Annotated in this window: 45 protein-coding genes, 1 tRNA gene and 1 pseudogene; 16 read left to right on the forward strand and 31 right to left on the reverse strand. The window is 37.5% G+C overall.

Annotation, left to right across the window (positions count from 1 at the left end):
• The first annotated feature begins 101 nt into the window (after nt 1-101).
• Entirely contained in the window at nt 102-587 is a 486-nt protein-coding gene (locus MT391_RS11825) for a YHS domain-containing (seleno)protein (protein ID WP_499498201.1), read from the forward strand.
• A 90-nt stretch (nt 588-677) separates the two neighbouring features.
• Here the strand turns inward: MT391_RS11825 and MT391_RS11830 are convergent, their stop codons facing one another.
• The 8 genes from MT391_RS11830 to MT391_RS11865 form a co-directional block, all read right to left on the reverse strand.
• Nucleotides 678-842, reverse strand: coding sequence for a hypothetical protein (locus MT391_RS11830; RefSeq protein ID WP_499498203.1), 165 nt, complete (start codon nt 840-842; stop codon nt 678-680).
• Between the two features lie 45 nt (nt 843-887).
• A complete protein-coding gene (locus MT391_RS11835; protein WP_499498255.1) occupies nt 888-1352 on the reverse strand; it encodes a GNAT family N-acetyltransferase in 465 nt (154 codons plus the stop codon).
• A gap of 63 nt (nt 1353-1415) precedes the next feature.
• On the reverse strand, nt 1416-2642 hold the full coding sequence (locus MT391_RS11840) for a hypothetical protein (RefSeq protein ID WP_499498205.1): 1227 nt from the start codon (nt 2640-2642) through the stop codon (nt 1416-1418).
• A gap of 291 nt (nt 2643-2933) precedes the next feature.
• On the reverse strand, nt 2934-3752 hold the full coding sequence (locus tag MT391_RS11845) for a MetQ/NlpA family lipoprotein (protein WP_166372725.1): 819 nt from the start codon (nt 3750-3752) through the stop codon (nt 2934-2936).
• Nucleotides 3753-3828: 76 nt separating this feature from the next.
• Nucleotides 3829-4515: a methionine ABC transporter permease gene (locus tag MT391_RS11850; RefSeq protein WP_166372724.1), complete on the reverse strand. Its 687-nt coding sequence runs from the start codon at nt 4513-4515 to the stop codon at nt 3829-3831.
• Nucleotides 4505-5539 (reverse strand): methionine ABC transporter ATP-binding protein MetN, encoded by a 1035-nt coding sequence (gene metN, locus MT391_RS11855; protein WP_166372723.1) that lies wholly within the window; start codon nt 5537-5539, stop codon nt 4505-4507. Before metN ends, MT391_RS11850 begins: the two co-directional genes overlap by 11 nt.
• Nucleotides 5540-6043: 504 nt before the next feature.
• Entirely contained in the window at nt 6044-6727 is a 684-nt protein-coding gene (locus MT391_RS11860; protein ID WP_299661863.1) for a PEP-CTERM sorting domain-containing protein, read from the reverse strand.
• Nucleotides 6728-6991: 264 nt separating this feature from the next.
• Nucleotides 6992-7873: a LysR substrate-binding domain-containing protein gene (locus MT391_RS11865; RefSeq protein WP_499498208.1), complete on the reverse strand. Its 882-nt coding sequence runs from the start codon at nt 7871-7873 to the stop codon at nt 6992-6994.
• A gap of 107 nt (nt 7874-7980) precedes the next feature.
• Between MT391_RS11865 and MT391_RS11870 the strand changes: the two genes are divergently transcribed.
• Together MT391_RS11870 and MT391_RS11875 are read left to right on the forward strand one after the other, a co-directional pair.
• Nucleotides 7981-8283, forward strand: coding sequence for a putative quinol monooxygenase (locus MT391_RS11870; protein ID WP_299661869.1), 303 nt, complete (start codon nt 7981-7983; stop codon nt 8281-8283).
• Nucleotides 8284-8285: 2 nt separating this feature from the next.
• Entirely contained in the window at nt 8286-9290 is a 1005-nt protein-coding gene (locus tag MT391_RS11875; RefSeq protein WP_499498210.1) for a Gfo/Idh/MocA family protein, read from the forward strand.
• A 290-nt stretch (nt 9291-9580) separates the two neighbouring features.
• On the opposite strand, the gene MT391_RS11880 is transcribed toward MT391_RS11875, so the two are convergent.
• Nucleotides 9581-9847 carry a cell division protein CrgA gene (locus tag MT391_RS11880; protein WP_499498212.1) on the reverse strand — a complete coding sequence of 89 codons (267 nt, stop codon included), beginning with the start codon at nt 9845-9847 and terminating at the stop codon, nt 9581-9583.
• Nucleotides 9848-11053: 1206 nt separating this feature from the next.
• Nucleotides 11054-11138: transfer RNA gene (locus MT391_RS11885), tRNA-Leu, on the reverse strand.
• Between the two features lie 359 nt (nt 11139-11497).
• On the opposite strand from MT391_RS11885, the gene MT391_RS11890 reads away from it, so the two are divergent.
• Nucleotides 11498-12058, forward strand: a complete 561-nt coding sequence (locus MT391_RS11890) for an RDD family protein (protein ID WP_166372716.1) — start codon at nt 11498-11500, stop codon at nt 12056-12058.
• 392 nt (nt 12059-12450) lie between these two features.
• On the opposite strand, the gene lptG is transcribed toward MT391_RS11890, so the two are convergent.
• Together lptG and lptF are read right to left on the reverse strand one after the other, a co-directional pair.
• Complete coding sequence (gene lptG / locus MT391_RS11895) at nt 12451-13515, reverse strand: LPS export ABC transporter permease LptG (protein WP_499498213.1); 1065 nt, start codon at nt 13513-13515, stop codon at nt 12451-12453.
• A complete protein-coding gene (gene lptF / locus MT391_RS11900) occupies nt 13516-14628 on the reverse strand; it encodes an LPS export ABC transporter permease LptF (protein WP_166372714.1) in 1113 nt (370 codons plus the stop codon).
• Nucleotides 14629-14814: 186 nt separating this feature from the next.
• On the opposite strand from lptF, the gene pepA reads away from it, so the two are divergent.
• The 6 genes from pepA to MT391_RS11930 all read left to right on the forward strand — a co-directional run bounded on the left by pepA (nt 14815) and on the right by MT391_RS11930 (nt 25651).
• Nucleotides 14815-16329 (forward strand): leucyl aminopeptidase, encoded by a 1515-nt coding sequence (gene pepA, locus MT391_RS11905; RefSeq protein ID WP_499498215.1) that lies wholly within the window; start codon nt 14815-14817, stop codon nt 16327-16329.
• Nucleotides 16330-16361: 32 nt separating this feature from the next.
• On the forward strand, nt 16362-16850 hold the full coding sequence (locus MT391_RS11910) for a DNA polymerase III subunit chi (RefSeq protein WP_499498216.1): 489 nt from the start codon (nt 16362-16364) through the stop codon (nt 16848-16850).
• Nucleotides 16850-19708, forward strand: a complete 2859-nt coding sequence (locus tag MT391_RS11915; protein ID WP_499498257.1) for a valine--tRNA ligase — start codon at nt 16850-16852, stop codon at nt 19706-19708. Before MT391_RS11910 ends, MT391_RS11915 begins: the two co-directional genes overlap by 1 nt.
• Before the next feature lie 356 nt (nt 19709-20064).
• The gene (locus MT391_RS11920) at nt 20065-20958 is read left to right on the forward strand and encodes a transporter substrate-binding domain-containing protein (protein WP_499498218.1); all 894 of its coding nucleotides are present in this window, start codon (nt 20065-20067) and stop codon (nt 20956-20958) included.
• A 681-nt stretch (nt 20959-21639) separates the two neighbouring features.
• Nucleotides 21640-22605 carry a TAXI family TRAP transporter solute-binding subunit gene (locus tag MT391_RS11925; RefSeq protein ID WP_299661982.1) on the forward strand — a complete coding sequence of 322 codons (966 nt, stop codon included), beginning with the start codon at nt 21640-21642 and terminating at the stop codon, nt 22603-22605.
• A gap of 205 nt (nt 22606-22810) precedes the next feature.
• Nucleotides 22811-25651 carry a TRAP transporter permease gene (locus MT391_RS11930; RefSeq protein WP_499498220.1) on the forward strand — a complete coding sequence of 947 codons (2841 nt, stop codon included), beginning with the start codon at nt 22811-22813 and terminating at the stop codon, nt 25649-25651.
• 241 nt (nt 25652-25892) lie between these two features.
• Here the strand turns inward: MT391_RS11930 and MT391_RS11935 are convergent.
• From MT391_RS11935 to MT391_RS11975, 9 genes and pseudogenes are all read right to left on the reverse strand, one after another.
• Nucleotides 25893-26295: pseudogene (locus tag MT391_RS11935) on the reverse strand (transposase); the annotation flags it as partial.
• Between the two features lie 26 nt (nt 26296-26321).
• Nucleotides 26322-27827, reverse strand: a complete 1506-nt coding sequence (locus MT391_RS11940; RefSeq protein ID WP_499498221.1) for a hypothetical protein — start codon at nt 27825-27827, stop codon at nt 26322-26324.
• A gap of 5 nt (nt 27828-27832) precedes the next feature.
• Entirely contained in the window at nt 27833-29371 is a 1539-nt protein-coding gene (locus MT391_RS11945) for an ankyrin repeat domain-containing protein (protein WP_499498223.1), read from the reverse strand.
• Nucleotides 29372-29449: 78 nt separating this feature from the next.
• Nucleotides 29450-30193 (reverse strand): ETEC_3214 domain-containing protein, encoded by a 744-nt coding sequence (locus tag MT391_RS11950; protein ID WP_499498225.1) that lies wholly within the window; start codon nt 30191-30193, stop codon nt 29450-29452.
• A gap of 7 nt (nt 30194-30200) precedes the next feature.
• Nucleotides 30201-30641 carry a hypothetical protein gene (locus tag MT391_RS11955; protein ID WP_499498226.1) on the reverse strand — a complete coding sequence of 147 codons (441 nt, stop codon included), beginning with the start codon at nt 30639-30641 and terminating at the stop codon, nt 30201-30203.
• Between the two features lie 11 nt (nt 30642-30652).
• Nucleotides 30653-31867, reverse strand: a complete 1215-nt coding sequence (locus MT391_RS11960) for a murein transglycosylase domain-containing protein (RefSeq protein ID WP_499498228.1) — start codon at nt 31865-31867, stop codon at nt 30653-30655.
• A gap of 24 nt (nt 31868-31891) precedes the next feature.
• The gene (locus tag MT391_RS11965; RefSeq protein ID WP_499498229.1) at nt 31892-32866 is read right to left on the reverse strand and encodes an LPP20 family lipoprotein; all 975 of its coding nucleotides are present in this window, start codon (nt 32864-32866) and stop codon (nt 31892-31894) included.
• Nucleotides 32863-33501: a hypothetical protein gene (locus MT391_RS11970; protein ID WP_499498231.1), complete on the reverse strand. Its 639-nt coding sequence runs from the start codon at nt 33499-33501 to the stop codon at nt 32863-32865. Before MT391_RS11970 ends, MT391_RS11965 begins: the two co-directional genes overlap by 4 nt.
• A 55-nt stretch (nt 33502-33556) precedes the next feature.
• Nucleotides 33557-35368 carry a caspase family protein gene (locus tag MT391_RS11975; RefSeq protein WP_499498233.1) on the reverse strand — a complete coding sequence of 604 codons (1812 nt, stop codon included), beginning with the start codon at nt 35366-35368 and terminating at the stop codon, nt 33557-33559.
• Between the two features lie 694 nt (nt 35369-36062).
• Between MT391_RS11975 and MT391_RS11980 the strand changes: the two genes are divergently transcribed.
• Complete coding sequence (locus tag MT391_RS11980) at nt 36063-37394, forward strand: aspartate aminotransferase family protein (protein ID WP_499498235.1); 1332 nt, start codon at nt 36063-36065, stop codon at nt 37392-37394.
• On the forward strand, nt 37385-38242 hold the full coding sequence (locus MT391_RS11985) for a beta-keto acid cleavage family enzyme (RefSeq protein ID WP_499498237.1): 858 nt from the start codon (nt 37385-37387) through the stop codon (nt 38240-38242). Before MT391_RS11980 ends, MT391_RS11985 begins: the two co-directional genes overlap by 10 nt.
• Before the next feature lie 195 nt (nt 38243-38437).
• Here the strand turns inward: MT391_RS11985 and MT391_RS11990 are convergent, their stop codons facing one another.
• The 3 genes from MT391_RS11990 to MT391_RS12000 form a co-directional block, all read right to left on the reverse strand.
• The gene (locus MT391_RS11990) at nt 38438-39340 is read right to left on the reverse strand and encodes a LysR substrate-binding domain-containing protein (protein ID WP_499498239.1); all 903 of its coding nucleotides are present in this window, start codon (nt 39338-39340) and stop codon (nt 38438-38440) included.
• A 121-nt stretch (nt 39341-39461) separates the two neighbouring features.
• On the reverse strand, nt 39462-39899 hold the full coding sequence (locus tag MT391_RS11995) for a universal stress protein (RefSeq protein WP_028869018.1): 438 nt from the start codon (nt 39897-39899) through the stop codon (nt 39462-39464).
• Between the two features lie 153 nt (nt 39900-40052).
• Nucleotides 40053-41573, reverse strand: coding sequence for a YifB family Mg chelatase-like AAA ATPase (locus MT391_RS12000; protein ID WP_499498241.1), 1521 nt, complete (start codon nt 41571-41573; stop codon nt 40053-40055).
• A gap of 359 nt (nt 41574-41932) precedes the next feature.
• Here MT391_RS12000 and ilvG point away from each other — a divergent pair, with 359 nt between their 5' ends.
• From ilvG to ilvD, 3 genes are all read left to right on the forward strand, one after another.
• The gene (ilvG, locus tag MT391_RS12005) at nt 41933-43579 is read left to right on the forward strand and encodes an acetolactate synthase 2 catalytic subunit (protein ID WP_166372704.1); all 1647 of its coding nucleotides are present in this window, start codon (nt 41933-41935) and stop codon (nt 43577-43579) included.
• On the forward strand, nt 43576-43833 hold the full coding sequence (gene ilvM / locus MT391_RS12010; RefSeq protein ID WP_166372703.1) for an acetolactate synthase 2 small subunit: 258 nt from the start codon (nt 43576-43578) through the stop codon (nt 43831-43833). The genes ilvG and ilvM overlap by 4 nt, the downstream gene beginning before the upstream one ends.
• Nucleotides 43834-43935: 102 nt before the next feature.
• Nucleotides 43936-45774, forward strand: a complete 1839-nt coding sequence (gene ilvD / locus MT391_RS12015) for a dihydroxy-acid dehydratase (RefSeq protein WP_499498242.1) — start codon at nt 43936-43938, stop codon at nt 45772-45774.
• Between the two features lie 156 nt (nt 45775-45930).
• Here the strand turns inward: ilvD and MT391_RS12020 are convergent, their stop codons facing one another.
• The 6 genes from MT391_RS12020 to rbsD all read right to left on the reverse strand — a co-directional run bounded on the left by MT391_RS12020 (nt 45931) and on the right by rbsD (nt 51963).
• Complete coding sequence (locus MT391_RS12020; RefSeq protein ID WP_499498244.1) at nt 45931-46944, reverse strand: substrate-binding domain-containing protein; 1014 nt, start codon at nt 46942-46944, stop codon at nt 45931-45933.
• 36 nt (nt 46945-46980) lie between these two features.
• A complete protein-coding gene (gene rbsK / locus MT391_RS12025; protein ID WP_499498245.1) occupies nt 46981-47901 on the reverse strand; it encodes a ribokinase in 921 nt (306 codons plus the stop codon).
• Nucleotides 47902-48041: 140 nt separating this feature from the next.
• Nucleotides 48042-48920: a ribose ABC transporter substrate-binding protein RbsB gene (gene rbsB / locus MT391_RS12030; protein WP_166370783.1), complete on the reverse strand. Its 879-nt coding sequence runs from the start codon at nt 48918-48920 to the stop codon at nt 48042-48044.
• 126 nt (nt 48921-49046) lie between these two features.
• The gene (gene rbsC / locus MT391_RS12035) at nt 49047-50030 is read right to left on the reverse strand and encodes a ribose ABC transporter permease (protein WP_499498247.1); all 984 of its coding nucleotides are present in this window, start codon (nt 50028-50030) and stop codon (nt 49047-49049) included.
• Nucleotides 50027-51532 (reverse strand): ribose ABC transporter ATP-binding protein RbsA, encoded by a 1506-nt coding sequence (rbsA, locus tag MT391_RS12040; RefSeq protein ID WP_499498249.1) that lies wholly within the window; start codon nt 51530-51532, stop codon nt 50027-50029. Before rbsA ends, rbsC begins: the two co-directional genes overlap by 4 nt.
• A gap of 14 nt (nt 51533-51546) precedes the next feature.
• Nucleotides 51547-51963 carry a D-ribose pyranase gene (gene rbsD / locus MT391_RS12045; RefSeq protein WP_499498251.1) on the reverse strand — a complete coding sequence of 139 codons (417 nt, stop codon included), beginning with the start codon at nt 51961-51963 and terminating at the stop codon, nt 51547-51549.
• 267 nt (nt 51964-52230) lie between these two features.
• Here rbsD and tal point away from each other — a divergent pair, with 267 nt between their 5' ends.
• Entirely contained in the window at nt 52231-53190 is a 960-nt protein-coding gene (gene tal / locus MT391_RS12050) for a transaldolase (RefSeq protein ID WP_499440931.1), read from the forward strand.
• A gap of 380 nt (nt 53191-53570) precedes the next feature.
• Here tal and MT391_RS12055 read toward each other — a convergent pair.
• The coding region (locus MT391_RS12055; RefSeq protein ID WP_499498253.1) for a transketolase-like TK C-terminal-containing protein at nt 53571-53982 on the reverse strand (412 nt) is incomplete at its 5' end.

Genomic DNA, 53982 nt, shown 5'->3' on the forward strand with positions numbered 1-53982 from the left:
TATGTCATCCCTTTGATTAGATTAAAAGCCTTATATTATTTGCCAAGCCAGATTGAATCCTGACTTAACACCAGCTTGTTATTATAAAATGGAGAAATAAAATGACACTTTCATCACTAATCAAATCGACACTAGTAAGCTCTGCGTTATTAGTAAGCAGCTTAAGTTTTGCAGCAAACATTGAAGTGAATGCAAACAATAATGACCTTGCTATAAAGGGGTATGACACTGTCTCGTACTTTACTGATGGCTCTCCCACTAAAGGCTCAGATAAATATACAGCGGCTTACAATGGCGCTATCTATCATTTCTCGAGTGCCGATAATCGATACCTATTTAAAGCCACACCTGCTAAGTATGCACCACAATATGGTGGCTTTTGTGCGATGGGTGTTGCCATGAATCAGAAGTTTGATACTGACCCAACGGCATGGCATATCAAAGGCGATAAATTATATTTAAACCTTAACAAAGACGTTCAAAAACAATGGTTAAAAGATGTACCAGGATTCCTTGAAACAGCTCAAGTGAATTGGACTGGTATTAAAGGCTTAACAGAAGAGCAAATAGAAAAAATAAACGAATAATATTCTCTCCTAGATTCGCATAATAAGAGCAATTACTAACATCTTAAGCGAGACTTTAACCATGAAGATTAACCATGAAATAACTAACAGCTAGCGATGATCTTGAGCAGCGATTATCAGAACATGAGTATTCATTGCTGTTTTTAGTGTTCCATGGTGTGGGCCTTGTAAATCAATGACACCAGTTGTTGAGAATGGATCAAATGCATGCACCAACGAGTCAACTTGATCAAAGTTGATGTTGATGCCTACCATGTCGCTATCAAAGCTGAAATTTGATAGCGATTAAATAATAATGCACTACTTCTTGGTATTCACGTTTCTAGCAATCATTAATACTTCATCATCGGAATATAAGTTTGTAATCGTAGTTTCAATTTCTGCTCCTAAGGTACTTTTATACAGCTGCTGTGCAAAATTATCGGCACGCGTTGTCACTAAAATATGCTTTAAGGTTGAGCCATTTAATGAAAGATGGTTATTTACTAAAGCAAGTGACTCAGTAATTAATTGACGACCAACCCCTTGATTTTGAAAGTTAGGTGAAACAGCTAATTGCTCAAGTTCAATAACGGCTTGCGGGCGAAAACCACTTTTTTGAATCCAAATAATATACCCGAGGATTTTACCCTCTTTTTCTGCCACAAAATTTAAGAATCGAGGAAACGCATTGAAATTACACTGTATCCATTGCAATGAATTTTGTTGCCTTACAAAGGTTAGCCTATGGATCTCCGCGACATTCTCTAAATCTGTTTTTTCCATTAATCTAACTTTCATAGAGCCTCCTAATAGGAAATAAAAACCAACGACTCAACACCATTACGGTTATTTAATTTTATCTGTTAAAGCAGAAAACTCTTTTTGCATTTGAATATTATTAAATGGCACTAACTCTGGTGCTTGCATCGTCATTATTTTATCGAATAACTGACTGCTGTCGTTAATGAGATTGCTAACTTGAGATGACATAGTGACAGTATTTAAAGTATTAACCGCTAGCGTATAATCCTCCATCAACAAGCTATGTGCTCGGGACATATTATTTACATCACCTTGCATACTGCGCTTATATAATTTGATAGCCTGTAATGTTGTGTTCTGGCTTTTTAAATTTAAAGCATACATTTTCTTGTGTGTAGAAGAGGCATTGTTTAGCTCTTTTTTAGTGGTTTTTATCAGGCTATTTTGCTTGTTTTGTAGCTCATCGATACGTGGAATATACTTGTATTTTAAATCGGCAATATAACGTTCCTGAATATAAAGTTGTAACTCTAATAACACCACATACATGCTGTAATATTTTTTAGCATGATTCAGATCTTCACCTGAGTTTGCAGTTATCTTAGCAAAAGAGCTCGCCATTTCAGCCACTACTGGGAAAATGGTGGTCATTGCTAAAATATCATCTGCATTGACACGTACCAATAGTGCCTCAACCTGCTGCAATGAAAGCTCAGTCCCAAATTTTTCAAGACGAGATTGTACCGTTTCAATCATTTTCTCTCTATTTTGTTGGTACTCTTGTATCTCATCTTCATATTGTTGCTGCTTTTGTAATGCGTCTTTTTTCTCTGTTCCAATTAAGATAATAGATTTTGATTTTTGCTCAGAAGCTTTTTCTTGAAGCGCTAAAATAGAGGCATCAATATCAGCAATATTGTTATTCGCATCCAACACTATATCGTCATTTAATATGCCATAAACATCATGTAATAACTGATCAATATCTTCTTGGTAAGCTGCTTTGTTCTTTTTAAAGAAAGCACTTTCCGGCGCCGAAGACTTCTCTTCTTTAACTTCAATAATATCAACAAACCTATCTTCAACTTTATCCCATGATGTGATGGCTTTTTGCTTAGCGGCAGAAAGGCTCAATAAGTCATTGTTACCATTATTGTCATCATCACCTCCCATTACATCTGCATAAAGCGTTGTGCTAGTATTTTTTACAGAGTCCCAGCCATTGGCGACAGATTCTTTCCAGTCAGCCTGCACCGTGAATGAAACTGCTGAAGCGGCGATAAAGCACAGAAAAACAACGCTTTTTTTCATCTTATTAATTCCTTCGGTCTTTCTTCGTGTAACATATCGAACAACATATATTAAATGTGTTAAAACGAATGTCTTCAATTGAATTTTGTTCTTATTACTTGAATTCAAGCTCAATAAAAGTAATCAAATATAATACTCAAATGTATCCTATATTCATACTTTCGGTTTTTATTTTAAATGAAGAAGATACAAGCAGGATATAGGAAAGATGTGAATAGCGAATATAAAAAAAGGTATTAAGCTGGGCTTAATACCTTTTTAATCAATTTACGAATAGGCTTTAAAAAGTGATTACCAACCTTTAACAGCGCCACCTTTAAAGATTTCAGTTGCCGCATCAAATACAACATCTGTTTGATATGCTTTAACAAAATTTTGTACATTTTCTGATTGAACATTATCAGCACGTGCAACAATCAAGTTTACGTATGGAGAGTCTTTATCTTCAACAAAAAGACCATCATGCTCAGGAGAAAGGTCGATCGAGCTAGCATAAGTTGTGTTGATGATAGCAAGGCTAACATCATCCAATGAGCGTGGTAATTGGGCAGCTTCTAGCTCAATTATTTGTAGATTTTTTTCACTACTAACAATATCCAATACTGTTGCTTTCAGGCCAACACCTTCTTTAAGTGTTAACAAACCTTGCTTCTCTAATAAGATTAAAGAGCGACCTAGGTTAGTTGGATCACTTGGCACTGCAATTTGATCACCATCTTTTAATTCGTCTAAAGATTTGATTTTGTTTGAGTAACCAGCGATTGGGTAAACTAATGTGTTTCCTGCAACAGCAAACTTGTAACCACGGTCAGTAATTTGTTGATCCAAGTAAGGCTTGTGTTGGAATGCATTCACATCAATTGAACCTTCTTCTAGTGCTGCATTTGGCGTAATGTAATCAGAGAAAGTGACTAACTTAACTTCTAGACCAAACTTTTCTTTAGCTACTTTAGCGGCAACCTCGGCTACCTGTGCTTCTGCACCCGCAATAACACCGATAGTAATTTTATCATTATCAACTGCGACGACTTCTTTTTCTCCACAACCCGCTAATGCAAAGATTGATGCAAAACCTAAAACGGCTAATACTTTTTTGATATTAAAATTCATATATTTTCCTTTGAATGTAACTTACTTTTTAGAGTTAATAATTAATAACTAAGAGTTAATAGTTAAGAATAAAAATTTAACGATGATCAACACGCTTAACAAGATGATCGCCCAGTGATTGAATCATTTGTACCAAGATAACTAAGATAACAATGGTGATCATCATTACCGTCGCATCAAAACGTTGATAGCCATAACGAATACCTACATCACCAAGACCACCACCACCAACAGTACCAGCCATTGCCGAGTAACCCACTAAGGTTACTAGCGTGATAGTGACGGCATTTATGATGCCGGGTAATGCTTCTGGCAATAATACCTTTTTAATGATTTGCATCGGTTTTGCGCCCATCGCTTGAGCAGCCTCAACTAAACCAGATGGCACTTCTAAAAGCGCACCTTCAACCAGACGAGCAATAAAAGGAATGGCACCGATAGTCAGAGGCACAATCGCTGCAGCAGTACCAATCGATGAACCAACTATAAAACGAGTTACCGGAATAAGCGCAACCAATAGAATAATAAATGGGATAGAACGACCAATATTAACCACTATGCCTAAAATTTTATTCATGGTGGTATTTTCTAACAAACCGTTCTTTTTACTTAAGTGTAATAGTACACCTAGCGGAATACCCACAGCAAAACCAATGAAACCAGAGGTAAATACCATCACTATGGTTTCCCATAAAGAGTCCACTAATAGCTCAATTAAACGGGTGTTTTCTGTCCACCATGTTATCACTGCATTAAATGACATAACCTAACACCTCTAGTTCAATTTTTTGTTCTTTTAAATATTCGATTGCTTTATTCGCACAAGCTTCAGGGCCAATGAATTCCGCTAACATAAGACCAAACTTAACCCCACCAACGTAATCCATATTTGAGCTTAAGATACTAATATCAATATCAAACTCTCGTGCAACATGGCTTATTACTGGAGCATCGACGGAAGCACCTGTAAATTCTAAACGAATCAATGGGTAGCTATTTTCAGTGCGTGTAGCCTGTAAGCGCGCTTCGTAATCAGCAGGTATTGATAAGTCTAATGTTGAACGAATAAAGTCACGTGCAAGGTCTGTTTTTGGGTGTGCAAAGATGTCACCTACAGTACCGTTTTCAACTAATTTACCATCACCAATAATTGCCACTTCTTGGCAAATACCTTTTACTACGGCCATTTCGTGGGTGATCAGCAAAATAGTTAGGTTTAATTCTTCATTAATTTTGCGTAATAACTCTAAAATAGAAATCGTTGTAGCAGGATCTAAGGCACTAGTTGCTTCATCACATAGCAATACTTTCGGATCAGAAGCCAACGCTCTGGCAATTGCAACACGCTGTTTTTGGCCACCACTTAAGTTCGCTGGGTAAACATCACGTTTATCTGCCAAGCCAACAAGCTCTAATAAATCTTCAACTTTACTTTTAATTGTACTTTTTGCTACACCAGCCAACTCAAGTGGCAACGCAACATTATTAAAAACAGTACGAGATGAAAGCAAGTTAAAGTGCTGGAAAATCATACCTATTTTACGACGAGTTTGTGTCAACTCTTGCTCAGATAAAGTCGTTAAATCGACGCCATCAACAATAACTTGCCCTGAAGTTGGACGCTCTAACAAGTTCACACAGCGTATTAGAGTACTTTTACCTGCGCCAGATGAGCCTATTACACCAAAAATAGTACCTTGTTCGATGGTGAGATTAATATCAGACAGTGCGTTAATCGCCTTGTTGCCTTGATAAAATACCTTGTTTACATTTTTTATTTCTATCATCAGATTTCCTGAAATTAATCGGGTGTTACGTTTTGTTGGATCAATAGAGACTGTGATCTACATCGTAATTACCAGTGCATACTAAGCCATCTAGACGTCTAAAGCAATTAATGATTAATAGCAAATTCATATATTTCATACACAAACTGCTGACACTCGATTCACTTACTCAATAATGCTTAAATTATGATCAAATATAAGTTGCTTTTACTTAACCTAAACGAAGTAATTTATACCTTAGACTTAATCGAATAGTCTCGTTTTGACAGGGTCGTTAATACAATAAGGGGAAAGGTTAATGTAATAAGGGAAAGGTTAACCTAATAAGAAGGAGATATTAAGTCGATTAGATTCAAATGACTCAGCTCACTTTTTACACTATGACTGTAGCAATGGATAGGCAGACTAAAAGTAGAGGATTATGTAGGATAAAAAGTAGAGCAAAAAAAAACACCATAGACAAGCTATAGTGTTTCTCTAAATATATAAACTTAACGGTTTAAATTATTTTTTAAAGCGACGTACGCCAAAACCTAATAATCCAAGCGCTAGAATTGCTGAAGTTGCGGGTGCAGGAACATCTACAACAGAGAAGTTAACTAAAGCTACTTCTTGCCCATTTGCAGAACTAGTACCACCACCAATCCAACGAACTTGTAGTTCATCACCAGCCGCTGCAGCCGTTGTATTGAACGCAAAGCTGTTAAAAGTCCATTCTTCGGTTGTTAATACAGACTCAAGTACACCTGATAAAGTTGTGTTTTGTGTTACGTTAAACACTTCCACACTTGCACCATCTGCACTTTTACGAGCGCCGCCAAAAAACGTCAACAAACCTTCTTGATCTGCTGTTATCGCTGAATCTAAAGTAAATGTTGCAGTTAAAGTCACATTACCTTGGTCATCATTAACTTCAATCGCACCAGGGATATTGATTTCTGCTGTTGTTACATCATTATCATGATCATAGGTGCCACTCATCCCACGAGGAGAAGCACTTTGTGATTGATACACTTCAAAACCATTACCACTTGTGTCTGACCAAGTAACATTAGTAGAATTAATCAGTGACGAACTACCACCGCTGAAATCTTCAGAAAAAATAACGCCTGCGTTAGCAACATTAATAAGGCAACTTGCAGAAAGTAAAGCACCAGCAGCTGTTAACTTAGTAAAAATATGTTTCATTTATTCTCCTTTTTAAAACCAATCCTTTAATTACTTTTACGTATTGATAAGAAATGACCTTATACTCATTTTTGATTATATTTCAGTCGCATTATAGATCATTACAATACCTTAGCAAGACCATATGCTCTTTATACATTGTTTTTTCAAAGCCTGTATTGCCAAGGTAAGTCTATAACTAGCAATGGCATTGTATTAATACGACGAATATTGCTTTAAATAAGCCGGAGATACCCAGCATTGAGGGTGGCAAGATTATTACGCCTATGTTTTTTTCATCGATGCTAAAATAAATTCAATCATTGTGCGTATCTTTAATGAGGGGGATTTACTCTTATATAAAACATTAACAGCCATTGTCGGCGGTGTATGGTCTTTTAAAATCTCAATTAACTCACCGCTGGCTAACTCGTCCTGTAATAGCAACATTGGCTGTAACACAATCCCAGTTCCTTTTAAGGCAGCTACTTTTAGTGCTATTCCGCTGTTCGAAGTCAAACGAGTATGTTGTCGATCAAAAGCCTGTGTATCTATTCTTAAGGCAACATTTGCTTGAATATGATCATAACTAAAACCTAAACATTGGTGATTAATGAGATCACCTAAACATTGAGGTATTTGATGTTTAGCAAGATACTTAGGAGAAGCACAGTAGAGCATTTGATAATCTGCGATTTTTCGTGCAATAAGTGAGGAATTAACAAGTTCACCGATACGAATAACTACATCTACTTGCTCGTGTAATGGATCGATTAAACGATTGTCTAACATCAGTTCAATATTAATATCAGGATATACCTGCAAAAAATCCGCAAGGATAGGTGCTAAGATGATATTGCCAAAAGTAACTGGTGAATTAATTCGCACCGTGCCTTTGGGTTTATTCTCTAATCGTTGCAAACTATTTTCAGCTTCCGCAATATCATCCAAAATACGAGTACATTCTAAATAATAAATTTGTCCTGCCTCGGTAAGAGATTGCCTACGAGTTGTTCGATTAAGCAGTTTAGTACCTAAATATTGCTCCAAATACTTAATATGTTTACTGATCATCGTCGCTGTTACAGAAAAATTAACCGCTGCAGCCGCAAAACTGCCATGTTGGGCAACGTAAACAAATACTTGCATACTCTTTAATCTATCCACATTAACAACCTACAGTTGGCAAAAAACAAACCAAATGGTCGTTTATCAACCTGAAATAGTCAATTATTATTAATTGTATTATTTCCCTCATTGATTAGGAGTACCTTATGTTTAAGCAAGGTTTGTTCATTACAGCAGAGTTGCGCATTAAAGACGAAAGCGATCTCAATACTGCCATCACGGCGATTCATACTTTTTGTGAAGGTATGAATAGCGAGCCAGGGTGCTCAATGGCAGTTGCATTACAAGATAAAGAAGATCCTCGTCGCTATATTTTTTGGGAACGCTATGACAACCAACAAGCTTTTGAGCAACATTTTAATGCCAAGCATACTCAAGAATTTATTCAATCAGGATTAACTGAGTTAGTGCAAGCTTTTGAAAGTAAATTATTAACAACGGAGAAATAACTATGAAAAAAACACTCAACTGGGGAATGTTAGGCACTAGCTTTATTTCTGCAGAAATGGCTGATGCCATCATTAAAGAAGGTCATACTCGCCTTTATTCCGTTGCAGGTCGCTCCGTTGCGACATTAAATGAATTTGCAAATAAATATGACATAAAAAATACATTCACCGATTTTGATGCGCTGATTAATGATCCACAAGTTGATATTATTTATATCGCCCTACCCAATCACCTACATCATGAATACGTTATAAAAGCGGCAAATGCAGGCAAAGCGGTATTGTGTGAAAAGTCATTATCAATTGATATGGAAAAAACACACGCTGCGCTGACTGCAGTGAGTGAAAATAATACGTTTTTTGTTGAAGGCCTGATGTACCTGACACACCCTTTTACTCGTGCGATTGCACAAACTATTAAAGAGGGAGCAATCGGAGAAATAAAATCGATTAGTGCTCAATACTGCGCTGCTATTGAACAATTTGTTAATCCCAATAGTAAAGGCGCTCTTTATAATTTAGGCTGTTACCCTGCATCTTTAATGCATTTATTAATCAAACAACAATTTACTAGTGAAGTTAGCGGTAACTATCAGATAAACGCTTTCGGTAAGCGAGACAATGATGGCAACGTTTGTGAATCAGCTGCAACCATTCAATATTCAAATGGCATTACTTGCCAATTACACACCGCTGAAAATTATGGGTTACATGCTGCATTTACCGTACTTGGTAGTGAAGGCTGCTTAGTATTAAACTCTAACCCATGGTTGCCTGATGCTAAAGGTAATAGTTTTGCAATAACAAAATATGAACAAGAAAGTGAAGTTATCAGCGTCGAAGCAGACGGGAACGGTTTTTTATATCAAGTCAGATTAATTCGTGAAGCTTTAGAGCAAGGCCATAAAAATCTGCAATGGCCAGCTGCAACACCACAAGACTCTGGACAGATAATGAAATTATTAACCGACTGGGAAGCTGCAACTTTAACCACTTTAGAGCAATAGTTTCCAATGCTTAATAGGCAGTACTTAATAACCAAGACTTACTAGCCAATGTTTAATAACCTATACCCACTGTCGTTTCAATTTAAAACTACTATTGATTGGCAGTGTGTATAGAGTAACGGATGTCAGGCAACGGACTTAATGATTAAGAAAGCATATTAGACTGGCGAAAGTGAATTCAACACCTTAATGTCCAACACTCCTGTACATGGATATACTTTCACAGAGTATGAACCAAGCCCTCAGACAGTTATCAGATTGATTGAAGATCCAAGTCGCTTCATTAAAAATCATACTTTTAATTTTTTGGGTAAAGAAAAATTAGCAAAGATAATTAAACCAGCACCGAAGAATAAAGACAGCATAGATAATCCAACTCTAGCATGGCTAATATAACCAACCGTTAATAATAAAATGCCAATAACAACTAACCCCACTCCAACAGTTAAAAATAACCTTGGATATCGGCTTAAAAGAGAAACGTTATGTTTTTTAGTCTCTGAACCAAGGTGTTGCTGATGTTTTACTGTTTTACGTTTGTGCTTTTTAGCCGACATAACTAACGCTCCTGTACTCAACTCATCCAAACTAATTTTTTTGTGTCGGTATTAAGTGACTAATCGGAGTATGAATCATAGTGTGACTCTGGTATAGCCTCTTGTTTTGTATTGTTTTTATGTCAAAGTGAATCATGAATGAACAACACAGTTTGCCAACAACGGCATAATACGAAATAGATGATTATTGAATACGGGGTTAAGTCACATATTTAAACTAACCTTAAATTTAAAAAGTTTTTATTCTATTAATAACATTTAGCATTAACGCTACTTTCAATCTCAATACAGTTATAAATAAAATTTTGGACCTATTGCTCTTGGTAACCCATTTATAAATTATTCTTTATAAATAATTATTTTTTATTAAAAACTTACCCATTTGACTTAGGTTCAGGCAGATTCAATATTGAAGTACCATTTTATCTATTTAAGAAACAAATCAGCCTGCCACAAAAACGTGACTTAAATCACGTTTATTATTGTTTTTTTATTCTCAACCAATATAATGATGATGTAAATCACATTTATTGGAGAATTAACATGAAACAAAAAATTATTAATACTGCTCGAGAAATTGCTGGAATATTTCTAATGTTTACAGCTGCCGCAGCCGTTGTTTTATTACAAATAACAACTTGGATTTAATCGAGCAATTGCTCGATTATTATCTGACTTACTCTTTTGACGCTGAATTTTTTATTGTAATACCAGCTTTCAATGATACGCATCCCTGCTGAGCAGGCTTTTAAAATAGCCTTCAAACATCACACCTAACTCTTGACTTCGAAAAATATCTTGAACCTCTTATAAAACCCAAGCCTCCGATTTAAAAATAAATAATTTCAGTTATTAGTAACATCTTCATTAATTATTATTAATGCCTTGAATGGGTGAAAGCCCAATACTCGACATCACAAAACGATTATTTATCTGATAGATTGTGAATGCTAAATTGAAAACACGAACAAAAGTCAATTCTCTAGAGAAAGATTTAATGAAGAATAGAAGGCGTTATTAAACTGATTTTATTACTGAGTGCTAGCCTCATAAAAAATACCGGCCAGTAATGTAGGTTAGGCAGTAATGTAGATTAGAAAAGTAGTAATAGGGATTATAAAAACTGAAAGAAATGTTGAGGGAAATATTAATAAAGTCATAGAAATAACAAAGCCCCAACTAAAAGTTGAGGCTTTGTATTAAATATGGTGCCCGAGGACGGACTTGAACCGTCACTCCTCTCGGAAACGGATTTTGAATCCGTCGCGTCTACCAATTTCACCACTCGGGCTGAGTTGAGAAAGGATTATACCTATGCATTATCCACAAACAAGTATTTTCATTCGTAAAAGATGCAAGCGCTCAAAAACCAATCAATTTAATACTAAATACCTTAGGATAGGTTCAAATAAGCTATTCTGATCTTCATCAATGTCTAAAAATAATTTCTATATCCAATCAGATTCGCGTTCCATTCTCATTTACCGCTTTAATTGAGGTGTTTCCAAAGCAGTAAAAAGGACTTAAGACTTTAACTTACTGATATTAAGATACATTACGTTATTTCAACACTAAGCAGGTTAAATAAATAAAATGCCAAGCGATGAGTCATTTGATACACTCTTTTTTCACATCGTTAAGGAGAACATCATGGCCAAGGGTAATCATAAAAAGTCACCGCAGTTGAGTTTAGCCGAGCAATATCAAGCTTGTGAACGCGCATCGTTTTTTAAACGTTTTGGTGCTTACCTTTATGATCTTTTTGCACTTGCTGCAGTATTAATGTTAGCTACTGTGATAGCACTGCTAGCTGTAGTAGTCGCTAACAAATTAGCATTGATTGATTTAAGCTTATATCAAGATACGGCTGATTATTTAGGTCATAGCATGATTTTTCTGGCTTATTTGAGTGCGGTTATTATCGGATTTTATTGTTATTTTTGGAGTCAGGCTGGTCAAACTATTGGCATGAAAGCTTGGCGTTTACGAGTTCAAAATAGTGACGGTAGCAATATCAGTTTCACGCAATCTGTGATCAGATTATCTACTTCTGCTTTTGGTTTAGGCAATATCATGGCATTGCTAAAAGATCGTAATGCTTTCCAAGACTTATGGGCAGAATGTGAAGTAGTCACACTTAGTAAAGAATTAAATAATTGGAAAGGTTTTAAAGGCATGGCCTTTATGGATGAGAAAGAAGAATCAAAATAGCTTTTCTAAACCACCTCGATTACAACGAACTTTAGTTAAACAACATGTTTATTTAAAGTTCGTATCTGAGATACTATTCAAAAAACCAAGTAATTAACGACCAAGGGTAAAGAGATCACCAAAGTAAAAACGGAGCTCAAACTGAATCGTATAACCTTTTAACCGACTATTACATTAACAAGTAACACTTAAAAACAATCACTTGTAAAATAGCTACTTAAGAGCTAATTTAATTACCTCTATTGACCCCGAAGCCTATAACTATGCCTATTTTAGATCGATAAATTAAACCTTAGGTTCAAATAAAAATCATAACTCTAAAAATATTTTCACTTATAGCTCATAGATACAGATCATAGGCTTAGGCGATAAAAGAGCGCTTACATTAATGGTTAACTTTGTTTTCGTAATAAATACATCGCAATGGTTAATACTAATATACTAGGTAACAGCGCGCCTAGAATAGGTGGCAGGCCAAATACTAAGCTAGCGGGTCCAAATAACTCGCCGGAAACATGGAATGCAAAGCCGCTGGCAATGCCAAATATTAAACGAGTCCCCATGGCAACGGTTCTTAACCCACCAAAAATAAACGAGACTGACAATAACATCATTACCACCACGGTAAATGGTAATACAGCTTTACGCCAAAAAGTAAGCCAGTAGCGGCTTGCATCTTGCTCATTGGTTTCTAGATAATTGATATAACTATAGATATCTTGCATCGACATTTTATCGGGCTCACTGATAATCACCTCTAATTTTTTAGGTGTTAAATCCGTTTCCCAAATATAAGTGACCAATTTTTCAACTGTTGTTTTGTCGTCAAAAAAGTTAGTTTTACTAACGCCTTGTAATAACCAAGATCCCTGCTGATAAAACGCTCTGTTAGCCAGGATGGCATAGTCGAGAGTTAAATCTTTAGTGAAAAAATACAGTTGCACGTTATATAACTCAGCTTTACTATTCATTCGCCCAATACTGACAAATGAGTCTGCATCTTTCGCCCAGATACCATATTTATTTTCTACTCGCTCGGAGCCATTTCTTAACTGGTCGCGCATAAAATAAGCTTCTTTATCGGTTTTAGGCGCGACAAACTCTCCCAAGAGCATGACCGCAATAACCATTGGGATTGCAGTTTTTAATACCGATGATGCGATTCTAAACTTAGACATACCCGCAGCTTGCATAACCACCAGCTCACTACTACTAGCTAAAGAGCCTAAACCAATTAAGGCGCCAATTAATGCTGCCATCGGGAAAAATAGGGCAATTTCTACTGGCATTTTTAGTAACACAAAATAAGCTGCAGAAAGGACATCGTAATCACCTTTGCCGACGCTTTTCATCTGCTCAACAAATTTGATGATGCTACTTAAACCGATTAATACAAATAAGCTTAAAAATGTCGCTGCAAAAATAGTGCGACCAATGTATCTATCTAAAATGCCCATTTATTTATCCGCCTGCTGTGTTAACTTAATCGCTTTCGTTTTTTTAGGCTTAATATTGAATTTACCTATTGTTTGTAAATGCAACACAACCCCAATAGCGAAGAACAGAATTTGTACGGCCCATATTCCAAAGTAAGGGATAGTACCTTCTTCGATCATACTTTTTGCTGCACTTAATAATAAGAAAAAGGTTAAATATAATGCTAATGCTGGCAATAGTTTTGCATAACGCCCTTGGCGAGGATTAACCTTTGCCATCGGCACAGCCATAAAAGTAATAAGCAATATAGACACTGGAATTGCGATACGCCATTGCAATTCTGCTTGTGAGCGCGCATCTTTCATACCAATTAGTTGACTAGTAGGTAACGCTTCTACACCACGTTTTTTACTTTCAACTTCTGCATTCACAATATGTACTTGGTAAGTTGAGAATTGTGTATTTTCAAATTCGTTATCGCCAACAATGCCGGCATAACGCTGACCATTTTTTAAGGTTAACCAAGTGCCGTCTTTTTTATCTTCCACTTGCCCTGTTTTGGCAGTGATCACAGATGGCGATATGTCGTTTTCTTTTGGCCAGTGGGCAGCAAACACATTAATTAAATTTTTACCTTCTGCATATTTTTCAACATACACAACACCACCGTTACCAGACGATTTATGAAAGCGCCCTTCGATTAAGGTTGCAGTGCCAGCATTAGACTCAGCTTCTTCGATCACTGTCATCATTTGATCTTCAGCTGTGGGTGCTAAATATAAGCTATTGAAACTTGCAAAAACAAAGGTTAACAATGATAAGGCTAATGTTGCTTTGAGTACTTTGTTAGGACTATATCCGCAAGAAGTTAGCGCTACCATTTCACTTTCGCTGTGTAAGCGGCCATGTGCAAATAGGATCGCGAGATAAAAGCTGATCGGCAACATCAAAGTGCCTAACGTGGGTAAATTCAAATATAAAACAGTTAAAACTAAGTCTGCCGGGATCACGCCATTAATGGCTTGAGCGAGAATAGTAATAAATTTTTGACTGACGAATATTAAGATTAAAACAAAGAGGACGCCAACTTGGCTTTTAAATGTTTCTAACATTAAATAACGAAGAATTATCAAGCTGATCTCCAGTGTAAAATAAGATGCTACAAAAGACGGTAAAATAGTGGATTAAGCAATCAATTTCGGTAAAATTGCTATTTTAGTAAGTTTATATTACGTTTCAAGATCCACAATGGCTTATGATAACTGCATTTTTACGAAAATAGCACAGTTAATCTCAATATAATCGTTTTAAGGATACATATGGAATTTCTAGTTAAAAGTGGTAGCCCAGAAAAACAACGCAGTGCATGCATTGTTGTTGGTGTCTTCGAACCTCGTCGTTTATCACACGCTGCTGAAGTATTAGATGAAATCAGCGAAGGTTATTTAAGTGCATTATTACGCCGTGGTGACATCGAAGGTAAAGTAGGACAAGTGTTATTTTTACACCATGTCCCTAATGTATTAAGTGAGCGCGTCTTATTAGTTGGCTGCGGTAAAGAGCGAGAGCTAACTGAAACGCAATACAAGCAAATTATAGAAAAAACCATCACTACTTTAAATGATACAGGTGCATTAGAAGCGGTTTGTTTCTTATCAGAGTTACATATTAAAGGCCGCGATAGCTATTGGGCGGTTCGTCAGGCAGTAGAAGCAACACAAGATAGTTTATACAGCTTTGACCAATTCAAAACGACTAAAGACAGTGCGCGTCGTCCATTACGTAAGCTGACCTTTAATATTCCAAGTCGCAAAGAATTAGCGCGTGCCGAACTTGCATTACAACATGGAATGGCCGTTGCTGCTGGTATGAAGCTATGTAAAGATTTAGCTAACATGCCTCCTAATATTTGTACTCCTTTGTATTTAAGCCAACAAGCACAAGAGTTGGATCAACGTTTTGATAAAATCACTACCGACGTTGTTGATACTGAGCAAATGCAAGCATTGGGCATGAATAGTTATTTAGCTGTAGCACAAGGTTCTGCGAACCCTGCTTATATGTCAGTGATGAATTACCAAGGCGGTCCTACAGACCAAAAGCCTATTGTCTTAGTCGGTAAAGGGTTAACCTTTGACTCAGGCGGTATTTCATTAAAACCAGGCGCAGGCATGGATGAAATGAAATATGATATGGGTGGTGCAGCATCAGTATTTGGTGCACTACAGGCTATCGCGCAGTTGGATCTGCCGATTAATGTCATTGGTGTGATTGCTGGGGCTGAAAATATGCCATCAAGTAAAGCGTACCGCCCTGGTGATATCTTAACTACCATGTCGGGACAAACCGTTGAAGTATTAAATACCGATGCCGAAGGCCGTTTAGTATTGTGTGATGCATTAACTTATGTTGAACGCTTTAAGCCTGAATGTGTTGTGGATATTGCGACCTTAACTGGTGCATGTATCATGGCCTTAGGTCATAACATCAGTGCATTAATGAGCCCTCATAAAGGCTTGGTGCATGAGATATTAAGTGCTTCCAACCAATCTGCCGATAAAGCGTGGCAACTACCAATGGATGATGAGTACCAAAAGCAGTTAGATAGTCCATTTGCAGATATGGCTAATATTGGTGGTCGTCCTGCTGGTTCAATTACTGCCGCTTGTTTCTTATCACGCTTTACCAAGGCTTACACTTGGGCACATTTAGATATCGCTGGTACAGCGTGGCGTTCAGGTGCGAACAAAGGGGCTACCGGTCGTCCTGTTTCATTACTTACGCAGTTTGTGATCAATCGTAGTGAACAAGAATCAGCGGAACTCGACGCGTAAATGCACATGATAAAAAAAAGCATGGGTCTATAATGAGCCAAGTCCTCTTTTATATACATGCAGAAGATGGCCCGACGGCGATAACTGATGCAAGTTTGCCAGCACATTTTGCGCAAGCTTGCCAGATCGCGGCTTATTATTATCAGCAAAATAAAAAAGTATTTATTTATACTGAAAACCAGCAGGATGCATTTACTGTTGATGAATATTTGTGGCAATTTGATGGCGATAGTTTTGTGCCACATAATTTGATAGGTGAAGGACCACGTTATGGTTCACCTGTTGAGATTAGTTGGCTGGCACCACAGCACCCGCGTGCTGTATTGATTAATCTCAGCCAAAACATTCCGGAGTTTAATCTAAACTTCCAACAAATTATTGATTTTGTGCCAGCACAAGAGCAGTTAAAAATTAATGCGCGAGTGCGCTATAGTGCTTATAAAAAATTAGGCCACACCCTATCTACTCAAGATGTGTTAAACACATCTCAAGAGTCCACTAACCAGACAGAAGATAAATGATGGAAAAGACATACAACCCGAGTGCGATTGAGCAAAAAAATTACCAAACATGGGAAGAGAAAGGTTATTTCAAACCACATGGTGATACTGATAAAGAGAGCTTCTGTATCATGATCCCGCCCCCAAATGTTACGGGTAGTTTACACATGGGACATGCTTTCCAGGATACGATCATGGACACATTGATCCGTTACCAACGTATGCAAGGTAAAAATACACTTTGGCAAATGGGAACGGACCACGCAGGTATTGCGACGCAAATGGTCGTTGAGCGTAAACTTTTTGCAGAAACAGGCCAAACACGTAAAGAGTTAGGTCGTGAAACATTTATCGATAAAATCTGGGACTGGAAAGCAGAGTCAGGTGGCAATATTTCGCGTCAAATGCGCCGTTTAGGGACTTCTGTGGATTGGGACCGTGAACGTTTTACTATGGATGATGGCCTTTCTGAAGCGGTTAAAAAGACCTTTGTTGATTTATACAATGACGATTTGATCTACCGTGGTAAACGCTTAGTTAACTGGGATCCTAAATTACATACTGCGATTTCTGATCTAGAAGTAGAAAATAAAGATGTTAAAGGTTTCATGTGGCATTTCCGTTATCCATTAGCAAATGGTGTAAAAACAGCAGACGGTAGAGATTACATTGTTGTGGCGACTACTCGCCCTGAAACAGTATTAGGTGATACCGGTGTTGCCGTTAATCCAGAAGATCCTCGTTACAAAGATCTCATTGGTAAAACGATTCTATTACCTTTTGTTAACCGTGAAATCCCAATTCTAGGCGATGAACATGCCGATATGGATAAAGGTACAGGCTGTGTAAAAATTACACCTGCACATGACTTTAATGACTATGAAGTGGGTAAACGTAACAAGCTACCTATGATCAACGTATTAACCTTTGATGCATGTATTCGTGAAAGCGCTGAAGTATTTAATACCAACGGTGAAAAGAGTGATGATTACCCAAGTGATTTACCAGCACAATTCCAAGGTTTAACCCGTGAAGCTGCGCGTAAATTAGTCGTTAGTGAATTAGATGCATTAGGTTTATTAGAAGAAGTTAAAGATCACGACTTAACTGTACCTTACGGCGACCGTGGCGGTGTAGTGATTGAACCAATGTTAACAGATCAATGGTATGTACGTGTTGCACCGCTGGCTAAAACAGCTACTGAAGCAGTAGCAAACGGTGATATTAAATTTGTACCACAACAATATGAGAACATGTACAACTCATGGATGAATGACCTTAATGACTGGTGTATCTCTCGTCAATTATGGTGGGGTCACCGCATCCCAGCTTGGTATGATGAAGCAGGTAAAGTTTATGTTGGACATGATGAAGCTGCAGTACGTGCAGAACATAATTTAGATGATAGCGTTGTATTAAACCAAGATGACGATGTGTTAGATACTTGGTTTTCTTCTGGTTTATGGACGTTCTCTACACTAGGTTGGCCAAACCAAACCATGGATCTTAAAACCTTCCACTCTACTGATGTATTGGTAACGGGTTTTGATATTATTTTCTTCTGGGTTGCGCGTATGATCATGATGACCATGCACTTTATGAAGAATGAAGATGGCACGCCACAGGTTCCATTCAAGACCGTTTATGTGACCGGGCTTATCCGTGATGAAAATGGCGATAAAATGTCTAAATCTAAAGGTAATGTATTAGATCCTTTAGATATGATTGATGGGTTAGATCTTGAAAGCTTAGTGACTAAACGTACTGGTAACATGATGCAACCACAACTTGCAAAGAAAATCGAAAAAGACACTCGTAAAACCTTCGCTAATGGTATTGAGGCACACGGTACCGATGCACTACGTTTCACACTAGCAGCAATGGCATCAACGGGTCGTGATATCAACTGGGATATGAATCGTCTTGAAGGTTACCGTAATTTCTGTAACAAGTTATGGAATGCAAGCCGCTATGTATTAATGGATGCAGAAGAGCAAGACTTTGGTTTTGGTGATAACAAAGCAATGCAATTTAGCCTTGCAGATCGTTGGATCCAAGGTCAATTACAAAATATGATCAAAGAATTCCGTCAAGCATTAGATACTTATCGTTTCGATATTGCAGCCAATATTTTATACGATTTTATCTGGAATGAATTCTGTGGTTGGTATTTAGAATTAACCAAACCTGTTTTATTCAAAGGGAGTGAAGAGGAGCAACGTGGTACACGTAATACATTAATCAATGTATTAGAAACGTTATTACGTGTTGCACACCCAATGCTACCGTTTATGACCGAAGAGATTTGGCAACGAGTTAAAGCAATCACCGGACAAGGTGGTGATACCATCATGCTTGAAGCTTACCCAGAATATGATGCCGCACAGGTTGATGAACAAGCTGTTGCTGATCTTGAGTGGGTTAAGAAAGTGATTGATGCGGTTCGTAACATTCGTGGTGAAATGGATATTAGCCCGAAAGTGCCACTTAACGTGTTAGTGAAAAATGCAAGTGCAGAAGATACGCGTCGCTTTGCTGATAACGAAGCTTTCTTGGGTGCATTAGCAAAATTAGAAACCGTTACCTTTGTTGCGGAAGGCAAAGAAACACCGGCTTCCGTTACTGCACTAGTGGGTGAATTAGAATTATTGATCCCGATGGCTGGTTTGATTGATGCTGAAGCTGAGCTAGCACGTCTAGCGAAGCAGCTCGAAAAAGCGAAAAAAGAGTTAGATAAAGTATCAGGCAAACTCAGTAACGAGCGTTTCGTTAGTAATGCACCTGAAGCGGTTATTATTAAAGAAAAAGCAAAGCAGTCTGAATACCAAACAACCAGTGACAAGTTGAATGCACAAATTGAGATAATTAAAGCATTGTAATACTAATCGCTATCATCCTATGATATTGGTTCAACATAAATAATAAAAAGGGAGCTTGGAATAAGCTCCCTTTTTTATGTCGCTATTTTTAATAGCAATCCTTATTTATGCAGCACTTTTTCAAACAGATTTGTCTATCTAGAGTTATAAATTATCTTGACGTTTTATGATTGAGATTGTCTTATACAACACCATAAAAAACATAATATTCATCATCAAAATAACAAATAAAAGAAACCTAATCAAAACCTTAGCATTTATTTAACAAACCATTAAATATATAAAGCTCAACTATAAAAATTCCCCTACACTGCTTCTTCCTTGAGCACCTCAACTAGAATTTTAATGATATTTTTATGCACAACCTAAAACATTTTATGCTGTCTATATTGATGTTGTTATTGGGGATTTTTCCTTCATTTGTTAGTGCCCAAGATCAACGACATCAACTCCCTCCTGAAAAAATTATTGTTTGGCGTCATACCATCGATAATCCTTCTGCGATCATCATGGACACATTAACAAGAGCACTTGATATTACCCGTGATGAATATGGCGACTATGAAATTATTCCCTCCATGCAAATGGAACAAGGGCGAGCCGTTAAAAGATTATCCAAGGAATATAAAGGCAAACTAGATATAGCCTATTTCCCTACGACTAAAGAGCGAGAGAAACACGCAATTCCTATTCGCATTCCTCTACTTGGCGGGTTAATGGGATATCGATTATGTTTGATTAAAGAAAATAACCAATATAAGTTTTCTAATATTAATGACATACAAGACTTTATTGACCAAGGTTTAACCATAGGACAACACCAAGACTGGCCAGACAGTACAATATTAAGAAACAATGGGTTAAAAGTAAGTACTACACACAAATATTCTTTATTGTTTGAGCAATTAAATAAACAACGTTTTGATTGTTTCTTACGTGGCGTCAATGAGATCAATGACGAATATATTCAGCATTCGAATGCACGCTTTGCAATTGAAAATAGCTTATTAATACACTATCCCTATTTGACCTTTTTCTTCGTCAATGAACAACGTCCTGAGTTGGCTGAAAGGCTGTCGATAGGGTTAACACGCTTACAAGAAAATGGCACATTAGCCAAACTGTTAGATTATTACTACAAGGATCGCCTCGACAAACTACATTTATACAGCCGTAAAATTATCTACCTCAATAATAGCTTGTTATCTGAGCAATCATTACAATCAATGACAGTCATACCTTGGTTATAACCACTCCTACATAAGTAATGGTGATTATCCCTACAATATCGGTAACAATTGTAACCAGTACAACATCTTCAATAGTAAAAACACTACAGAGAGTAATAGCAATAAAATTGGATTGTACTTAATGGTAGAACTTAAGATCCTATTTATTGGCTAATTTATCCGCTTGCAATGCACCATAAAAGTGCGCCATATCAAGTTAATGCACCTAATTTCTTCATTATCGATAAAAAAATAACTATCATATAGTGGAATTCTTTCTATCTAACTGTTTTAAAATATATTTACTTTAATGGCTCAAATTATGCTTAATTTTTATTTATGATCTTTAAGCAACCTAGGCTACTATAGCGACCTTTCCAACCTATTGATTAATTGAGTAAATTACAAACAATTATAAATAAGAAGCTAACAGCGAGATAAACTACTTAATAGCGTAAATATTAAGCGATTTATGCTTCAACTTATTTATTAGTTAATAGAAAGAGTATTTTGGGAATCAAGTGAACGATGTTAATTTTATTGTAGAAATTCAGTCTTTAATGGTATTGCTTCTAATTAAAAATAGATGTTTTCTAAGTAGATCGCACATTAAAGTATTAGTTTCGTTTTACTGATAAATTTACTGTATACATAACAAGCTTAAACAAAGTATTAAAATAAATTAAACAAAGGAACTTATATATGTTTATTAAAAAAATAGCGCTTACAGCAATCGCTGGCGCAACTCTAATGGCCACATCAGCAATCGCTGAAACTAAACATGTTGTAATTGGCACCGGCGGCCAAACAGGCGTTTATTATCAAGTAGGTGGTGCAATTTGTCGCTTAGTAAATAAAGGATCTGCTGAGCACGAAATCAACTGTACACATAAAACAGGTGGTTCTGTAACAAATATCAATGGTCTTCGTTCTGGTGACTTAGATATGGGTGTTGCGCAATCAGATTGGCAATACCATGGTTACAATGGTACAGCGCCAGAGCAATTCCCTAACGGTGCTTTTAAAGAATTACGTGCAGTATTCTCAGTACATCCGGAACCGTTCACGGTAGTTGCTCGAGCAGACTCTGGTATCAAAACATTTGCAGACCTAAAAGGTAAAAAAGTAAATGTTGGTAATCCAGGTTCTGGCCAACGAGGCACAATGGAAGTATTAATGGGTAAAATGGGCTGGACAATGGACGATTTCGCTGTTGCTTCAGAGCTAAAATCATCAGAACAAGCTGCAGCTTTATGTGATAGTAAAGTTGATGCAATTATCTTTACAGCGGGTCATCCGAACGGTTCAATCAAAGAAGCAACTACTTCTTGTGATGCAATCTTAATCCCTGTTGATAATGCAGAAGCACAAAAACTAGCTGCTGATAATCCATACTATGCAATGACATCTATTCCAGGTGGCATGTATAAAGGAACTGATACAGATACAACAACATTTGGTGTTGCTGCAACATTTGTAAGTTCAACAAAAACAGACTCTGAAACCATTTACCAAATGGTAAAAGCTGTATTTGAAAACTTTAAACGCTTTAAGAAAATGCACCCTGCTTTTGCTCACTTAAAAGAGAGTGACATGATCAGCAAAAACTTATCAGCACCTTTACATGATGGCGCTGTTCGTTACTACAAAGAACGTGGTTGGATGTAATCCGTTAAGTTAATAAAGTAACCTCAAAGCAGAAGTTTGTTACTTCTGCTTTGTTCGTTTTAAAAGCGAATATACCCAAGCCATTTTCATTTAATCGAAAAGCTTAATCAAACAATAAAATGAATGTTGTTTGGGTATAAATAAAGACAATAACAACAAACAATACCATCAAACATTACACTGTATTTTAGATAGGACATTCACTATGAATCAACACAGTCCCAGTGACACACAAATGAGTGATGAAGATTTACAAGATCTTGTTGCTTCTAACGATACAGGCGGACGAAATCCGACTAACAATAACGTATTAAAGCTAATGGCTGGCGTTGCACTCGTCTGGTCACTATTTCAAATTTGGATAGCATCACCACTACCTTTCACTATTGGATGGGGTGTTTTCTCAAGTAGTGAGGCACGTTCTATTCATTTAGGCTTTGCTTTATTTCTTGGCTTCTTAGCTTACCCAGCCTTTAAAAACTCCCCTCGCGACCATATTCCAATGGCTGACTGGCTGTTGGCTGGTTTAGGTTGTTTATGTGCACTTTATCCATTTTTAGCAGACTCTTCGTTGGCGGAAAGTCTATTCGGTATGCGTTTAAGTAACCGACCTAGTGCACCGAAACCTTTCGATATTGCCGTTGCGATAGTCGGGATGTTGATATTACTAGAAGCAACAAGGCGTGCCCTCGGTCCACCACTGATGGTGGTTGCGATGGTGTTCCTTTGTTATACCTTTTTAGGTCCTTACGCACCTGAGCTTATTGCTTGGAAAGGGTCTACTTTTGGCGGAATAATGGATCATCAATGGTTATTCTCTGAAGGTGTTTTTGGTATTGCTTTAGGTGTATCCACCGACCTTGTATTCCTATTTGTATTATTCGGCGCTTTATTAGATCGTGCTGGTGCAGGTAACTACTTCATTAAAGTTGCTTTTTCATTAATGGGACACCTTCGTGGTGGACCAGCAAAAGCTGCAGTTGTAGCATCTGGTATGACCGGACTGATATCAGGCTCATCAATTGCGAACGTGGTAACAACAGGTACCTTTACAATTCCAATGATGAAGCGAGTAGGTTTCTCTTCAGAAAAAGCCGGAGCGATTGAAGTCGCCTCCTCTGTAAACGGTCAAATAATGCCACCAGTAATGGGGGCGGCTGCCTTCTTAATGGTGGAATATGTCAATATTCCGTATTTTGATGTGGTTAAACATGCCTTTTTACCAGCAATTATTTCTTATATTGCTTTAGTTTATATCGTTCATTTAGAAGCGATGAAATTAAACATGCAAGGTTTGACTCGAGAAGATAGCGGTAAGTCAGTTAAAGATGTGTTGATATCTTGGGCAATGACACTACTACCAATTATTGCATTAGCCGGTGGAGCTTATTACTTATCTGAGCTTTATCACTTACTCGCAACTCCTCAAGCTCGTCTTGCGGCAGTGATTGCAGTGATCGCAATACAGTATGGTGTTTTAAAAACTGTCAAAGCAAAAGTCAGCGAAGAAAAAATTGCCAAAACGATTTCAACCGGGGCGATTGTATTAGGTAATATAGTGATTGGTGCTTTTGCACTGTTCTTTTTAATTAATACATTAAAAGAGAATGTTGACTCAGAAATGATGGTTTGGGTTGTCTCTGTTTTAGTACTTGTTGCCTACCTTATACTTGCAAAAATTAGTTCCGCTTATCCTGACCTAATAATGGATGACCCGAACTCACCGGTATTAACATTGCCTGAAACAGGCCCAACGGTGAAATCAGGATTACACTTTTTATTGCCAGTTGTTGTGTTGATCTGGTGTTTAATGATAGAGCGTAAATCGCCAGGGCTTTCTGCATATTATGCAACAGCCTTAATGATATTTATTCTTCTAACGCAACGTTTCCTGTTTGCCTTCTATCGTAAAGCGGACACAAGCAATAAATTTAAACTTGGTTTTAATGAGTTAACTGATGGTTTAATCATGGGCGCGCGAAACATGATTGGTATCGCGATTGCGACAGCAGCAGCGGGTATTATCGTTGGAGCAGTATCGCAAACTGGTGTTGGTTTGAAATTAGCAGCGCTAGTAGAGTACCTCTCTATGGGCCATATTATGCTAATGTTGCTTTGGACAGCCGTGCTGAGTTTAATCTTAGGCATGGGCTTACCAACCACAGCAAACTACATTGTTGTATCGTCATTACTTGCTCCTGTTATTGTTAGCCTTGGGCAACAAAATGGACTCATTGTTCCGTTAATTGCGGTACATATGTTTGTATTTTACTTTGGTATTATGGCCGACGTAACTCCCCCCGTAGGGCTCGCATCCTTTGCTGCTGCTGCGGTGTCAGGGGGGGATCCAATGAAGACTGGCTTTATTGCCTTCTTCTATTCACTGCGTACTGCGTTGTTACCTTTCCTGTTTATTTTTAATACTGATTTATTGTTAATCGATATTAACTTTACACAGGGCATATTTATATTTATTACCGCCACCATGGCGATGTTGATATTTACTGCGGGTACACAAGGTTACTTCATGGCGAAGTCTAAATTATGGGAATCTTTTGCGCTAATTATCATTGCGTTCACATTATTCCGCCCAGGCTTCTGGATGGATTATGTTGTGCCTCCATACGAAGAGCGTGCAGGTAGTGAGTTAGTATCTGCGATGGCAGAAGTCGCCCCCGGCACAGAGCTTCGTATTTTAGTTGACGGCCAAAATGACGTCGGAGATCCAGTGACATTAACGATGTTAATGATCGTAGGTGAAGGTGAAACAGGCGAAGATCGTATTGAGGATTATGGATTAGAGTTACTCGCTCAAGATGATGGTTCAATAATGGTTGATGGTGTTGGATTTGATAGTACTGCTGAAAAAGCTGGCTTCGATTTTGACCAAATTATTGTTGATGTAGGTATTCCGGCTGAACGTCCAAGTAAAGAGTGGTTCTATATTCCTGCACTGCTTTTATTATGGTTTATTGTTGTTATACAACGTAGACGTCGAGATCTAGAAGCAGATAAGGCACCTGAAACGAAGAGTATTAATGTATAAGTGATAGGTCATTTTTATGACCTATTTTCTGACTACTTGCACTTGAATCTAAGCCTTGATTAGCATGCTAATCAAGGCTTTTTTGTTTTAGTTGGGTAGTTTAAAGTATAACTCGTTTGTACTACTGGATAATCTTCCCATTTTTAATGGAGCTCAATAATAGGTATTTTACTCTAGTTTAATTTAACTTTTAAATTAGGAAATCCCACCAAATCCCATGAGAGGCCTTCATGTGTTCTGGTCAAGTCCAACCAGACACTTTTCTAAAGGATTCTTCAAATTCAATTGGCGACTGATCATAATTAGCAGAATACAGTCGTTCAACATTGTAATACTTCATATATTTGGCTATATCATCACGCATATGTGCGCGAGTAGGTGTGTGCTTTAAATTACCAATCGAGCTTTAAACCACCAAATAATCGTTCCACAGCTGCATTATCCCAGCAGGCAGCAACATCGTCCATACTCGCCCGACAGTTCAGCGTTCCAATCGTTATCTAAAGCCCCTCAATAGTGTATTGAGAACCACGACCACTATGAAAAACGATACCTTTAGGTGGCTTGCGTAAGTTATGAACCTTAATTAACGCTTTTTCGACCAGATCACGTGTCATTATTTTGGATATATGCCAACCAACAATACCGTAACCTTCAAGTTAACCTCAAATCACATCAAATCAGTTAAGCGCTTTATATTTGTATCAGAAAGCTCTTTTGTTAGCCGACGATGATCGGGAAGATACTTATCGTGTTCCCAAAAGGCATGTAATGCATCAGCACTCTGTTTAAGTAACGCTTTATATTGTTTAATATTTTCTTTATCTTTCTTTTGAAATTCTTTTTTAAATTTCTTTAATAACTTAGGATCATAAGTCATGCCATCCATCGCTGACATAACCTGAATTGACTCTTTATCATAAGAAGCTAAATGAAGAAACTTGTTGCTAGTATAAATTACTTTTTTAACTGCTGTTGCATAAACCCCATTTAGATTTTTACTGCTATCTAGATACAATTTAATCAACGGCTCACTTTCAATCGCAACGGCATACTGTGCAGGCGTCATGCCGTTTACATCTTCAAAATTGGGATCAAAGCCTTCATCGAGTAAAAGTTTAACTAATTCTTCTTTTTTATAAAGTGTTGTAAGGTGTAGTAATGAGAAGCCACCAGTCAATAATGAAGCTTCTTTGGCATAGACATTTGTTACTTTGGGTAAATTAGCAAATGGCTGGTCTTGAGTAAAACGTAACCCTAATGCGAAGGGAGCATCCACTCTTGATACTTGCCCTGCTACAAAATTAATACCTGGATTTTTTAGTGAATATACTGATTTACTTCCTTCATGATGAAGTAATGGCGTTTTTAAATCGAAAGCAGAATACTTACTTTTCTTAAAGGCGGATAAAATATAGGACATTTTATCGATACTTAGTTCCTTTTCATTCATATAATATTCAAAAGAGTTAGTATTGTAGTAAATAGCCATACCATCAGTATTAATGCCAGAAAAAACTAAAGAAGGCTCAAAAATTTCAAACTCACTATCTATCATCCAAGATAAGACAGGTTTTGTTATACCCTGATAGGTTAACATTGCTTTTTGGCTCACCGCTTTGCTAAACCCCTCGTAATTAAGATAAAACTGTTTGGCATTAAGACTTTCAACCACCGATTTCTCTAAATTTTTATCGAGTACTTGATTAACTTCTGTTTCCATCTCTCCTACTTCATCAATATTTTCATCAACAACTTCATCACCAACGATCACTTGGGTCCATAGTAGACAATTTTCTTTATCTAACCATCTTCCTTCAACATGGCTATCAGGTAGTGTTAGTTCAGATACTTGCTCAACCACTGAATGAGCATTTTTGACTAATTTCCCATTTGATAAGTTTTTACTACTTAAGATTGAGTTGTAAATAGAGGTGCTCAAATTTTCAGCTAAAGCTTTTTTGGCACGCATCTCTGACTGCTTGCGAAACACAAAAAAATCAGAATGTATTTGGGAATCGTATTGCTCTACAGCAATACCTGTAATGATATCTTCAGTTGGAGCAATCGAATTAATCCACTGTGGTTGTGCAGACGATTCATTAAAAGGGCAAGTTACCGCGATAACGGGTAAAACCATAAATAGCGTACTAAATAAAAATAATGTTTTAATCATCAATCTCATTTGATTTTTTTCCCATTTAAAAACATTTGAGTATCAATGTTGTCATAATCATAGTTGAAACGACCTTCCCTCATTTTCACTGTGGTAACCGTCAATTTAATAGGAAATTGTTTCTGCAATTTTTTATTTATTTTTTTAGTTACGCTATCGTTTAGCTCCATTTCCTCTATCGTTTTACTAATATCTGACACTTTTATTGTTGGATTCATTACATATAAACCATGAGATAAATCATCATTATTTAAACGTAGTAATAAGTAAGCCAATTTATACGCAAGATAATCATTAACACTTGGATCTGCACCTAACGATAAAAGCTTTTGTGCTATTTTCAACTGACCTGTTTCTATTGCAAAAGCAAGTGGCGTGTAGCCTAATTCGCTTTGTTGATTAATACCGACACCTAACTGTATTAAAGGTCCAATTAAATCTTCCCTATAACTTGCTATAGCAAAATGTAAAAGACCTAGCTTTTCTTTTCTTTTACTATCGCTAAAATTATAAATAAACGGTGTTTTAATATCGGTAGTACGAATAGCCGAGCGAGTTGTTCTGTAGACATTTCCATTCTTTTCAAAAAAATTTACACTGTCTATTTTCATACCCTTTACGTTTATGTTATATCGTCCAGCTCCATTGAAAAAGGTTTGCTTTCCAATGCCAACGCTAACTTTATTAAGGTCTACTCCAAATGATTTAAGTTGAGTTAACGCATGAGTTTGTTTATTTAAGCTACTACTGGATATCACCACCTGTACAGGCGAATTACTTCTTGAATAATAATAACCAAAGGGAGCTACACTCGGATTTGTAAAAGCAAAAGTGTACCTATTATAAAAATGACTTTCAGCATCATTTACCCAATCAAAGCCACTTTGCTTATAAAGCTCAGCTACATTATAAACTTGACCACGATAATAGGCTTTACTGTTATTTAATAAAGCTTGTGTTGCGCGAACCATTGTTGGAGGGAAACCATTATCAGAAAGTATTTGTTCAATATCACGCTTCGTTAATTGCTCAATTTTTGTATTTAATTTTTCAGCAACTTCATTTACATAGACTTTAACCGCAAATTCAGCCCCAGCTTTACTGACTTTAACACGATACCACAGTAAACAATTCTCTCTGTCTAGCCACCGAGCATCATCAATCACAGCTGAAAGAGCCACTTGACTAACCACCTCTGTTTTCTGTGTTACCTCCTTCCGTATTTCTGCTTTAGACTTGCCCTCTTTTTTACTTTCAATAGTTCGTTTAGTCGAAATTTTTATCCCACTACGAATGGAGCCAGCAAGATTATTAACAGCATCTTGTCTTGCTTTGTTAATAAATTCGTTAATTTCAAGGTAAGTTTCCCCCAGCTTCCCACTTGCACCACCAACAGCATAATAAAAATCATCATCTGTACCTGCACTATTTATCCAACTTGGTTGTTCAGATTCAGCCAAGAATTGACATGTACTTTGTTCAGTCGCATATACCGATTTTGTGAAAATACAAAGAATGGCAAAACTAATAGGTAAGACTTTCATTATTATTCCTTTAACAACTCATTTAGAAAAAAGAGCAATTAGTGACTTTTAAAAGTAGCTAATAATCCAGGAAATTAATTACTGGTTATGTGTGAGCATTTTATATTCTGAAGCGCTCAGAACACTCTGCTCAAGTAACGACAAAGAAACTTTACTGTAGCCAAAAAAGTTAGGATGCAATGTCGATCTAATCGCTTTGCTACTCTCGCTTATATCCTCTTCCATCATTACATTGTCATTAAATTTCATTAATACTTTGTAATCATTATCAGAATACTTGCCAAGATAATCACTACTACCCGAGATCGATTTATACAACAGATCGAATTGGCCGCCTTTTATCTCTTCAATATAATAGCTACCAATATTCGCAATATTAGAATGGCTATTCATTACATCACTATAGGTATCAAAACTTTTTCCATGATAACCATCTCTAGCAGTGTGTAAGCTAATATCAGGCATAAATCCATCAATAGGGAAGATTAATAAAGCACTAATGCCCTTATTTTCAATAATTGCAGAAACGAGATAATTAACGTCTCGATAATAATTTATCTTGATATTATCGCTGCTACTCTTTATGTAAACAGGGGATCCAAAAGTTTCTCTTAATCTATCACTAGAGGCATTAATGTAGATACTTTCTAATTTTTTATTAGATGGAATATCGGTAAATTTTGATAATACAAAACTATAGCCTTTACTCACCACATCAATAGTGTCATTAAATTGCCCGACGGCAATTGAGAGTATCGCAGCAGTGATAACACTTGCCGGTAATTTACTTTTCCATTTAGCAATATGATCTGATTCGCTCATATCAAAACTACCCTTCTATTTTGGGCATTTTTGCAACAACTCGTACACAGGTATGGTCATCGCCTTTGTAGTCCACTATTTCATTATTCATTACCCAGGTGTACTTAAGCAATTGATTCACAACTTGCTTCGCGTTAGAGCCCGCAACTCTTGTTATCGTCGTTACTTTCTCATTTTTACCTTCCATAATTATTTTTTTAGACTCACTTTTCTTATCATTAAAAATGTCTTTTTGAACCATATTTTCTAAACTTGCGGCTAACGAAGCGCGAGCTGCCATTGTTGCAAGGTCAGAGTCTAATGCAACATCTCCCATATTTTCTTCGCAGGCGACACCTACAATTAAATTATCTTCTAGCCCTTCTCGCGGGTTATTTTTCCAGTCAGGAAAAGCTGCGAATAGAGTGGCTGAGTATAAAGTTAATGCAACGGTTATTATTTTTTTCATATTTAAATCCATTAAATGTTTTTTGAGTATTGTGTATTAGCAGTGCTGACGCGCTGTAAATAATTTCTTGTCTCTTCAGCGTTGTGATGCGTAAATATTTGTTTATAAACTTCCTCAGGTGAAAGGTTGTTTATTTTTTTAATCGCTTGTTTACGACTGCCATTACCAAATATTTGATAGATGGGTCCCATACCACCATTGTAAGCAGCAATCATGCAATATTTTAAGCTCTGAGTGTCGCTGACACCTTTAAAATAACGGCTCTTTAATAGGTGTAAATATGTTGAACCAGCCTCAATATTTTGCTCAGGTACAAATAAGTATTCTTTGCTTAACTTGCGTTGCTTTCCTTCAAGGTACTCTGTCACATCAAGACCCGCAGAGGTTGGAACAATTTGCATTAAGCCAAATGCAGGAATATGTGATACAGCTGTCGGACTAAAATTACTTTCAGTTTTAATGACCGCTAAAATTAACTCAGGCTCTAAATCAAAACGCTTTGCTTGTTGTTGAATAGGCTCTATAAAACGTTGCTCTTTTCTTTTAACCCAAGATTTTGGAAACTTAGCTTCGACAACGGTTACTTTATTACCTTTATTATCAATTGATTTGGTAACCTTAATGTTTTTAAGTAATTCATCATTTTCAGATTGTTTTTGTTTTTCATTTTCTGAAACTGGCAACAATGTTTTTTTACTTAACTGCTTAGGTTTAACCGTCTTAATCAACTCCGCAGTATAAGGATCGGCTTTTTGAGCTTCCTCTACCGTTATTGATGATGTAGATACTATTTTTTCTTTCATCGTTTCTACTGAATTTTCATCACCATTAATCGTAGTCACTAAAATAACGTTCTTTTCAAAATCTACTTCCCGCTTGATTTCTAAAGAAGGAGAATAAGATACCCACGATTTTTTAGAGCTAAACGTTGGGTTATCCCATACCTTAGCGACTTTATTTTTATAGTTCGTAAAGTTTTTATTCGCTTGTGCCAAGTAATCATCAAACTCACAATTTTTTTCTGCTTTATATAAATCAAACTTTGCACTGGCACAGGCTTTGTACTGTTCCATTTCAGTATCAAACTCGGCATTCTTATTCAAAAAATGACTCACACTTCCGCAACTTTTTTGTTGAGATTGTAACTCACATAGCTCTCCTATCGTTTGCGCCGAAACAAATGCGCTACAAAAGAATAAAGGGGTTAATACTAATTTTTTATACATTAAATTTCCTTTGATGATCGGTATTTACTGATTAATAGTTAATCGTTCCATTCTAAATTCACAGTTTTGAGCATATTGGAGTAATAGACTAAAACCGGGTTTGTCATGTGATAAAGGTGTCTCATCTAACTTTTCAAAGCGTGAGGTGTCTATTTTCTCTTGGCAAAGCAAAGCGACATTGACATCGAATGAGGTTAACTCATTTGTTGCTAAAATCGCTTCAATACCGTCATAAAGGTTATTATCAGGAAAGGTTATTGGGGTGTTTGACTGAACGACTTCATTTTCAATCAAAACACCCGTGCTTCCATCCTTATAAACTTGGAATAAAGAAAGGTAACCATCTTTTTTAGTTTCTATATTTATAAAATAATACTCACCTTGCTTTAAACGACTATTGGTTGAATCAAGCAAAACGTTATTTGAACCATGGCTAAAAAAGAGATTTTCATACTGCGTGTCAGGTAATATCAGTTGCCCTTTTTGATGCGTTAGTTGCCACCCTCCCACAAAACGCTCTATACCAATTTGAGGCAAACAATCATGTTGAGATATCCAATTTTTCACTAAGGAAACATTTTGCCAATAAGCAGGTATTTTAGTTTGGCAATCGCCTAAACTTAACCACGTATTAAGACGTTGGTAAAAGCTGGTTTTATTATATTGAACCGCCACATAATATTGCCCATCTATTAACTCAGAATGAGCAACAGTCACATTATTCCGAAAGACCACATCCGTCTGAGTTTTAGATTCTGAGGATGAAGTTTTAGTCAGCTTGCCATCTTTAAACTGTTTTTTAGACTGTACATCTTTAGTCACACGCACTTCGATGTTAGTAGAAAGATCACTATAAGCTAACGACTTTGCTTGTTGATAAGTGCTTGCTTGCCCATACCCCAAAATAAGGTCGCTATCTCCGTGCTTTTGCCCATACCAATTTGGTGAAGCAAAAACAGAAGCACTTATAAAGAGAAAGGCAAAGAGATATTTAATCATTCTTCTACTTTTGGTTCTGGAGCTTGGCGTAAAGACCATGACTCCTTTGGGGCTCCATGTTTATCGTAACTCGTTAAGGAGATCATATTTCCACTTTGCGAACCTGATATTAAATAGTCACCATTTACAATCCCATAATTTAATTCTTTGGAAGTTTTGAGTAACTTTTTGTATGCACCTAAATGAAATACCAGCTCATTGTTAGCCAAAGGGCCACTCAACAACTGGACATCTGTCTGATAAGACCCAGTCGATTCAGCTAATGTCCAACTTAGGCGGCCATTTGCCCCAACGCTTGGTCCTGCAACGTACCAACTCTGATTCTTTCCATCTAAATAATGCCCCGCAACCAACTGGTTCGCACTACCAAAAGCAACCGACTTTACAGAGCTAATATTTTTAAAGACCAAATCACCATTTGTATCAGCAGCAAACACAGCACTCATATCAAAAAACTGTGTCACGCCCGTTTCTTTATTAGTTACTGGTACTTTGAGCATAGTGATCTGATTACCCGCCCCTTGCAGGTGCGCACTCTCGAAGTTAACTTGTAGATTTGAATTAGCGATATCGGCTGCGTTAACAAATGTGGTCGAGAATAAAATGCTTGATAAAATTATTGTTTTTTTAAACATGATATGTTCCATATAGATTAATGATTATTCTTAAAATAACTGTGCCTGTTATAACTTAAAGTGATAATGCTTTATTACCCAAAATAGTAGGATGCTGGCGTTTTAAATCGCCCATTTCAAAAGAAGTTGATTTCACATTTTCATAAACGTCGTGGTACACATCTTCGATACTGCGTTTACCTTCAATGAGGGATTTCATTAGGTAAAAACTAAATAAACGTTGCTGCTTTTCGACAAACATATTTGAGTATTCTTTATCTCGTCCCGCTGTGATCACTACCATGCGTTGTTGATCGATTGCGACTTTTTTCGGCACTAAACGAGAAGCTGCCACTCCTTTTATAACTGAAACGCCATCTGTTGCACCACTGAAACAGCTATCGACTAATACTATTATTTTCCCAGCTTTACTGTCAGATAAAGTACGGTAAATATTATTTAACTTAAAGTAAGGATCGTCTTTGATGTAATCGGGGATTTTATCTTGTGGCAAAATATAGGGTTCGTTATCTGGTAAAGCAGGAATACCATGTCCGCTGTAGTAAAAATAAACCGTATCACCTTCGCTGATATTTTCTAACATTAAGCGTAATTTATCTTTTATTGCACCGCTTGTTGCTTGCTGATCAATCAAGCTATAGATATGACGTTCAGGCACACCGAGAGCTTTGTACGCGACACTTACCATTGTTTCGCCACTGTTGCGGGAAAAAGCAATTTCATCGGAGTTTGCATAGTCTTCAATAGCCAAATTAAAGAACCACTTGGTTTTATCTTGCACTGCTGGCGTTAGTTTTGCTAATAAGCCTTGTAATTCATCACTATCACCTTTATCAGACAACGTTAGTTGAGATTGCACCTCAAATTTGTCAATTAAATTTGGATTTTGCAGTTGAACATCATTAGTGCTAAGCGTTTTTGAAGTCGATTGTAATGTGACACTTATTGCTTCAGGCTGATAATTAGTCGTTGCAATATCGCCAATAAATTTGTCCCCTTGATAGGTTGCAAAAATATCAACTAACTCAATCTGAGAGTCTGATACACCATAAATAAGTACTAAATCTAAGTGCTCAATATTTTTGAAAGTATCTCTGGCTTTCTCTTTGGGAACATTCAAAACAATATCACGATTATAATTTTGATTCGAAGCCTTGAAATTCACATACATTTGTTGATTTTCAGCATCGTAACTTTTAGCCGTTAATATCGGTTTTCCCATCACATCTTTAAATGCTTGTGCTATAAATTGTGCATTGTTATCACCTACTAATTCTCGCTTTTTAACACTAGAATTTTGAAGAATTTTAATGGTTTGATTACGCTGTTCTACACGTTGACGGTATTTCGCTTGAATAGCATTAACTTCAATTTGACGCTGTTGACTAATTGTTTTTATTCTATCTTTAAACTCTGCTTTTGTTTCAAATTGATCTTTAATAATTGCAGGTGCAATAGGTAACTCTGGCGCAGGAATTTCCGCTGGAATATCAGACATACTAATCGCAAAATACTTTCTCTCATAAAAAGAAGCGACTGCACCAACTAACTCAATTGGTTTATCGGTTTTCATACAAGAAATAGATTTATCCATTAAATGAATACTGTTTTGCCTGACGTCACCTGATGATAAAAAAGCTAATGTATTAGACGCAGGAACATTCACTTCTCTAGTTATTGTTTGCCCGTTCAAAATAATGGCCGCATCGACGATTAGTTCACCTCCCCATGTCCAAACATCTGTAGATTGATTACAAATACGTCCATGGTTTGAGTTTGAAAAAGTAAACTGATTGACTTGTTCTAATGAGAAGGATGACGATGAGAATGCGAGTAGACATGCTCCGATAATAGATTGTATTTTCATTATATTTTTCATGCCGTTAGGATCAACGGCAATAATGTCAAATAAAAATAGTAAGTCAATCCCATTATAATTATCAGGTTATTTTTTGTGAGATACTTCAGAGAAACTCAAAAGTGAAATTAAAATAACAGAAAAACACTCTGGAATGTTAACTTAACTGTTTATATTCGAAATAAATAAGGCCCCAAATTGCTTTATTTGATGTCACCTCCCTTCTAGGGTAAATGACCGAAATTTTCTCAATTAATCACTAATATGCAAATATTAATAATTATTCTGAATCGCCATTCGTGGCATTCTGACATCATCAAAAAACATCGTATATGTTATTGTTAAAATGACTGTTTAGCTTGGGAAAACTTTACGCTGAGGTTTTACGTCAACATTGATTTATTGTGGTTGAATGCAATATGTATTATTACAGTTTAATCTCGTCTCAGATGCTCTGGTTGGAAGCCTATAGTTTTTGAACTATCGTGATAGTCGAGTCAATTTAAGCATCGCTAACAGTTATTTTCCCAGATAGCAGCTTCTCCTGCTTACTATTCCAATTGCTCATACCCCTCCACTTTAATTACTTTGTCTGTTCAGTAAAAATAGAACAAAATCGGGATTACTTTCTTCTATAACCAAGCGACTTGCGGGTACTTACTTGTTCAAGTAATTGGGTATATACAACAAGGGTTATCCGCTAATGACACATGTATTTCATCGCCACTGCCATGCCAAACTTCCTTCTATTGCTTCGGGCGAAGGGGTTTATTTATTTGATACTGAAGGTAAGCAATATTTAGATGGTTGCGGAGGAGCTGCTGTATCTAATTTAGGGCATAACCACACCGCTGTTAAAGATGCGATTAAACAACAGCTCGATGCTATACCGTTTGCGCATACAGGATTTTTTACTAACCAAGTTAGCGAAGATCTGGCTACGTTATTAACTGACTTAGCACCCGATCCTCTTAATCATGTTTATTTTGTTAGCGGTGGTTCAGAAGCTGTGGAGTCTGCATTAAAAATGGCTCGACAGTATTTTGTTGAAATCGGAAAGCCGCAAAAAACACAGTTTATTGCGAGACGACAAAGTTATCATGGTAATACATTAGGAGCACTAGCTGTTGGTGGTAATGAATGGCGCAAGGAACCTTTTAGACCCTTACTTTCCTCTGTTCATCATATCTCGCCTTGTTACGCCTATCGTGACCAAGGTGACAATGAGACAGAGTTAGATTATTCAATGCGCGTCGCCAATGAGCTAGAAACAAAGATACTTGAAGTTGGTGCAGACAATGTGATGGCATTTGTGGCTGAGCCAGTAGTCGGAGCAACCACGGGAGCGGTGCCTGCAACGGAAGGCTACTTTAAACGTATACGTGAAATTTGTGACCAATATGATGTACTTTTAATTCTTGATGAAGTGATGTGTGGGATTGGCCGCACCGGGACCTTTTATGCATTTGAACAAGATAAAATAATTCCTGACTTAGTAACTATCGCCAAAGGACTAGGTGCAGGTTACCAACCTATCGGTGCAGTGGTTGCTAGCAGTAAAATTTATGATGCTATCGCTAATGGCAGTGGATTTTTTCAACATGGCCATACCTTTATGGCTCACCCGATGGCATGTGCATCGGCCTTAGCAACCATCAACACGATTCTAAATGAACATTTATTAGATAAAGTGACCGAACAAGGCGAAAAGCTAAAAAATAAACTTGAAGTAGCACTTCAGCCTTTGCCTTATGTCGGTGATATAAGAGGACGAGGACTCTTTTTAGGTGTTGAATTAGTAGCAGATAAATTAACAAAAATGCCGCTAGCAAGCAGTACTGAAGCGAATAAAAAAGTAAAAAATATTGCAATGCAACATGGTTTAATGTGTTATCCAATGGCAGGGACTATAGATGGAAAACAGGGTCATCATATTTTAATTGCTCCCCCTTTTATCATTAATGATGAACAGTTGGATGAATTAGTCACTAAACTAACCTCTGCTTTAATTGAAGCAGCTAAGGCATGGGGATAAATATGCAATATATTGATGATAAAGCAGCGATTATTGTTGCTCCTAATGGGGCAAGAAAAACAAAACAAGATCATCCAGCTTTGCCAATAACAACCGCAGAGATCGTTGCTGATGTGATTGCATGCCGAGATGCGGGCGCAGCCATGGTGCATTTACACGCAAGGGATAAAAATGGCCTACATTCTTTGGCTATTGACGATAACCTATTAACTCAAGAAGCAGTCAAAACCGCGGTTGGTGACAGTGTTATAGTGCAACTAACTACTGAAGCTATTGGCCAATACACACCGCAACAGCAAATGCAGCTAATTAAAGAAACAACACCTGAAGCTGCTTCGTTTGGGCTCAATGAACTTATTCCCGATGACTCTTATTTACCTGAGGCAGAAAAATTTTTCAACTGGGTTGCTGATAGCGGCATGATTGCACAATATATTTTGTATTCGGCAGAAGATTTAACACGTTATTTTAGTTTAATTAAACAGGGAATCTTGCCTAATAAAAACCATCATTTATTATTTGTTTTAGGCCGATACCATAAAGATTTATTATCTTCACCTAGGGACTTATTGCCATTTTTAAAGCAACCTGATTTTAAGCAATTAATGGAAAGTGGTGATAAACGTTGGGCTGCTTGTGCCTTTGGGCCTAGTGAGCAAAAGTGCTTAACAAGTGCCATGCTAATGGGCGGGGATATTCGAGTAGGGTTTGAAAATAACCTACATAATAGCCATGGCGCAAAAGCACATAGCAATGCACAACAAGTAACGGATATTAAAGCATTAACAAGTTTACTGAATATAGACCTTCATGACGCACACAGCTTTCGTAAAGCTTTATTGAGTTAAGCTAGCTTAGGTTGAGTTAGGTTAAACTGAGTTGAATTAAGCTAAATGAACTTAACTCTTAAAAACGCCAAAATCACAACCTTCAAGTCGAAAAAGAAAGTGTTGATGCTGATATTGATGTTCAGCACTTTCTTTTTTATTTAACTTTTTAATGCAATCTTTTTCATTGGTTTTTCTTCACCTAGCCTAGCTGCTTTAATTACAATCTTTGCCCAAACAATGGTTTAGCCACCGACTGAATTCATAAATTTTTCTGGAAGAGAGCCTATAGCTAGGTATAAAGACATAATAACCATAACTGGTTTGCATCGATAAATTAAGAGGATTAACTAAATCGCCACTTTGTAACGATCCTTCGACCATAAAATCGGGTAAGAGAGCAAGGCCTAAACCATCTTTTGCCACTTCTAAAGACATATAAAAATGCTCAAACCCAGTGGCACTATATTGACTGTTATAAACTAACCCTTTGTATTTTTTAAATTGCTCCCAGAGGTGAGGACGAGTGATATGCGGGATCAAGGTTTGCTTTTTAATATCTTCAATACAAGTTATCGGATTATTCATCATTAACTTGGCAGAAGCGACTAATACAAGGCGCTCACGTCGTAACAAAGTCGCATTTTCATAATGTTGTGAGATAGGCAGGCAACGAATAGAAAGGTCGCTATCGCCGTTAGTTTGATTGATTAGACCATCACCGGTTTTAATGCTGACTTGGATTTTGTTGTTTAAATGATGGAACGCTTCAATACGAGGAACTAACCATAAGCTTGCAAATGAAGGCGTTACATTTAATGTCAGTACTTCTTGAGCATGATCTTTTGTGCTCAAACTCGTGGTTGCATATTGAATTATTTCGAGGGCTTCAATGATTTTAGGAAGATAACTCTCACCCGCCGAAGATAATTTAATACCATTAAGGTGTCGACTGAATAGAGGTTGTTGTAATTGTTGCTCTAACACCGATATTTGTTTGCTCACAGCACCTTGAGTAACAAACAACTCTTTTGCCGCTTTTGAAAAACTCAAGTTATTAGCTACGGCAACAAAGGTTCGTAAAGCTTTTATTGAGGGTAAGTTAGCTTCATTAAGCATCACGTTTCACCATACGAACAAGTAATGTTAGGCAGAGGAATTAACAAAGAAGCAATAGCATTAAAATTCAGCCGTTCACCTATCTGATTAAAGATAAACGACCTCATTATTGCAATAGAAATTAACCTTGTGGTTTTACAACTAACACATGCACAGGTGAGTTTTGTACCACTTTACTCGCAACAGAACCTAACATAACCTTATCTACTTTTGAACGTTTATGGCTAGGCATAATGATCAGATCTACTTTTAATTTTTCTGCATATTTGATGATCGTTTTATATGCTTTACCTTCTGCAACATAGGTTGTGTAATCAATTTTTTCTTTCATTTGTGATTCAGCAAATTTAGCCAACTGTGTTTTTATATCGGCTTTCATTTTTTGTGCTGCATCTTTAGGAAAGTAAGTCGCAACCATCGACATATGCACGCCAGGTAAAACGGTTAAAAGATGTATATGGGCATCGGTATTTTTACCATACCAAATAGCGAGTTGCACAGCTTTATCTGAAAAGCCTTTTTCATTTAAATCGATAGGAACAAGGATATTTTTATACATAATTTTTACTCTTATTTTGGAGTAGCAGAATCTGAATTTTACGTAACAAGTATATGAACAATACTGTCATATAGAAAGGGAAAGTTAGATTCTAAAGTGTTTAATTTGAACTAGCTTTTACTGTTAAAATTGAAAAATGTAAATTTCGCTTAATTATTCGTGTGCCACGCTTTTTAATAGGCGATCCATCGCTCTATATGTTAACGCTTCGCATAAGTGGGCTTTTGAAATATCAGTTTGACCTTGAAGATCGGCAATGCTTCTTGCCACTTTTAACAGGCTATGCCAAGCACGAATCGACAACCCCATTTTTTCAATTGCTTGTTCCAGAAACAAGGCATCTTGTTGGCTTAATATACAAAAGTTATTGATTTCCTGGCTAGACAAATAGTGGTTTAACTTGCCCTGACGCTGTAGCTGAATTTTTCTTGCTTTTAACACTCTTTCTTTTACATCACAGCTCTTTTCAGTTAAGTTTTTCGCACCTTGTTGAGATTCAGCCAACATACCTTTAGGTAATAAGGGAACCATTAGCGACAGAGAGAATCGATCTAAAAAAGGGCCTGACAAACGATTCAGGTAACGTAATATTTGGTCTGGCGTACTGCGCCTTAAATTTCCTGATATATGTCCGCAGGGGCTCGGGTTCATGGCTGCAATCAATTGAAAATGCGCTGGAAAGGTTACTTGGTTAGCCGCTCTTGAAATAGTGACGTCATGTGTTTCCATTGGCTGGCGTAAACTATCTAACACTTGCCTCGGGAATTCAGGTAGTTCATCGAGGAATAATACACCATGGTGTGATAAGGAAATTTCTCCCGGCTTAGGCTTCCCCCCGCCTCCAACTAACGCAACAGAAGATGCGCTATGATGTGGAGCGCGATACGGAGGCAAAAACCAATCGTCACGTCGTTTGCCACAGACGGAATAAACCGCAGCGGTTTGTAAAGCTTGCTCCTCTTCTAAATTAGGTAAAAGTGTCATAAAACGCTCAGCAAGCATACTTTTCCCGGTTCCTGGAGGGCCGATTAACAATAAATTATGAGATCCCGCCGCCGCCACTTCCAACACTCTTTTTGCTTGTTCTTGACCTAATACATCTGAAAAATCAACCTCACTCTCTTTACTCACTGGCGCTGCGCTTTGTTGTGCCGCCTGTAACGTTGTTTGTTGCTGTAAAAAAGCACACACATCTAATAGATGAGGAGCAACAAAACCTTGTGCTCCTGTTAAGGCACATTCATGCTGATTATCGGCACAAACTATAACTTGTCGCTGTTGTTTTTTTGCGGCTAGGGCACAGGGAATAATGCCATCAACACTGCGTAACTCACCGGACAAGGATAATTCACCATAACATTCATAGTTCAAAATATCGGGACATTGAATTTGCTCAGAAGCGATTAAAATACCTAACGCGATCGCCAAGTCGAAACGCCCTCCTTCTTTAGGTAAATTAGCGGGCGCTAAATTAACAGTAATTCTTTTACTGGGAAACTTATAATGGCTATTGAGAATGGCGCTTCGTACTCTATCCTTTGCTTCTTTTACCGAGGTTTCAGGTAAACCAACCAGCGAAAAACCAGGCAAACCAGTACCTAGATGAACTTCCACCTCAACTTCCGGTGCATCTACGCCTGAAATAGCTCGGCAAACTAACCTTGCTAACGCCATGTTGTTCTCCTTTTTTAAACAATAGTTATCACCTAAACCTGCTTACCATTAAAACTTGGTTATCATTAAAGCTTTGTTAGCATTAAAACTAAGTGAGCCATCAAATTAGTCATTAGTTAAAACTAGTCATCCATCAAGATCGATGATCCACTAAAACTAAGTCGCCTATTAATTTACAGTATCGAATAGGTTGCGCTACAAAACGCGAACAAGTGATTGTTCTATCAATAATTTGCTTAAAAATGTGACAAATGTTGTTTGATAAGCGCTTTTTTGCTATAAAGAGCACCCTTTTTTAAATTCAAATTGGCAGTTTTTGAATGCCCTTTGATTACCTTCATTAAATTCAGGAAGAGCGCATGAATGGTGCAAACTTTGTTGTACACGCTTTAAAAGAACAAAACGTAACACAGGTATTTGGCTACCCTGGCGGTGCTATTATGCCGCTCTACGATGCGCTATATGATGGAGGTGTTGAACACTTACTTTGTCGCCATGAGCAAGGTGCTGCGATGGCTGCAATCGGGTATGCTAGAGCCACGGGTAAAGTAGGCGTATGTATCGCTACGTCAGGTCCGGGTGCAACCAATTTGATCACAGGTTTAGCTGATGCATTATTAGATTCAATTCCTATTATCGCTATCACCGGACAAGTACCAACCAATTTAATTGGTACCGATGCCTTCCAAGAAATTGATGTATTTGGTTTATCATTAGCCTGTACCAAACATAGTTTTATGGTTCAAAGCGCAGACCAGCTAGGGCCTATCATTGAACAAGCCTTTGAAATCGCTACCACTGGCCGCCCAGGTCCAGTACTGATTGATTTACCTAAAGATATTCAAATCGGTCCCAGTGTTGCGCATACTCTTGCGAAATTAGTTCATAGTAATAATTATTTAGACAACCGACTGATTGCACAAGCGAAACTGATGATTGAGTCCTCAAATAAACCACTACTGTATGTTGGTGGCGGTGTCGGTATGGCCAATGCAGTAGGTGAATTGCGAGACTTTATTGAACAAACCAGAATACCCAGCGTTTGTACCTTGAAAGCAATCGGTTGCATTCCTCATCACTCTCCCTACTTTATGGGGATGGTCGGTATGCACGGTAGTAAAGCATCTAATTTAGCGATTCAAGAATGTGATTTACTAATTGCTATTGGAGCCCGTTTCGATGATCGAGTGACAGGAAAGTTGGATGAGTTTGCACCTAATGCAAAGGTGATCCATTTAGATGTTGATGCCGCTGAAATAGATAAATTACGCCAAGTAACGCTTTCAATGACTGACGACTTGAAACAGGTTTTGCCCGCGATCACTATTAAACCTAATATTACTCCCTGGAAAAAGCATATTGCGACAATGAAAGCAAAACATGTGAGTCGATATGATCATCCAGGTGAGCCTATTTTTGCACCTGCATTATTGCGTCAGCTTGCTCAGTCGATTCCCGGTGATACGGTAATTTGTAGCGATGTAGGGCAACATCAAATGTGGGTTGCACAACATATGTTTGTAGATCGCCCAGAAAACCACATCACCAGTTCAGGTTTAGGAACCATGGGATTTGGTATCCCAGCCGCTGTTGGCGCTCAAGTTGCTCGCCCTAATGATATGGTTATTGCGATTTCAGGTGATGGTTCATTTATGATGAACGTACAAGAATTAGGCACCATTAAACGTAAAAAATTACCGATTAAAATCCTATTGATTGATAACCAACGTTTAGGCATGGTGAGACAATGGCAAGAGCTATTTTTTAACGGTCGTTATAGCGAAACAATTTTAACAGATAATCCAGATTTTGTGACCTTAGCGAGTGCTTTTGATATCCCAGGTGAAACCATTGAAACTAAGTCGCAAATAAGCCAAGCATTACAACGTTTATTGACAAGTGAAGGGCCATATTTGTTACATGTTTCAATCTCAGAAGCTGAGAATGTTTGGCCGCTAGTGCCACCTGGTGCACCTAATGACAAAATGATGGAGAGTATCGAATGAAGTCTTTATTAATTATTGAAGCTAAAAATAGCCCAGAATTTTTAGAGCGGTTATTACGCGTTTGTCGTCATCGAGGATTTACTACCACCAACATCAATGCAGAGACAGGTAATTCGCAACAAACCTTACACATTACTATTACCGTGGTCAGTGAGCGAAACATTAGCTTATTGACTAAGCAAATTGAAAAAATTATAGGGGTCAAGCAAGTGGCAACCCTACGACAAGAAAAAAATATCAAAGCAACAGCGTAAATTGCAGATTGTGCCGTAACAGGATATCTGTTTTACTGCTATTAACACTTATTTATATCAGCGCCAAGTAGTTTGGCCAGCAAGCAGTTTAAGGAAATTAACATGCCAGTTTATCGTTCAAAAACATCAACACACGGTCGTAACATGGCAGGTGCTCGTGCATTATGGCGCGCAACTGGTGTAAAAGATGATGACTTCGGAAAACCGATCATTGCTATCGCAAACTCATTTACACAGTTTGTACCGGGACACGTTCACTTAAAAGATATGGGCCAATTGGTTGCTCGTGAAATTGAAAAAGCCGGTGGTATCGCCAAAGAATTTAATACCATTGCTATTGATGATGGTATCGCAATGGGTCACTCAGGTATGTTATACAGCCTGCCTTCACGTGATTTGATCGCTGATTCAATTGAATATATGGTCAACGCTCACTGTGCAGATGCGATTGTTTGTATCTCTAACTGTGACAAAATAACTCCGGGAATGTTAATGGCGGCATTACGCTTAAACATTCCGGTTATTTTTGTATCTGGCGGCCCAATGGAAGCAGGTAAAACTAAGCTTTCTGATCAAATCATCAAACTAGACCTTGTTGATGCAATGGTAATGGGACCTGATAAAAACGTCTCTGATGAAGATTTAGAAAAAGTAGAGCGTAGTGCTTGTCCTACTTGTGGTTCTTGTTCTGGTATGTTTACCGCGAACTCAATGAACTGTTTAACTGAAGCGTTAGGTTTATCACTACCGGGTAATGGGTCAATGCTAGCGACACACGCTGACCGTGAAAACTTATTTTTAGAAGCTGGTCGTCGTATTGTTGATATTGCGAAACGTCACTACCAAGAAGATGACTACTCTGTATTACCACGTTCTATCGCTGGTCGCCCTGCTTTTGAAAATGCAATGGCACTAGATATTGCGATGGGTGGTTCAACTAATACTATTCTGCATTTATTAGCCTGTGCACAAGAAGCGGAATTAGACTTCACCGTTGCAGATATGGATAAGATGTCTCGTCGTATTCCACAGCTTTGTAAAGTTGCACCTTCTACACCTGAATACCATATGGAAGATGTACATCGCGCCGGTGGTGTAATGGCAATCTTAGGCGAGTTAGATAGAGCAGGTTTATTAAATAGTGACATTCCTACTATTATAAGCCCGACCATGAAAGAGCAGCTTGCTCATTACGATATCATGCAAACTAAAGACCAAGCGATTATCGACTTCTATCGTGCAGGCCCTGCTGGTATCCGCACCGTAAAAGCATTTAGCCAATCTTGTCGTTGGGATACCGTAGATAACGACCGTAAAAATGGTTGTATCCGCTCACTTGAGAATGCCTTCAGTACCGAAGGTGGTTTAGCAGTATTATTCGGTAATATGGCAGTTGATGGCGCCGTAGTTAAAACTGCGGGAGTTGATGACGATAATCTAACCTTTACTGGTCCAGCTAAAATATACGAAAGCCAAGATGATGCTGTTGAAGCAATTCTAGGTGGCAAAGTGGTTGCGGGTGATGTGGTTGTAATTCGTTACGAAGGTCCACAAGGTGGCCCGGGCATGCAAGAAATGCTTTACCCAACGTCTTACCTTAAATCAATGGGACTAGGCAAGCAGTGTGCATTGATTACCGATGGTCGTTTCTCTGGTGGTACTTCTGGCCTGTCAATTGGTCACGTTTCACCAGAAGCTGCTGCGGGTGGTGTAATTGGTTTAATTGAAAACGGTGACATCATCGATATCAACATTCCAACACGTGCGATGGACTTAAAAGTTTCTGAAGAAGTATTAGCAGAGCGTCGTGCGAAACAAGATGTTATTGGCTGGAAAGCAGTGGATCGTATCCGCCCTATTTCTGCAGCATTAAAAGTCTATGCAATGATGGCAACATCAGCAGATAAAGGCGCTGTACGCGATTTATCTAAACTTAAATAGCCTTTAACAGTCTTAAAAAATATTGAATAAACTAAAATAGCTATTTAAATAAAATAGATAAAGAAAAAGCCCATTCTGATTATGAATCATAATGGGCTTTTTTATTGTTTATCATTTATATGTGATAACGCTAGATTACTTTGGCAAAAAATAATATCAGCTATTTTTTCTATTAGGTATCACGCTGGATCTTTCAACTAAAGTGGGTTCAAGCTGGATCTCTAAATCAGTATCTCGCTGAGTTTGTATTTTATCTAATAAAGTATCAAATGCTTGCTGGCCAAGATGAAACTTAGACTGATGGATGGTGGTGAGCGAGGGGCTCATATAGCGCGCTATTTTAATATCATCGTATCCAATAATAGACAAATCATTAGGAATGGATAATCCTAACTCATTGGCCATATTAATCACCCCCATTGCCATCATATCGTTACAAACAAATAATGCCGTTGGCAGAGTTCCTTGCGCATATAAAGCTTTAAAAGCAACCGCACCACCTTCACATTCAAAGTTTGCCGGTACAATCCAGTGATCATTAATAATTAGGTTTGCATCCAGCATTGCCTGTTTAAAACCAGCGTAACGTTTCTTTGCGGTAGGTTTATCTAGCGGACCATGGATACAGCCAATATCAGTATGGCCTTGCTTGATCAGGTATTGAGTTGCAATATAACCACCACGGTAGGAGTTGTCTTGAATTTTATCGGCGGGGAAGTGTGTTTCACCTGAGTCCATGACGACTGTGGGTACGGGCTTATGTCGCGCAAAAATATCTATATTTTGGTTCACTAATTCATCACTCATTAGCAATAATCCATCTACTCTTTTTTGCAGTAACATATCAATATTAAATCGCAGCCGGTCAAAATCTCCCTCGGTATTACATAACAATAAATTGTACCCTTGCTCATAACAACGACGCTCCACCCCTTTTACTACTTCAGCAAAAAAAGGGTTGATTGAAGTCGTCACTAACATACCAAAAGTATGCGTATTTTTTAACTTTAAGCTACGAGCCAGCGCAGAGGGAGCGTAATTTAATGCCTCAACGGCGGTTAACACTTTTTCGGTAACAGCTTCACTAACATAACGAGTCTTATTTAATACATGACTCACGGTGGAAGTAGAAACTTGGGCATGCTTTGCTACATCTTTAATAGTGGCCATTGTTTTATTTATTTCCTTGCAGTTATGCTCTTGCAGCTATGCTCTTTTAGTTAAGAACTCAGTTACATCTTGACGATATGGAATAGAGGATTGAGCACCTTGACCGGTCACAGTAATGGCAGCGGCTGCATGGGCAAATTGTATCGCTTCGTTTAACGATTTATCTTCTAACAATGCAGTTAAAAAAGCACCATTAAAGGTGTCTCCTGCCGCTGTTGTATCAACCGCATCAACTTTATAACCCATAATCTGTGAACCTTCACCTTCTTTACTTAACCACACCCCTTGACTACCTAAAGTAATCAATACGGTTTTAATCTGTTTTTTGTGCAGCGCATCTGCAGCTAATTGGGCGGATTGTGCATCAAATACCTTAATACCAGTCAATATTTCAGCTTCTGTTTCATTTGGCGTAATAATATCAATCAGTTTTAATAGTTTATCACTGAGGTGTTGAGCTGGCGCTGGATTAAGAATAACAGTAGTACCGGATTTATTTGCAATTTCAGCGGCATATTCGATGCTTTCCATTGGCACTTCTAATTGTAATAACAACATATCAGCCTGTTCGATAATGCGAGTATGCGCAGCAATACGCTGTGGTGTTAAACATGCATTTGCTTCAGCAGAAATACAAATACTGTTTTCTCCCGTAGCTGCAACCTGAATCATAGCGATTCCAGTTGGCGTATCCTTTTCAATCATGACTGCATCAATATTAATACCGTCTTTTTCGAACTCTTGTCGGATATTAAGACCAAAACTATCGTCTCCTACACAGGCAATAAAGCTAACATTTGCCCCTAAACGAGCAGCAGCAACCGCTTGGTTTGCTCCTTTACCACCAGCAATAACAGAATAACCTTGCCCATGTAATGTTTCGCCTGGACGGGGAAAGCTACCAACCCTCAGAACATGATCTGCATTAACACTGCCTAGTACTGTTAGTTGACGCATAAGAATACCTTTTGAGATGGGTTACATAAAATTAGCCTACTAAGCCAATATACATAACATATTAATAAATAGAGACTAATAAATTTAAATTCTAAATAAGTGTAAACAAGAGAGGTCACTTTACGTAACCTCTCTATAAATTATTTTACAATCATCATTAATGGTACAGGAATGCTTTTAGCAACGGTTTTGCCCGTTAAAACTGCAACAGCTGATTCAACACCGATTTCACCAATTAGCGATGGTTGTTGTGCAATCGTTGCACCTAAAAGACCACGCTTAACGGCTGCGATACCATCTTCAGTGCCATCAAAACCAACGATTAAGATGTCTTTACCTGAAGCTTGTACAGCGCGGAATGCACCTAATGCCATTTCATCATTTTGCGCAAATACAGCTTGAGTTTGTGGTTGTGATGAAAGTAAGTTTTCCATAACATTTAACCCTTTAGTACGGTCAAAATCAGCTGGTTGACTTGCCAATAATTGCATATTTTCACTCTTAACTGCTTTCATGAAACCTTCACCACGTTCACGTGCAGCAGAAGTACCGGCAATACCTTCAAGTTGAACAATTTTTGCATCTTTACCAATTTTTTCACTGATATATTTACCCGCCATCTCACCACCGGCAACATTATCAGAAGCAATATGGCTAACGACTTCACCGTTATTTGCTGCTCTATCTAAGGTAAACACTGGTGTATTGGCTTTATTCGCCATACGTACCGCATTAGATACAGCATCAGAATCCGTTGGATTGATCAAAATCGCTTTCACACCACGTACTAATAAATCTTCAACATTTGCTAGCTCTTTACTTGGATCATTTTGTGAATCAAGCACAATCAATTTGTAATCTAGCTCTTTTGCTTTTTTCTCTGCACCTTCTTTCATGGTCACAAAGAATGGATTATTAAGTGTTGAAACCACCATCGCAATCGTATCTTGTGCTGCTGCGCCAGCATTAAAAGTAGCTGAAATAACAGCGGCTGAAATTAATGTAGTTAACTTTTTCATTGAACATTCCTTTTCTTGGTTTTAAAAAATAAATTAATGTAAATTTACATAACTTGTTATCTATTAGTGATTGTTTATCAATTGTTATTGATTGTTTGTTATTTATTACCTGTTACTGTTGAGTGTTTATTTATTTTTGTTATCGACTAATACGGCTAACAAAATAACGGCTGCTTTTACTATCATTTGGAAGTATGAAGACACATCTAATAGATTTAAGGCATTATTTAAAACACCAATAATCAATGCACCGATCAAAGTGCCCATGATGTAACCTCTACCGCCGGCTAGACTTGTTCCACCTACCACAACGGCAGCAATCGCATCTAATTCATAGCCCATGCCCGCGGTTGGCTGTGCCGATGACAAACGAGAAGTGATAATAATGCCGGCAAGTGCTGATAATAAACCACAGATGGAGTACACACCGATCTTGATACGGTCAACATTAATGCCCGATAATTTTGTCGCTGACTCATTACCGCCCAAAGCATAAACATAACGTCCAAAACGCGTGTGATTTAATAGATACCAGATCCCTGCAAAAACAAAAATCATTAACCAAACTGGTACAGGAATGCCAAACATGTAGCCAGTACCAAACCATGCAAAGCTATCTGCAACATCGGTGAATCCCGTTGAAATTGGACGACCATCGGTATAAACCATGGTGACACCACGTAATAATGTCATCATTACCAACGTAGCAATAAAAGCCTGAACTTTACCCTTAGAAATAATAAGACCAGCCATAGAACCCAATACTCCGCCACCTAATAAAGAGACAGGTACTGCAATCAGCACAGGGATCTCTAAGCTGATCATACTAGCCGCAAAGGCGCCACATAGAGCTAGGATAGAGCCTACACTTAGGTCAATGCCTGCGGTTAAAATAACCAAGGTCATTCCTGCCGCTAAAATAGCAATAACTGAAGTTTGACGTAAAATATTAAGAATATTATCAATCGTAAAAAAGTATTCATTGAGCACTGAAACAACGGCTATTAATACGATTAATGCAATCAGTGACTTTTGCTCGATCAACCACTCTTTACTCAGAAAGTGCCTTTTCGATGTTCCTGTTCCAGAACTTGTAATATTTGAACTCATGCTGCTACCTCGTTGTTATTTTTACCAACGGCACAAGCCATTAGTTTTTCTTGATCGGCTTCTTTGGCGCTAAATTCACCACTTATTTGACCTTGATGCATCACTAAAATGCGGTCACTCATCCCTAGTACTTCAGGCATTTCAGATGACACGAGAATGATGCTCATACCTTCCGCTTTAAATTTATTAATCAGTTGGTAAATCTCTTTTTTGGCCCCCACATCAACACCACGTGTCGGTTCATCTAAAATCAATACTTTAGGTTTAGTCATCAATCCTTTAGCAATCGCAACTTTTTGCTGATTACCACCGGACAAATTACCAATAATTTGGTCCATTGAAGGCGTTTTAATGTTGAATAAACGAATAAAATCATTGACTGATGTTGCTTCTGCTTGATGATCTAATTGCCAGCCTTTAGATAAATCTTTGAGTGCACATAAAGACATATTATCTTTAACTGACAACCCTAAAACCAATCCATCACCTTTGCGATCTTCTGAAATATAAGCAATGCCATGATTCAATGCTTGCAATGAAGAACTAGGATTAATCACTTGGCCATTCAGAATGATATCCCCTGATTCACGAGCGAGTGCGCCATAAATTACTTTCATTAATTCAGTACGACCTGCCCCCATCAACCCTGAGACACCTAAAATTTCACCATGGTTTAAAGTAAAACTGACGCCATGCGTAGCTTTCGCATATAACTCTTTCACTTCTAAACAAACAGTACCGTGAGTACTTGCAATACGAGGGTATTGCTCATCTAATCGGCGCCCTACCATTAATTCAATTAAGGTATCTTCATCCATCGACGCAACAGTTTTTTCCGCAATAAACTTTCCATCGCGTAATACCGTAATGTCATCACAAACTTCAAAAATTTCTTTCAAACGGTGAGAGATATAAACAATGCCATAACCTTCATCACGTAGTTCATTGATCACCACAAATAATGAATCGACTTCACTGTCTGTCAACGCATCAGTGGGCTCATCCATAATGATTACTTTAGATTCAAAGGATAAAGCCTTAGCAATTTCGACCATTTGCTGCTCACCTAAACTTAACTCATTAAGAGGAGTAGATGATTTGTGTTTTACCTTTAAGCGCTTCAGTAGTAGATCTGCTTGCTCAAACATAAGTGACCAGTTAATTGCCCCAAAGCGATTAGTTACTTCACGCCCTAAAAATATATTTTCTGCAATTGTCAATTCAGGTAACAGATTTAACTCTTGATGAATGATACTAATACCAGCCTTTTGTGACTCTCTAGGCCCATTAAAACTAACCACTTTATCTTGATAGCGAATTTCACCTGCATCCAGTGAATAAATCCCAGTGATCACTTTCATCAAGGTCGATTTTCCCGCCCCATTTTCGCCCAACAAAGCCATTACTTGTCCGGGATAAACATTTAGGCAAGCCCCATCCAACGCTTTCACACCCGGGAAGGACTTATTGATATTATTAAGTTGTAATATTGGCTGTTTCATTTTTATCCTCACGACTAAAAAACCACACCGGATTGAAAAATAACATTGGCATAAGGTGTACACTCACCCGTGCGTACCACTGCTTTGCTTTCAATAGTGCGGTCTTTAAATGCTTGGTGACTGATATAAGTAATATCGATGTGATGTCCAGATACTTGCTCTTTTTTAATTAAATCTAACAATTGCAGATGCAATTCTGGACTCACTTGTTTTAATTCCTCAGCCAATATCAAACCTGTTATTTGCATCTCGCTGAGCACAACAGCAACGGTATCGATAAATGCAGGGACGCCATGCGTTAAAGCAAGATCAATACGCTCTGGTTGGTTTGGAATAGGTAAACCTGCATCGCATATTGTTATTTCATCAAAATGCCCTAATGAGGCAATGCAATAAGATAATTTTGCATTTAACAGTGCTGATTTTTTCATTTTAGAACCTCAAGACAATTAATATTTGTTTTAAAAACACGCAATGAATATAACTTCACTTACCAACGAAACGTTTGCGCAATCGTTTCGATGAGTGAAATTTAAACGTTAATAAATAAATTGCACGTATTGATGGCAAAAAAAGAGAGCCGCTTCACGATATTTTTTTTGAAACTTATCAGCACAAAAATAAACAGAAATGATGCTTGCTTAACAATAGGAAGATTGATATTAATAAAACGGTCACCAACATTAACGGGAAAATTTATGACTAACCAATTATTACAACTCAAAGAAATGTCGACAGTAGTCGCTGATACAGGTGATGTTCAAGCGATTAAAGAATATCAGCCACAAGATGCAACCACTAACCCATCTTTATTATTAAAAGCAGCTTCACTAAGCCAATATCAAGGTTTATTACAACAAGCAACAGAATGGGCTAAACAACAATCACAAGATATCCAACAACAGACGATTGATGCTAGCGATAAATTATCGGTTTTAATCGGTTTAGAAGTGCTTAAAATTATTCCAGGAAGAATCTCTACAGAAGTGGATTCTCGCCTTTCATTTGATACAGAAGCATCGATTTTAAAAGCCCGTAAATTAATTGCTTTATATAACCAAGCAGGTATTCAAAACGATCGTATTCTAATTAAATTAGCAGCCACTTGGGAAGGTATAAAAGCCGCTGAAATACTTGAAAAAGAGGGAATTAATTGTAACCTAACTTTATTATTTAGTTTTGCTCAAGCGCAAGCCTGTGCGGAAGCTGGCGTATACCTAATCTCTCCTTTTGTAGGCCGTATTCTGGACTGGTATAAAAAGCAAACAGGTAAAGAGTCTTATCCAGCAGATGAAGATCCTGGTGTTATTTCCGTTACTGAAATTTATAATTATTATAAACAACAGGGTTACGACACAGTGGTAATGGGTGCAAGCTTTAGAAGTGTTGAAGAAGTATTAGCACTAGCAGGCTGTGATCGTTTAACCATTAGTCCAGATCTAATGGCAGTATTACAAAGTAGAAACGAGCCAATACAACAAATGCTAAGTGATAACAAATCGACTAAAGAAGATGTTACTCCTTTAACGGAAAGTCAGTTTAGATGGTCACTGAATGAAGATGCAATGGCGACAGAAAAGTTATCAGAAGGTATTCGTAATTTCACACTAGACCAAATAAAACTAGATAAGCAGTTAGCTGATTTGCTACAAGCTTAATAGCATAAAGATTATTTAAACTTAGATTCAAATAATAATTTAAAGAGAGCCTCAGTGATACTAAGGCTCTCTTTTTTATGCAAAAGAAACATACCGTTGATTTGCTTGTTATTTTAAAAACAGCATTAACCACGAAGCGCTACGCTTCACGAAGAACACGAAGAAAAATAAAACATAAAAAACTCATTTATTTAAAAAACACAAAATCACCTGCTTGCTTGATATAGCGCTTTTGATCTAACCTTCTTCAACCTTCGTGCATTAGTAGTTAATTCAGTTTTTTATTTTATTTTTTAGCAAAAACTTCATTCTAAATCAAATTTTAGACATAAAAAAGCCGCGATAAACGCGGCTCTATAAACAATAAAAGAATTAACTAATTATAATGAATTAGCTGTATCTACTACGTTTTTAACAGTAAAACCAAACATTTCAAATAGTTGATCTGCAGGTGCTGACTCACCAAATGTGGTCATACCAATCACCGCACCGTTTAAGCCAACGTATTTGTACCAGTAATCAGCAATACCAGCTTCAATTGCTACACGTTTAGTTACAGCTGCTGGTAATACAGATTCTTTGTATTCCGCAGATTGTAATTCAAACTGCTCAGTACAAGGAATTGATACAACACGTACCGCTTTACCTTGAGCTGTTAATTCTGCAGCACCTTGCATTGCTAACTCAACCTCAGAGCCTGTCGCAATTAAGATGATTTCAGCAGGTGTTTCAGAGTCAAGCAATACATAACCACCTTTTGCTACATCAGCTAATTGCTGTGCATCACGTGCC

This window comes from Vibrio sp. 1-Bac 57 (assembly GCF_037546855.1).
In the GTDB taxonomy this organism is placed as follows: Bacteria; Pseudomonadota; Gammaproteobacteria; order Enterobacterales; family Psychromonadaceae; genus Psychromonas.

Coding starts and splice junctions, on each gene's coding strand:
- MT391_RS11825 (WP_499498201.1), top strand. CDS start 102: ATGACACTTTCATCACTAATCAAATCGACACTAGTAAGCTCTGCGTTA.
- MT391_RS11830 (WP_499498203.1), bottom strand. CDS start 842: ATGGTAGGCATCAACATCAACTTTGATCAAGTTGACTCGTTGGTGCAT.
- MT391_RS11835 (WP_499498255.1), bottom strand. CDS start 1,352: ATGGAAAAAACAGATTTAGAGAATGTCGCGGAGATCCATAGGCTAACC.
- MT391_RS11840 (WP_499498205.1), bottom strand. CDS start 2,642: ATGAAAAAAAGCGTTGTTTTTCTGTGCTTTATCGCCGCTTCAGCAGTT.
- MT391_RS11845 (WP_166372725.1), bottom strand. CDS start 3,752: ATGAATTTTAATATCAAAAAAGTATTAGCCGTTTTAGGTTTTGCATCA.
- MT391_RS11850 (WP_166372724.1), bottom strand. CDS start 4,515: ATGTCATTTAATGCAGTGATAACATGGTGGACAGAAAACACCCGTTTA.
- metN (WP_166372723.1), bottom strand. CDS start 5,539: ATGATAGAAATAAAAAATGTAAACAAGGTATTTTATCAAGGCAACAAG.
- MT391_RS11860 (WP_299661863.1), bottom strand. CDS start 6,727: ATGAAACATATTTTTACTAAGTTAACAGCTGCTGGTGCTTTACTTTCT.
- MT391_RS11870 (WP_299661869.1), top strand. CDS start 7,981: ATGTTTAAGCAAGGTTTGTTCATTACAGCAGAGTTGCGCATTAAAGAC.
- MT391_RS11875 (WP_499498210.1), top strand. CDS start 8,286: ATGAAAAAAACACTCAACTGGGGAATGTTAGGCACTAGCTTTATTTCT.
- MT391_RS11880 (WP_499498212.1), bottom strand. CDS start 9,847: ATGTCGGCTAAAAAGCACAAACGTAAAACAGTAAAACATCAGCAACAC.
- MT391_RS11890 (WP_166372716.1), top strand. CDS start 11,498: ATGGCCAAGGGTAATCATAAAAAGTCACCGCAGTTGAGTTTAGCCGAG.
- lptG (WP_499498213.1), bottom strand. CDS start 13,515: ATGGGCATTTTAGATAGATACATTGGTCGCACTATTTTTGCAGCGACA.
- pepA (WP_499498215.1), top strand. CDS start 14,815: ATGGAATTTCTAGTTAAAAGTGGTAGCCCAGAAAAACAACGCAGTGCA.
- MT391_RS11910 (WP_499498216.1), top strand. CDS start 16,362: ATGAGCCAAGTCCTCTTTTATATACATGCAGAAGATGGCCCGACGGCG.
- MT391_RS11915 (WP_499498257.1), top strand. CDS start 16,850: ATGGAAAAGACATACAACCCGAGTGCGATTGAGCAAAAAAATTACCAA.
- MT391_RS11920 (WP_499498218.1), top strand. CDS start 20,065: ATGCACAACCTAAAACATTTTATGCTGTCTATATTGATGTTGTTATTG.
- MT391_RS11925 (WP_299661982.1), top strand. CDS start 21,640: ATGTTTATTAAAAAAATAGCGCTTACAGCAATCGCTGGCGCAACTCTA.
- MT391_RS11930 (WP_499498220.1), top strand. CDS start 22,811: ATGAATCAACACAGTCCCAGTGACACACAAATGAGTGATGAAGATTTA.
- MT391_RS11940 (WP_499498221.1), bottom strand. CDS start 27,827: ATGATTAAAACATTATTTTTATTTAGTACGCTATTTATGGTTTTACCC.
- MT391_RS11945 (WP_499498223.1), bottom strand. CDS start 29,371: ATGAAAGTCTTACCTATTAGTTTTGCCATTCTTTGTATTTTCACAAAA.
- MT391_RS11950 (WP_499498225.1), bottom strand. CDS start 30,193: ATGAGCGAATCAGATCATATTGCTAAATGGAAAAGTAAATTACCGGCA.
- MT391_RS11955 (WP_499498226.1), bottom strand. CDS start 30,641: ATGAAAAAAATAATAACCGTTGCATTAACTTTATACTCAGCCACTCTA.
- MT391_RS11960 (WP_499498228.1), bottom strand. CDS start 31,867: ATGTATAAAAAATTAGTATTAACCCCTTTATTCTTTTGTAGCGCATTT.
- MT391_RS11965 (WP_499498229.1), bottom strand. CDS start 32,866: ATGATTAAATATCTCTTTGCCTTTCTCTTTATAAGTGCTTCTGTTTTT.
- MT391_RS11970 (WP_499498231.1), bottom strand. CDS start 33,501: ATGTTTAAAAAAACAATAATTTTATCAAGCATTTTATTCTCGACCACA.
- MT391_RS11975 (WP_499498233.1), bottom strand. CDS start 35,368: ATGAAAATACAATCTATTATCGGAGCATGTCTACTCGCATTCTCATCG.
- MT391_RS11980 (WP_499498235.1), top strand. CDS start 36,063: ATGACACATGTATTTCATCGCCACTGCCATGCCAAACTTCCTTCTATT.
- MT391_RS11985 (WP_499498237.1), top strand. CDS start 37,385: ATGGGGATAAATATGCAATATATTGATGATAAAGCAGCGATTATTGTT.
- MT391_RS11990 (WP_499498239.1), bottom strand. CDS start 39,340: ATGCTTAATGAAGCTAACTTACCCTCAATAAAAGCTTTACGAACCTTT.
- MT391_RS11995 (WP_028869018.1), bottom strand. CDS start 39,899: ATGTATAAAAATATCCTTGTTCCTATCGATTTAAATGAAAAAGGCTTT.
- MT391_RS12000 (WP_499498241.1), bottom strand. CDS start 41,573: ATGGCGTTAGCAAGGTTAGTTTGCCGAGCTATTTCAGGCGTAGATGCA.
- ilvG (WP_166372704.1), top strand. CDS start 41,933: ATGAATGGTGCAAACTTTGTTGTACACGCTTTAAAAGAACAAAACGTA.
- ilvM (WP_166372703.1), top strand. CDS start 43,576: ATGAAGTCTTTATTAATTATTGAAGCTAAAAATAGCCCAGAATTTTTA.
- ilvD (WP_499498242.1), top strand. CDS start 43,936: ATGCCAGTTTATCGTTCAAAAACATCAACACACGGTCGTAACATGGCA.
- MT391_RS12020 (WP_499498244.1), bottom strand. CDS start 46,944: ATGGCCACTATTAAAGATGTAGCAAAGCATGCCCAAGTTTCTACTTCC.
- rbsK (WP_499498245.1), bottom strand. CDS start 47,901: ATGCGTCAACTAACAGTACTAGGCAGTGTTAATGCAGATCATGTTCTG.
- rbsB (WP_166370783.1), bottom strand. CDS start 48,920: ATGAAAAAGTTAACTACATTAATTTCAGCCGCTGTTATTTCAGCTACT.
- rbsC (WP_499498247.1), bottom strand. CDS start 50,030: ATGAGTTCAAATATTACAAGTTCTGGAACAGGAACATCGAAAAGGCAC.
- rbsA (WP_499498249.1), bottom strand. CDS start 51,532: ATGAAACAGCCAATATTACAACTTAATAATATCAATAAGTCCTTCCCG.
- rbsD (WP_499498251.1), bottom strand. CDS start 51,963: ATGAAAAAATCAGCACTGTTAAATGCAAAATTATCTTATTGCATTGCC.
- tal (WP_499440931.1), top strand. CDS start 52,231: ATGACTAACCAATTATTACAACTCAAAGAAATGTCGACAGTAGTCGCT.